At 61.1% G+C, this 57671-nt stretch carries 53 protein-coding genes (2 of these 53 only partly in view); 25 read left to right on the top strand and 28 right to left on the bottom strand.

Annotation, left to right across the window (positions count from 1 at the left end):
• The 4 genes in view from AC1VVM_RS23245 to AC1VVM_RS23230 are tightly spaced (at most 18 nt apart) and all read right to left on the bottom strand, a layout consistent with a single transcriptional unit that may run on beyond the window.
• Window positions 1-681 carry the 5' portion of an SDR family NAD(P)-dependent oxidoreductase gene (locus AC1VVM_RS23245; protein ID WP_133085023.1) on the bottom strand. It extends 132 nt beyond the left edge of the window, so the window shows 681 of its 813 coding nt (coding positions 1-681); the start codon lies at window positions 679-681; its stop codon lies beyond the left edge, outside the window.
• On the bottom strand, window positions 678-1847 hold the full coding sequence (locus tag AC1VVM_RS23240; RefSeq protein WP_395335275.1) for an NAD(P)/FAD-dependent oxidoreductase: 1170 nt from the start codon (window positions 1845-1847) through the stop codon (window positions 678-680). The genes AC1VVM_RS23245 and AC1VVM_RS23240 overlap by 4 nt, the downstream gene beginning before the upstream one ends.
• 13 nt (window positions 1848-1860) lie before the next feature.
• Complete coding sequence (locus AC1VVM_RS23235; RefSeq protein WP_395335273.1) at window positions 1861-2436, bottom strand: aromatic-ring-hydroxylating dioxygenase subunit beta; 576 nt, start codon at window positions 2434-2436, stop codon at window positions 1861-1863.
• 18 nt (window positions 2437-2454) lie between these two features.
• Entirely contained in the window at window positions 2455-3840 is a 1386-nt protein-coding gene (locus tag AC1VVM_RS23230) for an aromatic ring-hydroxylating dioxygenase subunit alpha (protein WP_133085026.1), read from the bottom strand.
• 92 nt (window positions 3841-3932) lie between these two features.
• On the opposite strand from AC1VVM_RS23230, the gene AC1VVM_RS23225 reads away from it, so the two are divergent.
• Window positions 3933-4139 (top strand): ferredoxin, encoded by a 207-nt coding sequence (locus tag AC1VVM_RS23225; RefSeq protein ID WP_133085027.1) that lies wholly within the window; start codon window positions 3933-3935, stop codon window positions 4137-4139.
• A gap of 130 nt (window positions 4140-4269) precedes the next feature.
• On the top strand, window positions 4270-5421 hold the full coding sequence (locus AC1VVM_RS23220) for an NADH:flavin oxidoreductase (RefSeq protein ID WP_395335270.1): 1152 nt from the start codon (window positions 4270-4272) through the stop codon (window positions 5419-5421).
• Window positions 5422-5424: 3 nt separating this feature from the next.
• Here the strand turns inward: AC1VVM_RS23220 and AC1VVM_RS23215 are convergent, their stop codons facing one another.
• From AC1VVM_RS23215 to AC1VVM_RS23195, 5 genes are all read right to left on the bottom strand, one after another.
• Window positions 5425-6150, bottom strand: coding sequence for an SDR family oxidoreductase (locus AC1VVM_RS23215; protein WP_133085029.1), 726 nt, complete (start codon window positions 6148-6150; stop codon window positions 5425-5427).
• Window positions 6151-6155: 5 nt separating this feature from the next.
• Entirely contained in the window at window positions 6156-7172 is a 1017-nt protein-coding gene (locus AC1VVM_RS23210) for an NADP-dependent oxidoreductase (protein WP_236549403.1), read from the bottom strand.
• Window positions 7172-7609 (bottom strand): nuclear transport factor 2 family protein, encoded by a 438-nt coding sequence (locus AC1VVM_RS23205; RefSeq protein WP_133085031.1) that lies wholly within the window; start codon window positions 7607-7609, stop codon window positions 7172-7174. Before AC1VVM_RS23205 ends, AC1VVM_RS23210 begins: the two co-directional genes overlap by 1 nt.
• A 117-nt stretch (window positions 7610-7726) precedes the next feature.
• A complete protein-coding gene (locus AC1VVM_RS23200) occupies window positions 7727-10063 on the bottom strand; it encodes a membrane-bound PQQ-dependent dehydrogenase, glucose/quinate/shikimate family (RefSeq protein ID WP_133085032.1) in 2337 nt (778 codons plus the stop codon).
• 40 nt (window positions 10064-10103) lie between these two features.
• Window positions 10104-10559, bottom strand: coding sequence for a nuclear transport factor 2 family protein (locus AC1VVM_RS23195; protein ID WP_395335265.1), 456 nt, complete (start codon window positions 10557-10559; stop codon window positions 10104-10106).
• Between the two features lie 148 nt (window positions 10560-10707).
• On the opposite strand from AC1VVM_RS23195, the gene AC1VVM_RS23190 reads away from it, so the two are divergent.
• Window positions 10708-11232: an ester cyclase gene (locus AC1VVM_RS23190; RefSeq protein ID WP_133085034.1), complete on the top strand. Its 525-nt coding sequence runs from the start codon at window positions 10708-10710 to the stop codon at window positions 11230-11232.
• 168 nt (window positions 11233-11400) lie between these two features.
• Here the strand turns inward: AC1VVM_RS23190 and AC1VVM_RS23185 are convergent, their stop codons facing one another.
• The 12 genes from AC1VVM_RS23185 to AC1VVM_RS23130 form a co-directional block, all read right to left on the bottom strand.
• On the bottom strand, window positions 11401-12321 hold the full coding sequence (locus AC1VVM_RS23185; protein ID WP_159831191.1) for an alpha/beta fold hydrolase: 921 nt from the start codon (window positions 12319-12321) through the stop codon (window positions 11401-11403).
• Between the two features lie 15 nt (window positions 12322-12336).
• The gene (locus tag AC1VVM_RS23180) at window positions 12337-13089 is read right to left on the bottom strand and encodes an SDR family NAD(P)-dependent oxidoreductase (RefSeq protein ID WP_395335261.1); all 753 of its coding nucleotides are present in this window, start codon (window positions 13087-13089) and stop codon (window positions 12337-12339) included.
• Entirely contained in the window at window positions 13086-13925 is an 840-nt protein-coding gene (locus AC1VVM_RS23175; protein WP_133085037.1) for an alpha/beta fold hydrolase, read from the bottom strand. The genes AC1VVM_RS23180 and AC1VVM_RS23175 overlap by 4 nt, the downstream gene beginning before the upstream one ends.
• 15 nt (window positions 13926-13940) lie before the next feature.
• Entirely contained in the window at window positions 13941-14495 is a 555-nt protein-coding gene (locus AC1VVM_RS23170; protein WP_395335258.1) for a VOC family protein, read from the bottom strand.
• Between the two features lie 21 nt (window positions 14496-14516).
• Window positions 14517-14906: a MaoC family dehydratase gene (locus AC1VVM_RS23165; protein ID WP_395335256.1), complete on the bottom strand. Its 390-nt coding sequence runs from the start codon at window positions 14904-14906 to the stop codon at window positions 14517-14519.
• Window positions 14903-15361 (bottom strand): hypothetical protein, encoded by a 459-nt coding sequence (locus AC1VVM_RS23160; RefSeq protein WP_395335254.1) that lies wholly within the window; start codon window positions 15359-15361, stop codon window positions 14903-14905. The genes AC1VVM_RS23165 and AC1VVM_RS23160 overlap by 4 nt, the downstream gene beginning before the upstream one ends.
• Before the next feature lie 11 nt (window positions 15362-15372).
• On the bottom strand, window positions 15373-16536 hold the full coding sequence (locus AC1VVM_RS23155) for an acyl-CoA dehydrogenase family protein (RefSeq protein WP_395335252.1): 1164 nt from the start codon (window positions 16534-16536) through the stop codon (window positions 15373-15375).
• 63 nt (window positions 16537-16599) lie between these two features.
• Window positions 16600-17154: an NADPH-dependent FMN reductase gene (locus AC1VVM_RS23150; RefSeq protein WP_133085041.1), complete on the bottom strand. Its 555-nt coding sequence runs from the start codon at window positions 17152-17154 to the stop codon at window positions 16600-16602.
• 1 nt (window position 17155) lies between these two features.
• A complete protein-coding gene (locus AC1VVM_RS23145; protein ID WP_236549401.1) occupies window positions 17156-17908 on the bottom strand; it encodes an SDR family oxidoreductase in 753 nt (250 codons plus the stop codon).
• Between the two features lie 20 nt (window positions 17909-17928).
• On the bottom strand, window positions 17929-18669 hold the full coding sequence (locus AC1VVM_RS23140) for an alpha/beta fold hydrolase (RefSeq protein ID WP_395335249.1): 741 nt from the start codon (window positions 18667-18669) through the stop codon (window positions 17929-17931).
• A 5-nt stretch (window positions 18670-18674) separates the two neighbouring features.
• Entirely contained in the window at window positions 18675-19631 is a 957-nt protein-coding gene (locus tag AC1VVM_RS23135) for a VOC family protein (RefSeq protein WP_133085044.1), read from the bottom strand.
• 52 nt (window positions 19632-19683) lie between these two features.
• Window positions 19684-20535, bottom strand: coding sequence for a fumarylacetoacetate hydrolase family protein (locus tag AC1VVM_RS23130; RefSeq protein WP_133085045.1), 852 nt, complete (start codon window positions 20533-20535; stop codon window positions 19684-19686).
• Window positions 20536-20665: 130 nt separating this feature from the next.
• Here AC1VVM_RS23130 and AC1VVM_RS23125 point away from each other — a divergent pair, with 130 nt between their 5' ends.
• Window positions 20666-21373, top strand: a complete 708-nt coding sequence (locus AC1VVM_RS23125; RefSeq protein ID WP_201282527.1) for a GntR family transcriptional regulator — start codon at window positions 20666-20668, stop codon at window positions 21371-21373.
• Window positions 21374-21381: 8 nt separating this feature from the next.
• Here the strand turns inward: AC1VVM_RS23125 and AC1VVM_RS23120 are convergent, their stop codons facing one another.
• Together AC1VVM_RS23120 and AC1VVM_RS23115 are read right to left on the bottom strand one after the other, a co-directional pair.
• Complete coding sequence (locus AC1VVM_RS23120) at window positions 21382-22164, bottom strand: SDR family NAD(P)-dependent oxidoreductase (protein ID WP_133085046.1); 783 nt, start codon at window positions 22162-22164, stop codon at window positions 21382-21384.
• A gap of 29 nt (window positions 22165-22193) precedes the next feature.
• A complete protein-coding gene (locus AC1VVM_RS23115; protein WP_236549399.1) occupies window positions 22194-23858 on the bottom strand; it encodes a class I adenylate-forming enzyme family protein in 1665 nt (554 codons plus the stop codon).
• A gap of 157 nt (window positions 23859-24015) precedes the next feature.
• Here AC1VVM_RS23115 and AC1VVM_RS23110 point away from each other — a divergent pair, with 157 nt between their 5' ends.
• The 5 genes from AC1VVM_RS23110 to AC1VVM_RS23090 are packed head-to-tail and all read left to right on the top strand — an operon-like array spanning window position 24016 to window position 30299.
• A complete protein-coding gene (locus tag AC1VVM_RS23110; protein ID WP_133085048.1) occupies window positions 24016-25218 on the top strand; it encodes an acetyl-CoA C-acetyltransferase in 1203 nt (400 codons plus the stop codon).
• A 47-nt stretch (window positions 25219-25265) separates the two neighbouring features.
• Window positions 25266-27425, top strand: a complete 2160-nt coding sequence (locus tag AC1VVM_RS23105; RefSeq protein WP_395337582.1) for a 3-hydroxyacyl-CoA dehydrogenase NAD-binding domain-containing protein — start codon at window positions 25266-25268, stop codon at window positions 27423-27425.
• The gene (locus tag AC1VVM_RS23100) at window positions 27422-28579 is read left to right on the top strand and encodes an acyl-CoA dehydrogenase family protein (protein ID WP_133085049.1); all 1158 of its coding nucleotides are present in this window, start codon (window positions 27422-27424) and stop codon (window positions 28577-28579) included. Before AC1VVM_RS23105 ends, AC1VVM_RS23100 begins: the two co-directional genes overlap by 4 nt.
• A 17-nt stretch (window positions 28580-28596) precedes the next feature.
• Window positions 28597-29475, top strand: coding sequence for a MaoC family dehydratase (locus tag AC1VVM_RS23095; RefSeq protein ID WP_133085050.1), 879 nt, complete (start codon window positions 28597-28599; stop codon window positions 29473-29475).
• Window positions 29472-30299: an SDR family NAD(P)-dependent oxidoreductase gene (locus tag AC1VVM_RS23090; RefSeq protein WP_395335242.1), complete on the top strand. Its 828-nt coding sequence runs from the start codon at window positions 29472-29474 to the stop codon at window positions 30297-30299. The genes AC1VVM_RS23095 and AC1VVM_RS23090 overlap by 4 nt, the downstream gene beginning before the upstream one ends.
• A gap of 131 nt (window positions 30300-30430) precedes the next feature.
• Here AC1VVM_RS23090 and AC1VVM_RS23085 read toward each other — a convergent pair whose 3' ends face one another.
• The gene (locus AC1VVM_RS23085) at window positions 30431-31207 is read right to left on the bottom strand and encodes an SDR family oxidoreductase (RefSeq protein ID WP_133085052.1); all 777 of its coding nucleotides are present in this window, start codon (window positions 31205-31207) and stop codon (window positions 30431-30433) included.
• The gene (locus AC1VVM_RS23080) at window positions 31204-32205 is read right to left on the bottom strand and encodes a quinone oxidoreductase family protein (protein WP_133085053.1); all 1002 of its coding nucleotides are present in this window, start codon (window positions 32203-32205) and stop codon (window positions 31204-31206) included. The genes AC1VVM_RS23085 and AC1VVM_RS23080 overlap by 4 nt, the downstream gene beginning before the upstream one ends.
• A 228-nt stretch (window positions 32206-32433) precedes the next feature.
• Between AC1VVM_RS23080 and AC1VVM_RS23075 the strand changes: the two genes are divergently transcribed.
• The 13 genes from AC1VVM_RS23075 to AC1VVM_RS23015 all read left to right on the top strand — a co-directional run bounded on the left by AC1VVM_RS23075 (window position 32434) and on the right by AC1VVM_RS23015 (window position 50588).
• Window positions 32434-35115, top strand: a complete 2682-nt coding sequence (locus tag AC1VVM_RS23075) for a winged helix-turn-helix domain-containing protein (RefSeq protein WP_395335238.1) — start codon at window positions 32434-32436, stop codon at window positions 35113-35115.
• 82 nt (window positions 35116-35197) lie between these two features.
• Window positions 35198-36127, top strand: coding sequence for a 3,5-dioxohexanoate:acetyl-CoA acetone transferase (kce, locus tag AC1VVM_RS23070; protein ID WP_395335235.1), 930 nt, complete (start codon window positions 35198-35200; stop codon window positions 36125-36127).
• Entirely contained in the window at window positions 36127-37233 is a 1107-nt protein-coding gene (locus AC1VVM_RS23065; protein WP_133085056.1) for a CaiB/BaiF CoA transferase family protein, read from the top strand. Before kce ends, AC1VVM_RS23065 begins: the two co-directional genes overlap by 1 nt.
• A 201-nt stretch (window positions 37234-37434) precedes the next feature.
• The gene (locus tag AC1VVM_RS23060) at window positions 37435-39816 is read left to right on the top strand and encodes a TonB-dependent receptor (protein WP_395335232.1); all 2382 of its coding nucleotides are present in this window, start codon (window positions 37435-37437) and stop codon (window positions 39814-39816) included.
• Between the two features lie 54 nt (window positions 39817-39870).
• On the top strand, window positions 39871-42210 hold the full coding sequence (gene cofH / locus AC1VVM_RS23055) for a 5-amino-6-(D-ribitylamino)uracil--L-tyrosine 4-hydroxyphenyl transferase CofH (RefSeq protein WP_395335229.1): 2340 nt from the start codon (window positions 39871-39873) through the stop codon (window positions 42208-42210).
• Window positions 42207-43037, top strand: a complete 831-nt coding sequence (locus AC1VVM_RS23050) for an SDR family NAD(P)-dependent oxidoreductase (protein ID WP_133085059.1) — start codon at window positions 42207-42209, stop codon at window positions 43035-43037. Before cofH ends, AC1VVM_RS23050 begins: the two co-directional genes overlap by 4 nt.
• Complete coding sequence (gene npdG / locus AC1VVM_RS23045; protein WP_133085060.1) at window positions 43034-43693, top strand: NADPH-dependent F420 reductase; 660 nt, start codon at window positions 43034-43036, stop codon at window positions 43691-43693. Before AC1VVM_RS23050 ends, npdG begins: the two co-directional genes overlap by 4 nt.
• A 9-nt stretch (window positions 43694-43702) precedes the next feature.
• Complete coding sequence (gene cofE, locus AC1VVM_RS23040) at window positions 43703-44440, top strand: coenzyme F420-0:L-glutamate ligase (protein WP_482956647.1); 738 nt, start codon at window positions 43703-43705, stop codon at window positions 44438-44440.
• Between the two features lie 56 nt (window positions 44441-44496).
• Window positions 44497-45072, top strand: coding sequence for a 2-phospho-L-lactate guanylyltransferase (gene cofC, locus AC1VVM_RS23035; RefSeq protein ID WP_482956646.1), 576 nt, complete (start codon window positions 44497-44499; stop codon window positions 45070-45072).
• 88 nt (window positions 45073-45160) lie between these two features.
• On the top strand, window positions 45161-46081 hold the full coding sequence (locus AC1VVM_RS23030; RefSeq protein ID WP_482956645.1) for a TIGR03619 family F420-dependent LLM class oxidoreductase: 921 nt from the start codon (window positions 45161-45163) through the stop codon (window positions 46079-46081).
• A 67-nt stretch (window positions 46082-46148) separates the two neighbouring features.
• Complete coding sequence (locus AC1VVM_RS23025; RefSeq protein WP_482956644.1) at window positions 46149-47807, top strand: FAD-dependent oxidoreductase; 1659 nt, start codon at window positions 46149-46151, stop codon at window positions 47805-47807.
• Between the two features lie 811 nt (window positions 47808-48618).
• Window positions 48619-49773, top strand: a complete 1155-nt coding sequence (locus tag AC1VVM_RS23020; protein ID WP_482956643.1) for an oxidoreductase family protein — start codon at window positions 48619-48621, stop codon at window positions 49771-49773.
• Between the two features lie 2 nt (window positions 49774-49775).
• Window positions 49776-50588: an SDR family NAD(P)-dependent oxidoreductase gene (locus AC1VVM_RS23015; RefSeq protein WP_236549397.1), complete on the top strand. Its 813-nt coding sequence runs from the start codon at window positions 49776-49778 to the stop codon at window positions 50586-50588.
• Between the two features lie 86 nt (window positions 50589-50674).
• On the opposite strand, the gene AC1VVM_RS23010 is transcribed toward AC1VVM_RS23015, so the two are convergent.
• Entirely contained in the window at window positions 50675-52921 is a 2247-nt protein-coding gene (locus AC1VVM_RS23010; RefSeq protein ID WP_482956642.1) for a TonB-dependent receptor, read from the bottom strand.
• A gap of 576 nt (window positions 52922-53497) precedes the next feature.
• On the opposite strand from AC1VVM_RS23010, the gene AC1VVM_RS23005 reads away from it, so the two are divergent.
• Genes AC1VVM_RS23005 through AC1VVM_RS22995 form a run of 3 tightly spaced genes read left to right on the top strand, consistent with a single transcriptional unit; the run spans window position 53498 to window position 55844 of the window.
• Window positions 53498-54739 carry an acyl-CoA dehydrogenase family protein gene (locus tag AC1VVM_RS23005; RefSeq protein WP_482956641.1) on the top strand — a complete coding sequence of 414 codons (1242 nt, stop codon included), beginning with the start codon at window positions 53498-53500 and terminating at the stop codon, window positions 54737-54739.
• A gap of 25 nt (window positions 54740-54764) precedes the next feature.
• Window positions 54765-55130, top strand: a complete 366-nt coding sequence (locus AC1VVM_RS23000; protein ID WP_482906103.1) for a hypothetical protein — start codon at window positions 54765-54767, stop codon at window positions 55128-55130.
• Between the two features lie 6 nt (window positions 55131-55136).
• A complete protein-coding gene (locus AC1VVM_RS22995) occupies window positions 55137-55844 on the top strand; it encodes a TetR/AcrR family transcriptional regulator (protein ID WP_482956640.1) in 708 nt (235 codons plus the stop codon).
• Between the two features lie 353 nt (window positions 55845-56197).
• On the opposite strand, the gene AC1VVM_RS22990 is transcribed toward AC1VVM_RS22995, so the two are convergent.
• Window positions 56198-57277, bottom strand: a complete 1080-nt coding sequence (locus tag AC1VVM_RS22990; protein WP_482956639.1) for an LLM class flavin-dependent oxidoreductase — start codon at window positions 57275-57277, stop codon at window positions 56198-56200.
• Between the two features lie 60 nt (window positions 57278-57337).
• Window positions 57338-57671: the 3' end of an aromatic ring-hydroxylating oxygenase subunit alpha gene (locus AC1VVM_RS22985; RefSeq protein ID WP_482956638.1), read on the bottom strand. 740 nt of this gene lie beyond the right edge of the window; the window shows 334 of its 1074 coding nt (coding positions 741-1074); its start codon lies off the right edge, out of view; its stop codon occupies window positions 57338-57340.

The raw sequence follows: 57671 nt of genomic DNA, 5'->3' as shown, positions 1-57671 counted from the left end.
CGGTCCGATGTCCTTCTCGGGATCGCCCGCGCGCTTGAGCGGATTACTTGCTGTTGCCATTTCAAGGAAGCCGGGCACGTCCTCTGCCAGCTGCGCGAACACCTGGCCCATCCCTGTCGGTGCGATCGCATTGGTCCTGATGTTGAACCGGCCCCATTCAACCGCAGCGGTGCGGGTCAGGCCCAGGATCGCCCCCTTGTTCATGTTGTAGTCGGCATGAAGCCATGCACCCGTCTGGGCGTCGATCGAGTAGAAATTGACGATCGAGCCGCCGCCGCGTGCCTTCATGTGCGGGAAGGCGGCACGCATGGCCCACCAGGTTCCCCAGGTACCGATCTCGAGAGTGCGCTGGAGCATCTCATCGGTCTTCTGTTCCAGCAACACGTTGGCAGACAGCTGCGAGGCATTGTTGATCAGGATGTCGAGGCCTCCGAACTCGGAGACGACCCGCTCGATCATGCCTTCGACGTCGTCCTTGATTCCCATGTCCGCCGAAAGGCCCATGGCGCGGGTTCCGAACTCCTGGCTTATCTCGGCCGCAACCGCTTCCGCCGCCGCGCCGTCGCGCCCGGTAATGAGGATATCGGCGCCCTCACGCGCCAGACAGCGGCTGATGCCGTAGCCCAGCCCTTTTGCCCCGCCCGTGACGATCGCGATCTTGCCCTGAACCAACCCAGTCAAGCAGCTTCTCCTGCAAATTGTTCGCCCAGCGCCCGGTCCATTTCCATGCGTTCCTGGCAATAGTCCTGCGTAAAAACGTAGCCCCGCACGTTCTTGTCGTTGTCGCGGAACAGGTACTTGAGCCCCCGCTCGTCGTTGGCCGCTTCCTCCCACCGCCCGGCAACGCCGATCGGAGCCGGAAGCAGCACCACCGGGTAGGCTGTGGTCTTGACCTGCACCGAGAGCGGCGGAAAGTGGATATTGGTAGGTGTTCCGAGCGCACTGGGAGCGATGGCGCGCGCTGCCGACATGATCGGTGTTACATAGGCTGCGAGGCCTTGCGGATATTCCGCGCAGTCGCCGATAGCGTAGATGTCGGGATCGGAGGTCCGCCCGGTCTGGTCGACAGTAATGCCCCGGCCGGTCTCCAGCCCCGCCTCACATGCCAGCGCGACATGAGGGCGAAGACCCACCGCTGAAAGCACCGCAACGGCTTCAATGACCATGCCGCTGTCGAGCTGCGCGCGAACCCCGCTTGGAGACTTGTGGATGGCCGTGATCTTGCTGCCTAGGTGCCATTCGACGCCCTTGGTAGCCAGCGCATCACGGATTCGATCACCGACCCCGCTGGGTACCAGCTGAGCCAAAGGATGGAGCAGCATGTCCACGACTACCGGAAAATAGCCTGCGGCAGAAAGATCGTTCGCAAACTCAGTTCCGACAAGTCCGCCGCCCATGACCAGCACTCGCCCGCCAGCGGGCAGCCGCTCGCGAAACTCGCGGTAATTGTCGAGATTGTTGACCGCAAGAGCCCGGTGGGCCGCGTCGCCATCGATCGGCGGCCGCACAGGATCTGCTCCAAGCGCGAGGATCAGTTTGTCGTAGAAGATCGGCCCGCCAGTTGTCAGTACAGCCTTGTCCTGCCGATCTATGGCCTCGACGAGGCGTCCTGCGCGCAGATCAATTCGGAGCTGAGCCGCCATTTTCTCACCCGGCGTGGTAATCAGGGCGTCGGGCATTTTGCCCTTGGCCAGTGCGGTGGACAGCGCCGGTTTGGAATAGAAGTGGCCATCGTCCTGCGTCACCAGGGTCAACCGGGCGTGCGGCGCGAGCTTGCGTAGCTCCCGCAGGACGCCGTAGCCGGCGAGGCCGCTCCCGATGACGACGATGTGCGGGGATGACGTCACCGTGCCCGTCCGATCAGAGGAAGATCGCAAGATTGGACATTCCCAGCGTGGATTGGTCGACAATGATCTCCCTTACGGACAGCTTGTAGTTGCCATCCACAAGACGCCAGACGTCCCGGCGCTCGGCGGTAAGCGTCTCGTTCTCCGGATTGTCGAAGCGGCTGCGCTCGACGAAGAGGTAGCTGACCACTTCATATTCGCCGGTCTTATCGCTCTCGGCGATCCGCACATTAGTGACGAACCGCCGCGTGCGCGAGGGCGGGTCTTCTGCCCAGGCGCTCTTCGAGAGACGACCAGTGCGCATGAGGATCGACCCGTAATTCTCGTCGAAATGCTTCATCGTCCGTACGACGTCACGGTCCTTGTTGGGGCCATTTCGCGTGAGACGCAGCGGTGCCGTATAGATCAAATCCTCCGCAAGGAAGGCGACCCAGTCGTCGAAGCGCCGCTCGTCGAGCGCAGCCGCTTCGTCATAGAGCGTTTCCAGAATGCGGTTGTAGACCTCCGAACCGAGCGGTACCCGCTTGGTGGAAACAAGACCGCGCATCACTCCAGTCTTGTCGATTGCGGCCGTGGCGTAGTTCACCATGTCGTGATCCTCCCAGTCTCAGGCTTCGGCCATCAGATTGTAGTAAGCCATCCACCAGGCCCACTGCGTGTCGTCCTTGGTGAAGCCGGGATAGAGATCGCCGCCTCCCACCCAGCCTTCCGGCCGCTCGTGGCCGTGAAGCGCCTGGTACTTGAGCGTGATGGTCTTGCTCATGTGGCCGCGTGCATTGCGCATGATCTGCGGCCAGGTATCGGCGTCGTCCTGCTCGATCGTTCCGGAGGTGCCGGTCGACCAGATGGCGTTCTGCAACATATCGCGCTTTACGTCCTCAGGTGCGTCCTTCTCCGCGAAAATGAAGTTCACGAATTCGACCCTGTCCGGCCCCTTGGGAACATAGGTGTGCAGCGACAGCGCGCCTGACGCGCCGCCATCGGTGCGAGGCGCAAAGATGAATGCGATCAGCACGTTGGGGAACATGCCGCCGACTTGCGGGGGGATCGTCGCTAACTGGTTGACCTGATCTTCCGTCAGATTCTTGAAGAGCTGAGGGATCAGGTCCTTGGTGATGCCGGGCGGCGAAAGTAGATGAAGGCGCTCTTCGGTCGACTTCCCTTCAAAACTGACATCCGCAAACATCTTGAAGGTTTGGGCCGCTTCCAGACAGCGCAGGGTATGGCCTTGCGGAACCGAGATATCGACACCGTACATGCCGGGCGCCGTATCGTAGATCGATTCGGCAGTACCGCCCATGATCCCGCCTTCCATAAGCGAGCGGTGCAGCGTCAGAGTATGGAAGCCGTCGGATCCCGACTGTTCGCCAGGGATCTTCCAATTGCAGGGCAGCACGAAGCGCTGCGGCGGGCCGAGCATTTCAAGGCCGTTATCGGTACGGCAGAACAGCTGATCGAGATAGAACTTCGCGTCGCCGAGGTAATCGTCGAACGAAAGATCCTCGTTCCACGTTGCGAAGATGAGGCCGCCGTACAGATGGACGCGGGCCTTCTTGAGCCCGAGTTCTTCCTTCTGGCGCTTGTTGCCGTGCATCTGTTCCTTTTCGATCGGGGCGCCGATAAAGCTGCCATCGGGTCGGAAGGCCCAGCCATGGTAGATGCAGCGGTGGGCATGGGCATTGCCCGCCTCGGCAGTGCAGACCTTCATTCCGCGATGCGGACACACGTTGAGCATGACGTGAATTTCGCCGCTACGGTCGCGCGAGACGATGACATTGTCCTCGGCCATATCGCGCATGACGTAGTCGCCGGCCTTGGGAATCTCGGACTCATGGCCCAGCAGGAGCCAGGTTCGCGCGAAGATGCGCTCCATCTCCAGCTCGTACAATTCCTTGTCGTTCATCACACGCAGCGACACTTCGTTCATCTCGCGGTCGATGAGATTGTCGAGCGTCGTCCCGTCGCTGAGTGTCAACCCAGGGTGGTGCAGCATCTTCCTCTCCTTGGAAAATCCGTGTTTGATCGCGTTATACATATTGAACGAAATCTGTTCAAGCTGTAATAATCCGAAAAAAGGAGAGGACTATGAGTCAGAAGCTGAAAGTCGTGATCGATAAGGCCGCATGCTGCGGATACGGCGTCTGCGCCGAGATCTGCCCCGCGGTGTACAAACTCGACGCCAACGGCATCGTATACGTGGACGACGAAATCGTGCCGGACGGCCTGGAAGAGCTGGCACGCGAAGGCGCCGAAGCATGTCCGCAGGCCGCGCTCGCAGTGGTCGACGCCTGATAAGGGCTCGGTCGGTGGTACAAGAATCCTGATTCGCCCTCTGGGCGAACCTGTCGCCGGGAAGGTCTCAGGACGGAGCGGCTAGAGGCAGCAGTGTCAGAAATCAGGCAGGACGGGAAACCACGGCACTATGGCAAGCGGCACCGAAATTCTTTTCAGGCCATGTGAAGTCGGGCCGCTAGCGCTGCCCAACCGCTTCGTAATGGCGCCGATGACGCGAAATTTCTCGCCTGACGGGATTCCGTCAGCGGGTGTGGCGGACTACTACCGCCGCCGTGCCGAAGCGGAAGTAGGTCTGATCGTCACGGAAGGCATCGGGGTGGATCATCCTGCTGCCGTCGGCAGGGAGACAATGGGGGGCGGAGCCTCGCCGATCATGCATGGCGAGGCCGCGCTTGCGCGGTGGCGCGCGGTCGTGGACGGGGTCCATGAGGCCGGGGGAAAGATCATTCCCCAGCTATGGCACCAAGGCGTCATCCGAGTCCCGGGAACCGGCTATCATCCCGACGCGCCGTCTGCGCGCCCCTCAGGCATCTGGGGCCCACTCGACAAGGCGATGGTGCCCCCGGAATATCTCGAACAGGTTCGCGAGCCTACCGCGCCGCTGACAGAGAACGAAATCGCCGACATCATCGCCGGGTTCGCACGAAGCGCGGCAAATGCGAGAGCCGCAGGCTTCGATGGCATCGCCCTCCACGGTGCACATGGCTACCTGATCGACAGCTTTCTCTGGGGAGAGACAAACCTGCGAACGGACCGGTGGGGAGGCGCACTCCCAGACCGCGCCAGGCTTGCGGCAGAGTTGGTCCGGGCAGTGAGGGCCGCGACGGCGCCCGATTTTCCGATCATGTTCCGGTACTCGCAGTGGAAATTGCAGGATTACGATGCGCGAAATGCGCAAACCCCGGATGAGCTCGAATCCTTGCTGACACCGATTGTCGAGGCGGGCGTGGACCTATTTGACGTCAGCACCCGGGTGTTCTCGGCGCCCGCATTCGACGGCTCCGATCTCAGCTTGGCGGGATGGGTAAAACGGCTTACGGGCCGGCCAACGATAGCGGTGGGCGGCGTCGGCCTCTCGCGCGATTTGCAATCGTCGTTCGCCCAGCCGACCGTGATGACCAACAATCTTTCGCTTGTGGCGGAGCGCTTGGCGAAGGGTGAGTTTGATCTGGTGGGGGTGGGAAGGGCGCTACTGATGGACCCGCAGTGGGTTTGCAAGATGCGGAAGGGAGAGAGCGTCAATCCCTTCCGGCTGGAAGCTTACGGGTCGCTGGATTAACGCTTAATGCGTGTCACAGGCGGCAAACACTTGAATCCGGGCGAGGTTGGTGCGCTCGGGCTGAGCCGCCATGTACCGCACGGCATCCGCAACATCCTCAGGTTGCATCGGCGGTATGAAACTGTCCCAGGCCGGCTGTCCGCGTGACTTCATGTCCTCGAATATTTCCGTGCTGGTCGTGCCCGGCGAAACGATACCGACTTTCACTCCAGTGCCGGCCAATTCGACCCGCAAACAATCGGTGAACCCCTCCAGTGCTCGCTTCAGGCCGCCGTAGACACCGACACCAGGTGCAACGATGTTGGCGCCGATGCTCGAAATATTGATGATCTGGCCTCTGGCTGCCGATTTCATTGTCCGTGCAAACAGAGTACTGGTGCGAACGACCGCTTCGTAATTGAGCGCCATCATCGGTCGCAACTGGTCGAGATCGAAATCGTCGATCGGTGCCGCATGAAGAATGCCCGCATTATTGACCAGAATGTCGGCTCGCCCGAACTTAGCCAGAACGAAGTCGTGCAAAGCCCGAGCGGCGTCGGGATCCGCCATGTCGGCTGAATGGACACAGGCATGCTCGCCAAGTTCGCCCGCCAGTGAGGCAAGGCGTTCGGCGCGGCGGGCGACCAGCACTGTCCTCGCGCCCGCCTCGGCGAGCGCTCGCGCAGTGGCCGCGCCTATCCCCGACGATGCCCCGGTTATAATGGCGACCTTACCTTCAAGGGCGTTCATTACCGTCACTCGTGCGCTCCTGTCTCTTTCAGCCGGATCAACCGCTTGCCGTGGTTTTCCCCACGGTAAAGGCCCGCAAGGGCATCCGGACAGCTCTCAATCCCGTCGAGTATTTCCTCGCGCCACGTCAGGCGGCCCTGCTCGGTCCACTCGCGCAGCTGCGCAACTGCGGCGGCGTAACGGGCCATGTGATCGAAGACGACGAAGCCTTCCATTCGTGCCCGCTTGACCAGAAGGTGGCGTTCCACGCGCGGACCATCGGGCCAGGGAGCCCAGCGGTCCTGCGACGCTGTTCCGCAGACGATGACACGGCCGCCGAGCGCGAGGTGGGGCATTACCGCGTCGCTGATCGGGCCGGCGACGTTGTCGAAATAGACGTGGATCCCCTGGGGCGCGACGCGGCTCAAAGTGGCGGCCACGTCCTGGCCGCGGTAGTCGATCGCAGCCTCGAATCCAAACTCCTCGACACAGCGCCGCACTTTGTCTGCTCCCCCGGCAATACCCACCGTGCGGCATCCAAGGATATTGGCAATCTGGCCCGCGGCGGACCCAACCGCGCCTGCGGCCGTGGATACCAGCACGGTTTCACCGGCGCGCGGCTGCCCGACAAGCGTGAGGGCCAGATAGGCCGTGACGCCGTTTATTCCCAAAATGCCAAGCGATGCGCGAAGTTCTTTTTCGCTGGTCTTCTGAAGGATTTGATCGGCCGCTACGCAAGCGAAATCCTGCCACCCGAACCATCCTGCGACGTATTCGCCAACTTGGAAATGTTCGTGGTTCGATTCGATGATACGGCCTGAGGCGAGGCTGCGCATGACCGAGCCCAGGGCCACCTGGTCTCCGTAGTTACCGACGTCGGCGATCCAGCCGCGCATGGCGGGCTCGACCGAGAGATAGTGATTTTGTACAAGTATCTGGCCCGGACCGGGACGGTCCACCGGAGCGCTGCGGATTTCGAAATGCTCGGCCTGGGCAATGCCTGCCGGACGAGAGCGCAACCTGACCTGCCGGTTCGTCGCCATCAAAAACCCGCTCTGACCATCGTGAATTTCCGGCGGGATATCCGCCAGCCTTCTGCCGTGCGGATCAGGCAGTCGTCATAGAATCCGGCCGCTCTGGTCGCGCTGCCTCCCGGTGCCGGGTCGGTCAGCACAGCGTCCACATAACTGCGGGCCAGAATCTCGCTATTGCGGCTCTCGACCACGATATTGGTTATGCGGTGAAGCGTCGCGCCTAGATTGCGATGCGCGGATTCCATGTACTCGGTGATCTCGCGCGGTCCGCGCCATTGACCGAAGCTGCCGTAATCCACTTCGCAGTCATTCGCGAAGCAGGAGCGAAACAAGGGCCAGTCCCGGGTATCGATGCCGGTCGCGTAGCGCAGCAGCAGATTGCGGATTGCGCGCTCGTCATCGGCCGCGACAGGCGATGTTCTCGTCAGGCTGCCTGATGTCGGCATGCTCCATCCTCCCGTTTTTGTTACTTGCGACGATAGTGCGTAATCGGGGCGACTTGCCCGTCCAAGGATAGGAGCTTGCGGGGACACGCCCCTATTTTTTACGATTTATCTGGCCCATCATTTCGTCGGCAGAGCATAGGCGATCAATTCGTCACTCGTTCCAGACAGCATGGCTGCATGGCCGCCGGCCGCGATGACGACAAATTGGCGTCCGCTGGGCCGGGACCAATACGTGGTCGGCGATGCATTGCCGCCGGCTGGCAACCGTGCTTTCCACAACACCTGCCCACTTTCCGTCGCAAGGGCGCGAAATACGTGCTCCTGAGTCGCGCCGATGAAGGTGAGGCCGCTCGAAGTCGTTAGAGACCCGCCAATGTTCGGCACCCCCATAGGTATCGGTACGAGCGAAGGCAGAGCCAGCGGCCCGCTGTCGCGCGATGAGCCCAAGGTACGGGACCATACCAGCTTGCCGGTTCTGAGATCGACGGCGTTGATGCTGCCATAGGGCGGCTGCTGACACGGGATCGCGAGCGGCGAAAGAAAGGGTGCGATTTGCGCGGCGTAAGGCACGCCCTGTTGAGCCGCTGGACCTCCCACATTGCTCATGTGCGCTGCATTCATCGGCTTGATGCCGCGCCGGTCCGCCTCCGCTCGGGAAATGAGGCGGTTGTAGTTGGCGACCTGGTTGTTGTTGACGATCATGAGGCCGCGTCTCACATCGACGGAGACACCGCCCCAGTCGATCCCCCCAAGGTAGCCAGGCCACGTAATCGTGAAGCGGTCTGTCGAGAGGGGTGTCATTTCGCCTTCGAAACGGGCTTGCCGAAAGCGGATGCGGCACAATGCCTGATCGATCGGCGTGAGCCCCCACATGCTCTTTTCCGTGGGAGCCGGGCCGCCGAAACTTGGCATCGCGGCGGAAAAGGGCTGGGTGGGAGATAGTCGCTCACCGGCGACCGCTCCGCGGGGAACAGCGCGTTCCATTACAGGCAGTAGGGGTTTACCCGTCATGCGGTCCAGGACGAAGATCTGCCCACGTTTTGTGGGTTGTACAAGTCCATGGATGCCGCCGGGCAGGTCGAAGAGAGTAGGCTGCGCCGCAACATCGTAATCCCAAAGATCGTGATGTGTCGTCTGGAACGACCAGCGGACTGCTCCTGTCTGGGCGTCAAGTGCGACAACAGCGCTGGAGTAGCGATCGTCCAGCGCCGTGCGGTGGCCGCCGAAGTAGTCAGGCGTTGCGTTTCCGGTTGGCACATAGACGAGCCCCAGAGCTTCATCGGAACTCATCGGAGCCCAGCTATTCGGCGTGCCTCTTGTGAATGTCGCGCCTGGTTCCGGTGAACCGTGATCGTCCGGGCGGCCAATATCGAATGCCCACGAAAACTCGCCCGAAACAGCATCGAACGCGCGGATGACGCCCGAAGGCTCCTGCGTTCGCTGACCGTCGATGATCCAGCCGCCGACGACCAGCCGTCCGCGAACCAGCGCCGGGGGCGAAGTGACGAAGTAATAGCCCTTTTCGACGGACCCAAGGCCCTTGGTGAGATCCACCTGGCCGTTCTGTCCGAAGGCGCCGCAGGACTGTCCCGTGGCAGCATCGAGCGCCAAAAGCCGAGCATCCAGCGTAGCGGTATAGATACGTTCTGAGCAGGTGCCCGTCGCGCCGGGCACGCGGTAATATGTCACGCCGCGGCATACAAGGCCGTAAACGCCTTCGAGGTTTGTCCTTGGCGAGTGGCGCCAGAGCTGGCGGCCGGTTTCAGGGTCGAGTGCGATTACATCATTGTTGCCCGCGCAAATGAACAAGCGATCACCGATCTTGAGGGGATTGGTTTGAAAGGCCGTGCCCTGCTTGCCGCTTGTCAGTTTGCCCGTATGGTAACTCCAGACGGGTTTCAGATTGCCGACGTTTGCTGGTGTGATCTGACCAAGCGGTGAATAGCGCGAGCCTCCGCGGTCGTTGCCGTAGGCAATCCAGTCACCTTCTTCCGAAGCTGCTGGTGCCGGTCCCCAAGCTGTGCTTGTGGCAGCAGGTGTGCGGTCAGCCCAGAACGCCGCCCCGATCCCGGCTATCCCGATTACCGCGAGGCCAGGCCAAAGTAGGCGGCCGCCGGGCAGGGCTGCCTGCTGGCCCACATGCCGGCGGTACCAACCTGTCAGCATGTAGAGACCCATGACAGTCGGCATTGCGATCCGCGGCGCCAGTGCCCAGCCATCGAGGCCGCACTCCCACAGCGCCCAGCATAAGTTCACACAGAGAAATACCCAATAGAGCAGCGCAGACTTTGCTTCCCTCCGCCATCCCAGAACTGCGCAGACAAGCATGACAAGGCCGCTCAGCACATACCAGGGCGATCCACCCAGCAAGGCGAGCTGGGCGCCAAGGACTGTCAGGGTACCGCCTGTTGCGCCCAGCAGCACCAGGAAAGCATGATTGAATAGGCGTCGCATGTCACCGCCTTGGGTCTCAGGATGGAAAGTGAGCGCGAACTCAGGACGGCAGTTGTTCAGCCAGCCAGTCCGGGACATTGATCCGGTAGCATTTCTGTTCGTAAAGGCGGCTGATCTTCCAGCCCTGCTCGGTCCGGATAAAATCGTGAATATACCAGAGGCCAAATACGAGCGTGTCGCTCGATTGCCCCTGCGAGACGGTCATCGGATTGTAGCATACCGTCTTGGTCCGGGCGGTATCGCCATCGATAGCGTATTTTGTGGTCGACACTGCGTGCTGGTAGGCGAGAATGGGAGATAGCCCCTCCACGAGGAATTGCTTGATCTCGGTCAGTCCGCCGCGCACGCCCACCATTTCTGAATAGTCTATCAGCGCGTCTTGCGTGAAGAACTCGTCAAGCGCGTCCCAATCGCGATTGTCCACGGCATAACAATATCCCACGATCAGGTCCTGCAGTTCAAACCTGTCGGACATTTCCTGCATGCTCAGGGTCATGGCCTCTCCTCCGTTCGATATGGTGCGATCGCACGGGCGTTCGTCCTGGCCGCCTTTCGTTGGGTAGGTGGCAGCAGGTGCGGGGATCGGGATGACGGGCTACGGCCTGCGCGATGGGCGGGCCAGATATCAAGCAAGGAGAATACTGATGGGCCTGGCCCCGTTCACTGAAGCCGATTTCGTCCTGTCCAAGGAGAAGCGGGCCGAAATCACAGCCGGACTGACTGAGCGGCAGGCTTTCATGGTCACGCAATGGATGGACCTGCACGAAGTCATCAATCGGGGCGATTGGGACGGCATGGATGCCTTCTTCAACACCGACACCATGACGTATGACAATCCGAACCGGCCGGATCTTGGCACCTACCATATCTGGAAGACCTCGCCGCAGGGCCTCTACAAGACGTTCCCGCCCAGCACTTACCGGACTTTGAAGGCATGGGGTCGCGGCGACGATGAGGTCTGCGTGCTCTGCCATCACTACGGCAAGCACACTGGCGGTCCCTACATGGGTGTTCAGCCGACAGGAAACGAACTCAACGTCCTGTGGTTCTCCTGGCTGCGTTTCCGCGGCGACAAGATCGACCACATCTATTCGATCTCCGACGTGCTCTCGATGCTGAAGGACCTCGAAGTGATCGATGTGCCTCAGCCAGTCGACCCCTACAAGTGATCGAGCACGCCCCGGCCGCCTGCGTTGTCGGGCGGTCGGGGTGTGAAAAGGCCCAATCTTAGAGCGGGACTTGCGGCATAGCTCGCCAAGGGTTTGACGTGGGGCTCTCGGGTGCCTCGGGGTATCGGCGTCCTTAACGCTGAGAGTTTCCCAGTAGCGGCTGGCGTCTCATTCGCCCGTCTTGGCCATCTCATCGATCCAGCCGTTGAGTTTCGCCCAGCTGTCGCTGCGCGTCGAGGCGAAGTTATGGCAATGCGCAGAACCAGCGAGCGGCATCAGGCTGATACGGCGCGACTTGCCGTAGAACGACGGCTCAAGAAGCGGATCCGGACTGACGTCAATGTCCCCGAAATGCAGATAGACGGGAACATCGATCGCGGCTGCCTCATCCGCCACGCCGCCGGGCACTATCGCCAGGCGGCCGTAGCTGTTGGGCGTGACCGAGGCGCGGGAATCGTCGGCGGCAATGACGGCTTCAGGCACGTCAGGGGCGTGGAAACTCGCGCGCATCGAACCCCGATCCGCTTGACTGTAACCACTGCCTTCGACCCGCTTTTCGAGATCTGCACGCACTTCGTCCGGCAGATCGAGGCTGATATTGGTGAACCCAAGGATCGCAACCTGATCGAAGCTGCGAAACGAGGCCTGCTGAATGATCGTGAGCATTCCGCCCATGGAGTGACCGATGCCGCTGATCCGTTTGCGCTTCGCTGCAAGTTCGGCGCCGAAATCTCCAGCGTCGATCCGGCACAGGATGTTTGCAAGCGCCTGATGGTGCGCCTGCGCGCCGAGCAGGGGATTTAGCAGTCCTTCATCGAGTGGCTTGGAACTATCCCCCATTCCCAGTGCGTCGAGGGTGAGGACGGCCTTTCCCTGGGAGAGGAAGTAATCGATGAAGCTGTAGCCGGGGTGACCGTCAATCCATGCATCCCAGTACCAGCGACTGTACGATGCGCCATGTAGGCAGACGAGCAGGTCGAGAGCATCTGAAGGCACGGTTTCGGGCAGGGCCAGCGTAGCGGCAACCGTGAGTGGCTGCGCGAATTCGATCGCGGGTGCAACGGGTATCGACAGCGTTAATTTGGACACGGTTGCTATCCTGTTTCAGAGGCTGAAGCCACCGTCGACGATGAGGGTCTGACCCGTCACGTAACCTGCACGCGCTGACGCAAGGAAGGCCACGGCGTTGGCGATATCGCCTGCGCTGCCAAAGCTCTGGAGCGCGATCCGCTTGCGCTGGGATTCCCAGATGTCCGGTGTGTAGAGAGTTGAAAGAAATTCGGCGCCAAGCCCTGCGTCGATGATGCCTGGTGCGACCATGTTCGCCCTGATGCCGTATCGCCCTTCTTCTTTCGCAACAGCCCGGCAAAGAGCCTCGATACCGGCTTTGGGAACCGATGAAAGCGCATCGCCAGGGGGGAAGCAGTAATTGGCAACCGATACGACCGCGACGAAATTGCCGAAGCCCTGCGTCCGGAAGTGCGGCAGGGCATGGGCAACCACGCGGGTGAAACCCATCAGTTCGATCTCGATGACTTCGCGCCATTGCTGTTCGACGATCTGACTGACGAATGGCTGCGGAATTTCGACGCCGCTGGCGTAAACGACGGTCCCGATTGCTCCGAACCGCTCCACGGTGCTGCGCATGGCCTCCTGGATCGAAGCATTGTCAGAAAGGTCGCAGCGGACCGCGAGGGTGCCGCCGTTTCCGCCCATTGTTTTGGCGACTGCGAGGGCTCGCTCCTGGCTGGAACGATATCCAATGGCGACTCCGTTCCAGTCAGAGGCAAGCTGCCTGCATATCTCGCTTCCGAGGCCGCCGGTTCCGCCAATGACTATTGCGGCTCCCCGGTTCATAAAGGCAGATGCTCGGCCAGATGGCGCAGCAGTCGAACTGCGAAGGCATCGTTCTGGTCGCCGGTGAACATGTGACCGACACCCTCGGCGATTTCGACCTCCAATTGCGGTGTGAGGCTTTTGAAATGGCGAACGCTCTCGTCCGAGACAAGTTCGCTGAGCTGCGCCTTCACCAGCACGACGGGTGATTTCACCCTGCCGGCCGCTGCGAACAGGGATGCGCGTTCGGAAGGCGGATGCAGGAATTCGGGTGCGGTTGTGCGCGGATCCCAATGCCAGAACAGCCGGCCGTCTTGCTTCCGCATCGACTTGGCCAGCCCGGATACATTGGCAACGCGCGGTTGGCCCAAATGGCGATGCAGAGCATCGGCTGCGTCATCCAGCGTCGCAAAGCCGGCGTCGCTGCTGCGAAAGAAATCGCGAATGCCATCCACGCCGTCATCGACGATCAGCGGCGCCACGTCCGCCAGCATGATGAGCCTGACGAGATCGGGATGACGCGAACCGCCGACCAGTGCCGATTGGCCGCCTCGCGATGCGCCGACCAGCGCAACGGGCCTGGAGAGACGGGTGACGATGGCTTCCACATCGCGCCCGTAGGCTTCCAGCTCATAGTCGCCATCGGCCGCCCAGCCGCTCTCGCCATGCCCGCGCAAATCGAACGTAAGTGCATAGTAGCCGGCCTCCGCTGTCCGCCGTGCCGAACGCGTCCATGAGCGCCGGCTTTGGCCGCCGCCATGGAAGAAGCACACTGCAGGAGCAACAGGGTCGCCGAAGGCATCGGCTACCATGTCGAGATGGTCACCGGGCCACGTAGTTTGGGAAGCGGTGATCATGCGCAAGTCTGCCGATCACGCTGCCGCGACCGGGGGTACCAGTTCTGCAAAGGAAGGATGTTCGCCTGGCCCGCGGTACGCGAACTTGCCCGGCGCATGGTGCCACTTGCCGTCGTTCCTGCTCTCGTAGGGCGAGGCGACCTCGATAAGGCAGCCATGGGTGCTTTTCGGGCCCACCCAGCTCCATTTCTGCCAGGTCATGTCCGGGTCGTTGTAGGTCTTGCCGCCGCCAAGCACCTGAATGCCTTCTGCGGCCAACTTCTCCATCGCGTCCGGTACGTCGTCCGTAGCAAAGCAGAAGTGATGCACGTGCTCGCCGACCTTTTCGAGGCGGTCGCCCATTGGCGTTCCCGGAGAGGGCTGGATGAACTGGATTTCCGTTCCGCCATTGTTGACGAAAGTGGCCCACCGCATGCCTGCATCCGCACCGCTCGAGAATTCGTCGTACTTGACGATACGCTCTTCCAGCGATGCAGGGTCGAGAACGCGCAGGATCTTGGTCCAGTTCTCGATGGCGGTGTCGAGGTCGCGTACGACCATGCAAACGTGGGCAAAAGGTCCGCTAGGCATAATCTCTCTCCTGGAGAATCTTCAGATTTCTATTGTTGCTGTGCCGGAATTGACGGTACCGCGCCCGTCCACGTCGAGCTTGAATTCGCAAGTGACCGTGCTTCCATCGATCGCCGTGACCTTGCCGGTGACGACAGCGCGATCCTCGCCATAGACATTGTCCAGAAAGCGCGAATCCATCTTCGAAATCCGGCCTTTGGGGAAGGCACGCATGAGCATGTTCATCATGTAGGCCACGTTGATTGGCCCCTGGTTGATGACGCGGTTGCCCAGGCCCTTCGCCTTCACGACTTCGACGTCGAGATGGATCGGATTGGGATCCGCGAGAAAGACCGCCCACTGCTTCATTGCATCGGAGCTGACGCGTTCGATGGTGAAGGAAGGCAGTTCGTCTCCAACGTCGTATGTCATGCCGCAAACTCCTTGCGGGGCAGTACCCACACGTTGTCGGTTTCAAGCACTTTGGTGCCGTCCAGCAGGTGCAAACGGAGCCGGTAGGTCAGTACGTCCATGACGCCGAGCTTGCGGCTGCGCTTGCGGACGAGATCGAGGATTTCGCCGGTGACCCTGTAGCTTTCGCCCACCTTCAGAGGGGCGTCGAACGTTACGCCGCTCGAGCCCATCATCGGACCGTCCTCGACGTCGAATTCGCAGGCCTCGCATACGCCGGCCACCGTCTTGCCCATCGCGACCTGGGTCGCGATGTAGTAGTAGATCGGATGCGCAGTGCCGTCAGGCGCCGGCTCGATGCCGGTCGAACGGCACAGCGCAGCGTTTTCCTCGGCACTGATCGTGAAGATCGCGCTGCCGTCAAGAGAGGTGCCGGCAGCGTCTGGGGCAGGGGGCAGATCGTCGAGATCGCTCATGACCATTTCCTTCAGAAAGAGCGGGGCAGCCCGAGGCTTTCGGCAATCGTGTTGCGAACCATCTCGTTGCTGATTGGCGTCATTCTCAGGATCCGATGATCCCGCCAGTAGCGTTGCATGTCCGTCTCTGCGGAATAGCCCATGCCGCCCAGGATCTGGATGCCTAGATCGGCCGCTTTTACTGCATTTTCAGTGGCGACCATCTTGAGCATGTTCGCCTCGACACCGCAGGGCATGCCGTTGGCTTGCATCCATGCGACGTTGTTGAGCAGCAATTCGGTCGTTTTTTGCCAGGTGGCGATATCCGCGACGTAGTGTTGAAGGATCTGAAAGCGGCCGATGATGCCCCCGAACGCCTTGCGCTGCTTCATGTAGTCAAGCGCGTCTTCAAGTACGCCGTCTATCGCACCGAGGCACTGCGCGCCGACCATGATACGCTCGTTGTTGAGCGTCGGCAGCATTGCGTACCACGCCTGCCCCGGTTCCCCGAGCACGTCCTCATCCGGGACGAAGACATCGTCGTAATGGACTTCGCACGAACCCATCGCCCGCATGCCAAGCTTGGGCAGTAGCGAGCAGGTAATGCCGGGAGATTTGGCATCGACGAAGAACATCGTGAGGCCGTGATGCTTCTTTTCGACATTGCGATCCGTCCGCGCGAGGACAAGAAGCCGGTCAGCCGCCTTGGCGGCCGTCGTCCACATCTTGGCCCCCTTCAGCTTCCAGCCACCCTCGACCTTGTCCGCGTAAGTCTTCATCGCGCCCAGGACATCGGTTCCGCCATCGGGTTCGGTCATCGACAGCGAGACGCGAAGCTTGCCCTGGGCCATCGGCCTCAGCCAGCGGTTCTTCTGCTCTTCGGTTCCCACCGCACCGATCGTCTTGGCGCCTCCGAACGAGGTAAGGCCCCACACCCAGAGCAGCCCCCCTGCCGTGCGGGCAAACTCGCGGGCGAAGATCATCTGCATCATGACGTCGCCGCCCAGCCCGTCATATTCTTCCGGGATGCCGATGCCGAAAAAGCCTTGCTCTGCCAGCTTGTCCCAAAGCGCGTAAGGGTAGTTTTCCTCGTCGGCTTCGAGCGTGCGCATCCAGTCCTTCGGGGCTTCTGCGTCGACCCAGCGGCGCACCACGTCACGGAAGGCCTGCTGCTCGTCGGTGAGCGAAAAATCCATTGTACTTCCTGTTCTCTTGCGCCCCCAATTGGCACCCATCCGGTGCGCTCAGAACCTATCGTCCTATAGGGTCGGCCCTGCGTGGAAGCGAAACATCTGGTCTACCATCATGGTAAGCTGGCTGGTGACGGGCGCCTGTTCGATGGGATCGCCCTCGGTTCCGACCGTGTTGATCGCAACCCCGAGAGGTGTGGGCCAACCGCGCAGGGCATGGGTTATGCTGCGAAGCTGCTGGAGCGTTCCAACCGCAGCCTGCCAGCCAGCAGCCGTGGCGATTGCGCCGACCGGCAGGCCGTCGAAGTAGCAGCGACTGTCCCGGTTCGTATCCTCGACATAATCGAGCGCGTTCTTGACGAAGCCCGATATCGCACCGTGATAGCCCGGCGAACCGATGATGATGCCATCGGCGGTCCGAAGCAGTTCAATATAACGCCGTGCTGCGTCGGAGCGCTCCTGATTTTCCGGTGCATACGGGGGGAAATTGATGTCTTCGCCCGAAAGGATGGTAGTGCGTGCGCCGCGCTCCTGCGCGATTGCTAGCGCTTTACGCAGGGCGCGTTCGGTCGATGACATGGCGCGCATGGTGCCGCCGATGGCGATGAAATGGGGCTGAGTCATATCAGATCGACAATCCACCTTCGACCGGAATGACCGATCCTGTCACGTAGGCTCCGGCGCGAGAGGCCAGATAGATGGCAGCGCCCGCCAGGTCTTCCGCAGTACCGGTGCGCCCGCGCGGCACCATGCCTTCGACCATTTTTCTCATCTCGTCGGACGTGATGACGGTCATCTCCGTCTCGAAGAAGCCGGGCGCGATGACATTGGCCGTGATGTTATCGCGGCCCAGTCGTTTGGCGAGACCCTTCGCCAGCCAGTGGATCGCACCTTTGGATGCCTGGTAGGCGTAGTTCTCCTTGGGACCGACCTTGAGAGCGCCTACCGAGCCGATGTTGATGAGGGATGCCGGCCGTTCCTTTGTCCCGCCGGCGCGCAGTAGAGGGAGAAATTTCTGAAGCAGGAAGAACGGTGCCTTCAGGTTGAGATCCATGACCTGGTCCCAGTCCTGCTCGCTGTAATCGTCGATAGGCGCCTCGGCCATCGCACCGGCATTGTTGACCAGGATATGAAGCGCATTCTCGGCTTCACTCACGCGGGCGACGAGAGCGTCCACTCCCTCCAGGGATGAGACATCAGCGGTTAGCCCGATGCATTGACCCCCGGTCGAGGTGCTGATTTCCCGGGCGGCATCGAGCACTTTGGCCTCGGTCCGCGCGCAGATATAGACCTTGGCGCCGGCGGCCGCGAAGCCGGTCGCTATATGGCGCCCAATGCCGCCGGAGCCGCCCGTCACGACGGCGATGCGGTCCTTCACCGAGAACAGTTCTGCGGGGTTCATGCGTCTACCTTCAATCCGGCGATTTTAAGGATCAGGCCGGTGGTGCCTTCGGGATCGCCCACCAGCAGAGCATGGTCGCCGGGATGTTCGTGAATGTTCCAGCCGAGCGCGCGCGCGCGCTCGTGCATCGCCGTCATTACGGTCACGGCGGCGGCGATATAGTCCACCGGTCTTGCGATGGTTTCGCTGCCCTTGGCGATGGCGCCCGCTGTCGCCTTCATTGGCTGGTCAGAAAGGTTGTCGAGCAGCCACTTTTCCCGTGCGGGATCCATGAGGTGCGGATGCTCCTTGGCAGCCGCACGCTGCATCTCGTCGACGCCCGAACCGATCGGTCCCTCGCCGGCTTCAAGCAATGCATCGAGCTGTGCGACTTGTTCCTCGGGTACATAACCCATCAGCGAGGCGATGCGCTCGCCCGAATGGGCGATAATGGCGTCGAGGTAGATGATGCTGGCGATGCGGTCGCCCACCTCTGCTATGATACCCGGCGCCACGGTGCCTGCATAGCTGTGCGCTACCAGCACGACGTCATGCAGATCTTCGAATTTGAAGACGTTGACGATGTCGCGCACGTGGGTCTCGTTGCCCACATCGCGGCCGATGAGATGGCTGCGCTCGCCAAAGCCGGTAAAGGTCGGTGTGTAGACCTTGTGCCCTTGCGCTTCGAGAATCTCCCGGACGTATTTCCAGGTCCAGCCGCCCATGCCGCCGCCGTGAAGAAGAACGAATGTGGTCATGGCAATCAGGCCTCCGCTGGTTCGGTGTTCTGGATAAATTCGGGGAATGGGTCCGGCCCCCAAAGGAACATGCTGTCGTCAGGGGCGTGGTTGGCCGAGGGCCAGTCCACATCCGCAGGAATGAAATCGATGTCGGCGGAATACTCGCTGAAGCTGCCCCAAGGATCGCGTACGTAGTAGAAGTAGTTCGCACCCAGCACGTGCTGGCCGAGGCCCCAGTTGGGTCCGTAGCCGGCGCGCGCCATGCTTGCGCCGCCGAGACCCACTTCCATGACGGAACCCACGTCCCAGCTGTTGTGATGCATACCGCGGCGGTCGGAGAGCACGAGTGCGAGCAAGTGGTGATCGCTCCCATGGACACCATGGAGAAAGGCAACAGCGGGCTCGCTCTTGTCGGAGAGCCGCAGGCCAAGCGTCCGCTCATAAAAGTCGATCGCGGCGTTCACGTCGGTGGTGAAAATCGCAAAGTGCGAAAGACGCCGGGGGTGGACCTTGGGTGCCTTGCTGTTGGGAATCGCGCCGGACTTGCCGGGTTCTGAACTCGTGAAGCTGAAGCGGCTCTTTTCGGCGGGCGTCGCCTTTTCCGCAACGCGGACGTTGATGGGAAGGCCGTCGAACCCTCTGAACCAGATACCCTTGGCTTCTGCGTTGTCAGGTGCCGGGATGAATTCCACACCGGCGCGCTTGAGGTGGCCGCGAAACGTCTCCTCCTCATCCGCGAATATCCCGAAGCTGAGATAACGCAGCCGCTTGGCATCGCCTGCCTGGCTGAGGACTGCCCACCTGTGCGGATGACCCTGCGCATAGAGTTCGAGCCGGCCATCCGCCTCGCGCACGTCCAGACCGAAGAGCGTGTAGAAGCGTCGTGCCTCGTCGAGGTCGGGCACTTCCACCGCAAAGTGATCGATGGAATGGACACCAAGTACATTGGCGCGGCGACTGGCGATGCTTTTCTCGTTCATCCTGTCCTCCATGGCGGCCGAGCGATGTTCTGGCGCATCGCTCGGCCCGAAATCACGCTGCCTTGATGGGATTGACCAGCAAGCCGATTTTTTCGATCTCCACTTCGCACACATCCCCGTCCTTCATGAAGAGCGGAGGATTGCGGGCAAGTCCGATGCCCGACGGCGTGCCCATGACCAGCACGTCGCCTGCTTCCAGCGTGAAGCATGTGGAAAGCAAGGACACCGTATCGACAACATCGAAGACCATGTCAGAGGTATTGGCGCTCTGAACCACCTGCCCGTTCAGCCTGGTCTCGATCTTGAGCCCAGCGCCGCCCGCGGGCAGTTCATCGGCCGTGACCAGCCATGGACCGAAGGCACCGGTATCGTCGAAATTCTTGCCCACGGTCCATTGCGGCGTCTTGAGCTGATAGTCGCGCACGGAGCCGTCATTGAACACCGAGTAAGCGACGATGTGGGACAGCGCGTCTTCCTTTCCGATGTTCTTTCCGCCCTTGCCGACGATTGCGACCATTTCAGCCTCGTAATCGAGCTGGTCCGATGTGGCCGGCTTGATGATCGGTGCGCCGTGGCCGATCAGGCTCGAATTGAACCGTCCGAAAACTGTCGGGAATTCGGGAACCTGAAAGCCGCCTTCGGCAGCGTGATCCTTGTAGTTGAGACCAAGGCACAGGATTTTCGGCGCCTTGATGAGCGGAGGCAGAAATTCAAGGTCGTCTTGCGCGACGCTCTCTCCCTGGGCCAGGACTTTGCCGCCCGCCTTTGCGAGCGCTTCGCCGCCCTGAGCGACAAGGTCGTCCAGATCGTAGAGTGCCGCGTCGCCGAAAATCGCCTTGATGCCGGAGCCAGTGTCCACCGCAACGCCGATGCGACCGTCCTTCGAAACTTTTGCCAAGCGCATGATTCGATCCTTTTCCAAACTCGGGCACCGTGGGGTGGCTCGGTCGGCTCGTCAATCTGAAATATATTCTAAGTACTCAAATATACCTCTAGCGTTTACCTTGCATTTCGTTGCTGCTATGGAGACTGGGATGACAAAAAAGCTCAGCCTCACCGAGCAGGCCTATCGCCGGCTGCGGGACAATCTCCTGACCTGCCGCCTTGTGCCGGGGGAGCGGATCAACATCAAAGACGTGTCGGACAACCTGGGGTTCAGTCTCGGTGCAGTCCGAGAGGCCTTGTCGCGCCTGACGTCTGAAGGGTTCGTCGTCCTTGACGATGCGCGAGGCTTTCGGGCAGCGCCGATTTCCATCGCCGATCTGACTGACCTCGTCATGGTGAGGAGTGACATCGAGGGACAGTGTCTTCGCCGCGCCATCGAACGCGGCGGCCTCGATTGGGAATCGACGATCGTGAGTGCTGCCCACCGTCTCAGCAAGACGCCGACACGCGATCCCGACATGCCGGAGCGGCTCAATGAGGACTACGCCGAGGCCCATGGTGACTTCCATCATGCCCTCGTCGATGCTTGCGACAGCCCATGGTTGCTGCGCATGCGCGAATGGCTCTACGCTCAATCCGAACGATATCGCTACCTCACGGTTCCGCTCGCAACCGGCGAGCGGGATCTGGTGCATGAGCATGCCGAAATCGTCGAAGCCACGCTTGCCAGGGATGCGGATCGGGCCGTCGCTCTCCTCAGAAGCCATCTCGAGGCAACAGCCAGGCTTCTGATCGATGGACAGACCGACCCGGCGGGTGAGGCGAACCTGCGTTTCCTGGATGACAAGGCCGCCTGACACCATTTTCAGCGTTGCCTTTGCTGGCCCGTGCCGCCCCCGCTGGCCGGCATCAGCATGTTGCTCATGCCGCCGTCGACAAGCACATCGATACCGCTGATGTGGCTGGCCTGCGAACTGGCGAGGAACAGGATGGCGTTGGCGACATCCTCGGCCAGGCCGAGTTTACGCAAAGGTATACTGGCTTCCCGCTCTTCCCGGCGCGTCTTGTCACCGTAGCCGGCGGCCGTCATCGGCGTGTAGGTAGGACCGGGAGAGACGGTATTGCAGCGGATGCCATCGGGACCCCACTCAATGCAGAGTTGCCGGATCAGCATCAGAAGCGCCGCCTTGCTGCACGAATAAAATCCGAGCCCCGGCGTGGGCTGGGTGCCCGACATCGAACCTGTAGCAATGAAGGCACCCTTGCTGGCTCGCAGGTGCGGATGCGCGGCCTTTGCTAGCAGCCAGGTGGAGCGAGTGTTTACCGCGAAGATCCGGTCGAAGTCGGCAAGTGGCTGGTCGACAAGAGCGCCACCCATGATGATGCCCGCATTGCTGATGACTGCATCGATACCGCCCATGTGGGCGAGTGCAGCCTCGACGATGCGATCGCCGCAGTCGGGCTCGGCAAGATCGACGACGCAGCCCCCTGCCGCCGGCCCAATTTTGCCCGTCACTGCTCCAAGATTGGCCTCGTCCCTGTCGGCGAGGAGCATTGAGTGCAGGCCGGGCAACACTTGTCCCGCCGCCAGCAGTTCAGCGCAGGCGCGGCCGATGCCGCTGGCTGCACCAGTAATGACCACACGCATTCCATTCTCCCTTTGCGCGCAGCGCCTGATCAGTCCTTGAGACCAAGCTCGTCCATCAACGCGCTGCGCAGCTTGAACTTCTGTATCTTCGATGCCGACATCGGCCATTCGTCGATGAACCGGATGTGCCGGGGCACCTTGAACGAGGCAAGGCGCGCCTTGGTAAAGGCGATCAATTCCTCCGGCTCGACAATCACGTCGCCGTCTCGCTCGATGTAGGCTGCAGGGATTTCGGCCAGCCGCTCGTCCGGCAGGCCAACGACCTGGGCAAGACGAACAGCCGGATGCGCGGCCAGGACCGCTTCGACTTCTGCCGCCGCGACGTTCTCGCCGCCCACCTTGAGCATGTCCTTGAACCTGCCGTGAAACATCACATGCCCGTGCGCATCGATCGAGCCGATGTCGGCGCTGTGATACCAGCCCTCGCTGTCGAGCGCCTGGGCCGTCTTCTCAGGATCTTTGTAGTATCCGTCGAACAGATTGTAACCGCGGATCAATATCTCGCCCCGTTCGTCGACGGCTTTCTCCAAGCCTGTTTCAGGGTCGATGATTTTCATTTCGATGCCGGCAAGAGGATAACCGAGCTTTCTGAAGCCCATTTCCGGCTCCATCCCGTAGCCGCCGGTGGTCACGATTCCTGTAGCCTCCGTCATGCCCATGGTCCCCACCTGCAACATACCGGGAGCCTTCTCCCGGTATGCCTGACCGACCCGGTCGGGCATGAAGGCAAAGCAGCTGTTCTGGAGCCTGACCGAGGAAAGATCTGACGTTTCCCAATCGGGATGCGCGATCATTGCCTGATGAAATGTGACGAAGGGGAGGAACATCATCGTCACGCGCTCCTGCTCGATCTGGCGCAGGCTTTCTCCGGCGTCGAAATGCGGCTGTCCGATGAAGGTACCACCTACCTCCATCGCGCCGAGCATGCAGAGCATTGCGGCGATATGGAAAAGCGGCAGCGGCGACCATGCTCGCTCGCCGGGCTGGAAGGCCCAGCGATAGTGCGCCAGGTTGTTCGCCTCGCGCGTCACGGCTTCATGGCTTAGTAGACAGCCCTTGGGATTGGCCGAAGTGCCGGAGGTGTACAGAATCATCGCGGTATCACGTACGCGAACAGTGAGGCGCGCCGCATGGATTTCGTCTTCGCTGACCTGTTCGGCGGCTTCATCGAACATCGCCTGGTCGATGAAGCCGGGAACCGAACGACCGCCAAGCATGATGATGCGGGAAAGCTTCGGTGCCGCGGCAAGTGACAGGCGAGCAGGATTGTCGGCACTCGCCAGGTCTGCAAACGCCTCGTAAAGCCGGGCACCGAAGTCGACGTGTTCAGAGACAAGATCGTTTGTGACGATGGCTGCAAGGTCGGCGTTCTCCGACACGTACGCCATCTCTGGTGCCTTGTAGCGGGCATTCATGAGAACCGAGACGGCACCGCACATCGCATTTGCGAAAAGCGTTTCGACGAATTCGATGCTGGACGGCAGCAAGATGCCGACATGGTCGCCCCGCCGAATCCCGAGCGCCCTTAGCCCCCTCGCGCGGCGCAGAACACTGGCCACGACTTCGTCATAAGTCTTGCGTTCGCCCGGAAAAACCAGGGCCTCCCTGTCCTTGCCCTTGTCCCACCCCGCCAAGAGGTGATCACCCAACGTCGTCGCGGTGATGCGAATTGCGGCGTCGTCTTCACCCGTCATGCTCACAAAAGCTCGTCCTCAAAGTTCGTCCCTGCGCGATGAGTGCGAGATTGCAGCGAACCCGCGATCCTGCGCCTTTCGTTGGATAGGTGCGGACAGGCTGGCCAGACCCAAGAGCAGGATCACGAAAACACCGATCACTGGCCGGGAAATGACGATGGAAGCCTATATCTACGATCATGTTCGCACGCCGCGCGGCAAGGGCCGGCCCGATGGCGCGCTGCATGAGATCACTTCGGTCGAAATGGCGACACAGCTGCTCAAGGCCTTGCAGGAGCGCAACGCACTCGACACCGCCTTGCTCGATGACGTTATCATTGGCATGGCGCAGCCGGTCGGCGAACAGGGCGGTGTCCTGGCGCGCGCGGCAGTTCTTCAAGCCGGCTATGCGCAATCGGTGGCTGGCCAGCAGATTCACCGATTTTGCGCGACTGGCCTCGATGCTGTCAGTCTCATCGCGGCCCAGGTCCATTCCGGCATGATCCAGGCCGGCATCGGGGGCGGCGTTGAATCCATGAGCCGGACGGTCATGGGCTATGATTCCGGTGCCTGGACGTCGGACCCGGCTGTTGCATTCGGCAACTATTATGCGCCGCAGGGCATCGGCGCGGACATCATCGCGACGCTCGACGGCTACACCCGCGAGGATGTCGACCGTTTCGCGGTCGAGAGCCAGCGCAAGGCGGCCCGTGCCTGGGAAAACGGCTATTTTCGAAATTCCATCGTGCCAGTGAAGGACGTGCTGGGCGAGGTCGTGCTCGATCATGATGAGCACATGCGTCCGGGCACCACGCTGGAGAGCCTGGCAAAGCTCAAGCCCGCATTCGAAGGCTTCGGGAAAGCCGGTTTCGAAGCTGTCGCAAAAGCGCGGTACCCCGAGATCGAGGACCTCGACTACGTCCATCACGGCGGCAACAGCTCCGGTATTGTCGACGGTTCCGGGCTCGTCCTGGTCGGCTCACGGGCGTTCGGCGAGAAAGCGGGGCTCAAGCCCCGCGGGCGCGTCCGTTCCTATGCCAATATCGGTTCTGAACCGACGATCATGCTGACGGCCCCTGCGGAGGTCTCGCGCAAGGCTTTGCGGGCCGGAGGAATGATGCCCAAGGACATCGACCTCTGGGAGCTCAACGAGGCCTTCGCCAGCGTAGTTATGCGCTTCCAGCGCGACATGGACATTCCCGACGACCGGATCAACGTGAACGGCGGCGCGATCGCCATGGGACATCCGCTCGGCGCCACCGGCGCGATGATCCTCGGCACCGTGCTCGACGAATTGGAACGCCGCGACGCCGAAACCGGCCTCATCACGCTGTGCGCGGCCAATGGTCTTGGGACCGCCGCTATCATCGAGCGCGTCTGAACGCTGCTCCATTCCTAGAAAAAGATCGGGACACACCCATGAAGACAATGCGACTGGAGAAGGCCGAAGACGGCTTCGCGATCCTGACTCTCGATGCCGAAGGTTCGATGAACGTCGTCAACGACGGCTTCATTGCGGGCATGACGCAGGCCACCAGGCAGATCGCACAGGACGACGCCATCAAGGGCGTTATCCTGACCTCGGGCAAGAAGTCGTTCATGGCCGGCGCGGATCTCAAGCAGCTGGTCAATGGCTTCGATACGCTCACACCGCTCGAGGCCTATGCGTTCTCGAAGCGGGCGACCGACATGCACCGCGCGATCGAGCAGTCGGGTAAGCCGTGGGTTGCAGCGATCAATGGTTTGGCGCTGGGCGGAGGTTTCGAACTCGCGCTGGCCTGCCATCATCGCATCCTCGTCGATGATGCAAAGGCCACTGTCGGCCTGCCCGAAGTTACTGTCGGTCTCCTTCCCGGATCTGGAGGCACGGTTCGGCTCGGTATCATCGCCGGCATGAAAACGGCGCTCGACCTGCTTCTGACCGGCCGCGCCGTCGCGCCTGCCGAAGCGCTCAAACTGGGCATCGTGGATCAGGTGGTTCCCGAAGCGGAACTTCTCGATACCGCCCGGACGTGGCTGGCGAGCGGGCCCGACCCTGTCAAGCCGTGGGACGTCAAGGGCTGGGTTCCGCCTCAGAAGAAAGGGCTCACGGTACCGGAAGATTCCGCCGCGTACATGATGGCGACGGGAGGCCTTGCGAAGAGCGGCTATAATCAGCCGGCTCCGCTCGCAATTCTCAATTCGCTGTTTCAGGCATTGCAGTTGCCGTTCGACAAGGCGCTCGCAGTAGAGGGCAAATACTTTGCTAAGCTGCTAACCGATCCGGTCGCCCGCAACATCATTCGCACGACCTTCATCTCGAAGCTGGCAGCAGAAAAGGGCGCTCGCCGCCCCGCAGGCTATCCCAGGTTCGAAGCGCGAAAGGTCGGCGTGCTGGGCGCGGGGATGATGGGTGCGGGAATTGCCTACGTTGCGGCCAATGCCGGCATCGACGTCGTCTTGATCGACCGCGATGTGCCGACGGCGCAAAGGGGCAAGGACTATTCAGCCAAGGTACTCGACAAGCTGGTCGAAAAAGGCAAGGTGACGCGGGACAAGGCCGATGCGGTTCTTGCCCGCATTGTCCCGACCGACGATTTCGGCATGCTCCAGGGCTGCGATCTGGTCGTCGAAGCCGTGTTCGAGGATACCGCGATCAAGGCGGAGACCACGAAGAAGGCAGAGGCAGTGCTGCCGCCCGAAGCCATTTTTGCTTCTAACACCTCGACTCTTCCGATTTCGCAGTTGGCGCTGGCTTCGAGAAGCCCGGATCAGTTCATCGGTCTGCATTTCTTCTCGCCGGTCGATCGCATGGGTCTGGTCGAGGTCATCATGGGCAAGCAGACCAGCAAGGAAACGCTGGCCAAGGGTCTCGATTTCATCGCGCAGCTCCGCAAGACGCCGATTGTCGTCAATGACAGCCGCGGCTTTTATACCAGCCGCGTGTTCCAGATGCTGATCCACGAAGGAGCGGCCATGCTGGCGGAAGGCGTGCCACCGGCAGTGATCGAGAATGCCGCCAAGGCAGTTGGCATGCCGGTCGGTCCGCTCGCGCTGCTGGACGAACTCACGCTGGATCTGCCGCTCAAGATCGTCGACCAGGCGATCGCGGAAGAGGGCGAGGCCTATACTCCGCCGGCCGGCGTTGCCGTCATGCGCAAGATGAAGGACGAGATCGGACGCTCCAGCCGCAAGACCGGAGGAGCCTTCTACGACTACCCTGAAGGCGGCAAGAAGCACTTGTGGAAGGGGCTCGTCGAGCACTTCCCTGTCAATGGCAGTTGGGACATCGAGGAACTCAAGAAGCGCTTTCTATTTGCCCAGGCGATGGAGACGGCGCGCTGCCTGGAAGAGGGCGTGTTGGAAACACCGCAGGACGCCGATCTCGGCGCGATCTATGGGTGGGGTTTCCCGACGTGGACCGGCGGAACGATCAGCTACATCGATACGATCGGCATCGGCTCGTTCGTCGGGGAAGCGGATATCCTTGCCCAGCGATATGGGCCCCGTTTCCTGCCTTCCGCGTGGCTGCGTGAGAAGGCATCGCGCGGCGAGACCTTCTACACTGCCGAAAGCGCCGACGAGGCCAAGGAGCCCATGCCAGCATGAAGCGCCTGATCTTCGAGCCGGAGCACGAGCAGTTTCGCGACAGCGTCGTCAAGTTCATGAGCGCCAATGTCGGCGCCCATGCCGAACGCTTTCGCGAACAGGGCATGGTCGATCGCGATCTTTACCTCAAGGCAGGCGAGCAGGGATTGCTCTGCACCTGGGCCGAGGAACGGTACGGGGGTGCGGGAATCGACGATTTTCGTTTCGAGCAGATTATCATCGAGGAGAATATGCGCCACGGCGACATAGGCTTCTACATCAATCTCCATAACGATTTGGTCGCGCCCTACATCGCCAAGCTCGGCACACAGGAGCAAAAGGAGCGCTGGATGCCCGGCATCGTCAGCGGCGAGACTATTCTTGCCGTGGCGATGACCGAGCCATCTACGGGCAGCGACCTTGCAGGAATGCGCACGAGCGCGGTCGAGCATGACGATCACTGGGTGCTCAACGGCGCCAAGACATACATTTCCAACGGCATTTTGGGCGATCTGGTTGTTGTCGCGGCACGGACCGATCCGGCCAGCCGCCATGGGCTTGGCCTGTTTGTGGTGGAGCGCGGCTTCGAAGGCTTCGAGCGCGGGCGCAAGCTCGCCAAGATGGGTATGAAGGCGCAGGATACCGCCGAGCTGTTCTTCAGCGATGTCAAAGTGCCCAAGCAAAACGTGCTGGGCGATCCGACGCAGGGCTTCAAGTATCTTGCGCGCTTCCTGGCACAGGAGCGCCTTGTGGCAGCGATCGGTTTCATGGCCACTGCCCAGACTGCCTTCGACCTTACGCTGGACTACGTGAAAGAGCGCAAGGCCTTCGGAAAGCCGATCGGCGCGTTTCAGAATACGCGCTTCAAGATGGCTTCCATGCGCGCGGAGCTCGATGCGATCCAGACGTACGTGGATCAATGCGTGATCCTGCTCAACGCAGGCGAACTCACTGCCGAAGATGCCTCCGCTGCCAAGTTGCTCACGAGCGAACTGGAGGGCCGGGTGATGGACGAATGCGTCCAGCTCCACGGCGGGGCCGGGTACATGGACGAGTACCGGATCAGCCGGATGTACACCGATGCCCGCGTCAGCCGCATATTCGCCGGCACGAGCGAGATCATGCGCGAGATAATCGGGCGCGGGCTCGGGCTCGACGAGCGCAAGCTGACCTGACCGAAGGGAAACTCGCTATGCTGAACCTTGAGCGCATGCGCGGTTACCGGGTCCCGATCGCGCAGGACGTTTGCGATCCGCGTTCCGCCATCCTCTACGCCCTGGGCGTGGGAGCGGGGCTCGCCGCCATCGATGAGAGCCGCTTCCTCTTTGAGCGTGACCTCACCGTTTTGCCAACCATGGCGCTTGTGCTTGGCACGCCGGGGTTCTGGCCGATGGCTGCGGAACTCGGGTGGGACTGGCCGCGAATTCTGCATGGCGAGCAGAGCTTGCGTCTTCATCGACCGCTGCAACTGGGCCAGGTCATTCATGGCCGGATCGAGATCGGAGAGGTCGCCGACAAGGGACCGGGCAAGCCCGCTCTCGTTCGGGCGAAGCGGATACTGACGACGCCGACAGACCAGCTGATTGCGGAGGCAGAGGAAATCTGGGTCCTACGGGGCGAAGGTGGTTTCGGGGGAGACCGATCTCTCGTTCCGCTTGCGGATGGACAATGTCCCGATTTTCCGCCGGATGCAGTGCTTGACCTGCCTACGGCGGCTAACCAGGCGATGCTATACCGGCTGACCGGCGACCGCAATCCGTTGCACATCGATGCCGGAACGGCGGCGGCGGCGGGGTTCGAGCGCCCGATCCTCCACGGACTGGCGACGATGGGCCTCGTTAGCCGCGCATTGATCCATTTGTGCTGCGGCGGAGACGCGTCGTTGCTGACGCGCATGCATGTCCGTTTCACCGCGCCTGTGTTCCCAGGCGAAACCATTCGGACCGAGATCTGGCGCGATGGAGATGACATTCGCTTTCGCGCGTCTGCGAGAGAACGCGGCGTGGTGGTGATCGACGGGGGCAGTGCCTGCGTTCAAGGATTTGTGAAAGAACAGGAAGAGGTCACGTGAAAATACTGGATGGAAAGGTCGCGCTCGTTTCGGGATCGGGGCGGGGCATCGGCAAGGCGATCGCGCTCAAATTGGCTGGCGCGGGCGCAAATGTCGTGGTCAATGACCTTGACGAAGACGTGGCCCGCGCCACCGCGGCCGAGATCGAAGGACTTGGCGTTCGCGCCGTCGTTTGCGTCGGCGACGTTACTGATCCGACTTTTGGCGATACCTTCGTGTCCGCAGCAGTCGCGGCTTTCGGCACGATCGATATCATCATCAATAATGCCGGCTATGCCTGGGATTCGGTGCTTCAAAAGACCAGCGACGAACAGTGGATCGCGATGCTCGATGTACACCTGAGCGCGCCTTTCCGGATTCTTCGCGCCGCGCAGCCGATCATTTCGTCCGCAGCCAAGGCCGAGATCGAACAGTACGGGCGTGCCAAGCGACGGACAGTCGTAAACATTTCGTCAGTTTCGGGTCTTGGCGGAAACCCGGGGCAGGCCGGTTATGCTGCCGGCAAGGCAGGGATTGTCGGCCTCACCAAGACTGTGATGAAAGAGTGGGGGAGATACAACACCACGGTCAATGCCGTCGCCTTCGGCGCGATCATGACGCGTATGACGGCTGGCGAGGCTGGCAGTTCAACCATCGATATCAAGGGCAAGAAGATCAAGGCCGGGGTCAGCGACGAGATCCTTGAGGCCATGGAGAAAGGAATTCCCCTCGGGCGCGCAGGCACTCCGGAAGAAGCAGCAGGAGCCGTCTATCTCCTTTGCATGCCGGAGGCCGATTACATCACAGGTCAGGTCATAGTCGCGGGGGGCGGCTGGCAGCTCTGACCTGTGGAGCGAGGGAGGAACTATGTCCTCCCTCGCTCAAGTCTTTTCGCTGCCGGAGGAATGCGGTCCTCGGAGGATACGGCATCAGGGATGAGCCTGGCTGGACGCTCGTCCCTCTGCCGGCATCAAGATCACCCGCAGCCGACTACGCCGCCATCGACCGGAATTTGCGCGCCGGTGACATAGGCTCCTGCTCGCGAGCAAAGGAAGACGACAATTCCGGCGATGTCGTCGGCGCGGCCCAGCCTGCGCAGCGGAATATGGCTGAGCAATTTCGGGTCGACTGCATCCTCGTCACGCATGTGAGCGGTCATTTTGGTAGGGAAGAAGCCCGGTATCACGGCATTGACCGTGATGTTCCGGTCGGCAAGGTCGCCGGCGAGATCCCGCGTCATCATGTGGACCGCCGCCTTGCTGGCAGCGTAACTGTAGGCATTGAGCCGTTCGGCCTTCATGCCCGCCACCGAACCGATGTTGATGACCCGCGATGGATCATCGGCCGTGCCCGCCGCGACCAGTTCGGGAAGGAGTTCGCGCACAAGAGTGAAAGGCGTCTGGACATTGACTGCCATCACGCTTGGCCAGGCCTTGTCGGGAAAGGTATCGATAGGGCCGCCCCAGGTCTTGCCGGCGTTGTTGATCAGGATGTCGCATTGGCCCAGCGCGCTGCGATACAGTGCGGCAAGCTCCACCGCGGCTTCCGGAGTAGACAGGTCTGCGGCAAGCGGCAGGCATGGCCCGAGACCCGACATTTCCGCCGCGGCGGTCTCACACACATCGGCCTTGCGCGATGTGATTGCCACGCTAGCGCCTGCGCGCAGAAGACCTTCAGCGATCATCCGCCCCAACCCCTGTGCGCCGCCGGTGACGAGGGCTTTCTTGCCGTGCAGGCTGAACAGATCGCTCACATCGTCACCACGACTTTGCCGAACTTGTGCTGGTCGCGAAGGTGAAGAAGAGCTTCCTTTGCCTTCGCCAGAGGGTAAGTAGCCTCGATGACCGGCTTGATCCGATGCTCGCCGGCGAACGCTAGCATTTCCCGGAAGTCCTGCGGATCGCCGACCTGACTGCCGACGATGCTGGCGCTCTTGAGGAAAATATCCGTCGCATTGAACTTGACCTCGTTCCCGGCGGTCGACCCGTAGATGACTATGCGCGCACCCGGGTTGATGGCGCGGACATAGTTGGCAAAGCTGGGTGACGGTGCACCATCCAGGACCACGTCAATCCCGCCGGTCAGCTTGCCAACCTGCTTTCGCCAATCCGGGTCGGTATAGAGCAGGCCGCCCTTGGCACCCATCTCGATCGCCCGGTCGAGGACTTCCTGGCTCTCACCGGTCACATAGACGTTCGCGCCCTTGGCGACGGCGAATGCGAGGCCGAACGTGGCGACTCCGCCGCCGACCCCGCTGATCAGCACAGTTTCTCCGGCCTGAAGCCGGCCCTTGAACATCAGAGCCCGCCACGATGTCAGCGCTGTGAGCGGCATTGCGCCGGCTTCCTCAAAGCTCATGAAGGAAGGTTTGGGAGCCAGGTTCTCGGCAGGGATACAGATGTATTCGGCGATCGTCCCGGCAAATGGCATGCCCAGCAAACCGAAGTCTGCAGCGGGCGCATGGCGATTGGGGCCCCAATTGCGGGCCGGATAGAGAACGACTTCTGAGCCCACGTCCACGCCGCTAACGTCGGCGCCGACCTTGTCGACAATGCCTGCGCCGTCGCAACCCAGCGTTACCGGCACCACCATGCCGGGATATTGTCCATGAGAAATGAACAGTTCTCGGTGGTTGATCGAGGCGGCTTTGAGTGCGACTCGCACTTCCCCGGGACCGGGTTCCGGCGTTTCGACGTCGGCAACGCGGGTGGATTCAGGTCCCTCGGCGTTTTCGAGATACAGGGCCTTCATGGTCAACCTTTCCTAGCTTTTGGCCCCGGCAGCTTCGGGCGGCCTGCTTGTTTCGGGCGTAAAGACGGCAATTTACGAAAATTCCCGGCCATCCGGAGCAGGACAATATCTCCGGCTCGCGAGGACCTATCTGCGGATAGGAAAAAGGATTGCGTTTAGGATTTCACACGTCAGAATATATTTCGGATCAAAAAACAAATTGCCACAAGGCATGTCCAGGAGAGAGCCATGAAAGTCATTCCGACGAGCGCTTTGCCGCATCGGATAACGCCGACATTGATTGAGCGCGCTGCCATGAGAGACCTGACGGCCAAGGTCCGCGATTCCCGATTGACGATGGTGTCAGCGCCCGCTGGAAGCGGAAAGACCACCTCGATGCTCTACTGGGCGGACCTGCTACGCGCGCAAGGCCACCCGCTCCTCTGGGTGGCGACACGTGCGGGGATCTTCAACAAGGCATCTTTCCTCTCTGCCCTCAAGGCAGCAGGCGTTGCGGCCGGCCTTCCTTGGGAGCAACTTTCCCTGGATGGCGACGATGCGCCCTGGCTCGAAGCGTTGTCGATAACGATCGACCCGCGGCCCGTCCTTGTCATCGACGATGCCCATCTGCTCGATCAAGCCGCTCTCGATTTTATCGCACAGCTATCGGCGACAGCTCGGGATGCCCTGTGCATGATCGTTTCTGCCCGCGGCGCGATTGGGCTTCCGCTGGCGCGTATGCGCGCATTGGGTTTCCTCAATGAAGTGGGAAATGCCGATCTCTCACTCACGATCGCGGAAGCGGCTCAGCTGGTAACCCAGAGCATCGGAACGCCGATCGACTCCAAGGATCTTCAGGATATCGTGCGGGACACGCAAGGTTGGGTATCCGGCGTTGTGATCGCCTGCGACTTGTACCGCCGCGGCAAACAGGGGGCCGGCAGTCCCAGGTTGACGGGCTTGCGTCCGGAATTTGCAGAGTACTTCCATGAAGAGGTGCTCAGCCGTCAGCCAGAGGACGTTCGCCGCTTCCTTGTCGATACGTCGATCCTGGATGAACTGACCCCTTCTGCCTGCGCGGCGGTCACCGGCGACGAAGATTCTCGCGCGATGCTTGACCATGTGTTCCGCCAGGGGCTCTTCCTGAACGCGATCGATCAGGAACACAGTCGATACGCGTATCACCGCCTGTTTCGTGAGATGGTCCTTGGACGCCTGATGGACAGGGCGCCCGCACGGGCGGGCCTGATGCATTGCCGTGCCAGCGACTACTTCGCCGCCAACGATCAGGCAGTCCTGGCCATCGAGCATGCCCGACTGAGCGGCGATCAAGCATTTCTGGCCCGCCAGCTCGACCAATTGGCGGAACAGCTGACCTATACCGGCTATCTCTATCGCATCGACGAGTTGGGCTCCGCCTTGCCATGGGCGGAACTGGCCCAGCACCCTTATCTGTTGTTGGCTCTGGCATGGCGGCGCATTCGCCAATTGTCTTTCACCGCCGCCCAGCGCTTTATCGACGCAGCGCGCGCTATCCTCGAGACCAAGGTCTCCGAAGGAAGGGTCGATGCGCACGATGCGGATCAGATCGATCTGATGATCCGTCATCGCCTGGTCATGCTGGCCGCCGCGCGCGACGACATGGTCAAGGTTGAAGCGGACGCGGAGCCGCTTTTGGTCGAGATGGCCGAAAGCCATGCCTATCTCAGCTGTACGTTGCTTGCCCAGCTCATGTCGGCACGGCGCGAACTCTACCACTTTCAGGACATGCTCAAGCTGGAAGCGGAAACTCGGCGGGCGCTGTCCAGGCCGGGTTCGGATTTTGCCTCGATTGCGCTCAAGGCCTCCGTTGCCCCGACATTGATGGCACAAGGCAAAACGCCCCTTGCCGAGCGCTTCCTCGAAGAAGCCTTTACGCTTGCGAAAGGGTTACATGGCGAGGGCTCGGGACTGGCTGCCTTGCCAGCGCTCCCGCTTGCGGAGCTGCTTTACGACGCCGGCGATCTAGATCGCGCGGCTGACCTGGTCGAACGGCACTTGCCCGTCGTGCGACAGTGGGGATTCGCCGACCAGATGGCATCCGGTTATCTCGTCGATGCTCGCCTTCGCGCGGCGCGCGGCGACCTTCCCGGCGCGCTTGTCACTCTCAATGACGCGCATCTCGTTGCGATAGAATGCGGTCTTGATCGCATGCGCGCCTTCATTGTTGCCGAAGAGGTCCGTCTGCTCGTCAAGGCGGGCCAAATCGAGGAGGCTGAGCGGCACTTCCTGGCCGGCGATCCGCAGATCGACGGCGAGCCCATACCGACGCTGCGGCCGACGCGTCGTAACGAGTGCAATGCGATCGCCTGGTTGCGCATCGAAATGCAGCATCACCGATTGACCCGGGCGCGCAAGGTGGCCCATCGCTGGCTGGAGTTCGTAAAGCGCGCCGGGGCCATTCGCTCGGCCGTAACCTTCGAATTGCTCCTTGCCGAAATCGCGGTGCTCCAGGGCAATCGCTCCGAGGCTCGCCGCGCTGTGCGTGCGGCGGTGGAAATGGCGGAACCTGCCGGCTGGATGCGCACGTTTATCGACGAGGGCGAAGTCATTTCCGCTCTTCTTACCGAGGCCTATTCCCACGGTCCTGAACTCGAAACACCTGCCGACCGGTTCGCGGTTCACTTGGTCTCCCTGATGCGAAATGGCCCGCAGATCGAGACAGACGAGGACGAGGACGACGATTTCGGGCTGACCGGTCGCCTTGCCAACCGGGAGGTGGACATTCTTACCATGGTGAGCGGCGGTCTGCGCAACCGGGAAATCGGCGATCGGCTGGGACTGACCGAGGGAACGGTCAAGTGGTACATGCAGCAGATCTACGACAAGCTCGGTGTTCGCCGTCGCCCTCAGGCGGTTCTGCGCGCCCGCCAACTCGGAATCCTTCCCTGACGAGCCACCTCACTGCCTATCGAAGGATAGATTGCGGGCGGCGAGCCGGCTGCCATCGAGCGGCTGCGGGAAAGGAAACATCATGGCCAAACGAAAAGTCATCATCAGTTGCGCAATCACCGGAGCGATCCACACACCCTCGATGTCACCCCATCTTCCGGTGACGGCTGACGAGATCGCGGAATCTGCGATTGGCGCGGCCGAAGCGGGCGCAGCGATCATCCACCTTCACGCCCGCAACCCCACTGACGGCCGGCCCGACCAGGATCCCAAGCTTTTCGAACCGTTCCTCAAGGTCATCCGCCAGCGCAGCGATGCTGTGCTGAACCTGACGACCGGGGGACATCCCTCGATGACCGTCCAGGAACGCATCCGTCCCGCCCAGACTTTCGCGCCGGAAGTCGCCAGTCTCAACATGGGCACGATGGGTTTTGGATTGTTCCCGATGCTGGACCGCTTCAAGGAATTCAAACACGCCTGGGAGCCAGCGGCGCTGGAAGCATCGCGGGACTTGGTATTCAAGAATACCTACGCGGATATCGAGCATCTGCTCGGCACGCTTTCGCCTCTCGGCACGCGTTTCGAGTTCGAGTGCTACGACACCAGTCACCTCTATAACCTGAAGTACTTCCTGGACCGGGGCTTGGTAAAGGCACCGCTCTTCATACAGACATGCTTTGGCATTCTGGGCGGGATCGGCAGCCATCCCGATGATATCATGCACATGAAACGCACAGCAGATCGGCTGTTCGGCGATCAGTATCAGTGGTCGGTGCTCGGCGCGGGTGCCCGCCAGATGAGTGTCGTCGCGATGGCTGCGTCCATGGGAGGAAACGTGCGCGTCGGATTGGAAGATTCTTTGTGGGGCGGCCCCGGGCGTCTGGCCGAGACCAATGCTGAGCAGGTGCGCAACGCGCGCCAGATCATCGAGGGCATGGGGCTGGAAGTGGCAAGTCCGGACGAAGCTCGTGCCATTCTCGACCTGAAGGGCGCGGACCGGACAAATATCTGATGCCGGAACGGTCAGGGCCGCTGGTCGGCGTGCGTATCATCGAGATCGATGCGATCGGCCCGGTGCCGCTGGCAGCGATGCTGCTGGCCGACATGGGGGCGGACATCGTTCGGGTCGCGCGGCCTCCCTCCGCTGGACCCGGTGACTGGGAGGACGTGGGCGGTGATATCCTTCATCGCAGCCGAATGGTCACTTATCTCGATCTCAAAAACGAGAGGGACCGCAGCAGTCTGCTCGACCTGATCGAGCATGCAGACGGTCTGATCGAAGGCTATCGGCCAGGAGTGATGGAGCGGCTGGGTGTCGGTCCGGATGTCTGTCTTGCCCGTAATCCCAGCCTTGTGTTCGGGAGGATGACCGGCTGGGGACAGAGCGGGCCGATGGCCATGCGCGCGGGACATGACATCAACTATCTCGCAATCACAGGGGCGCTGCATGCCATGGGCAAGACCGGGGAGCCGCCGCCAGTCCCTCTCAATCTCGTCGGTGATTACGGCGGCGGCGCGATGTTCCTCATATTCGGAATGTTGAGCGCCTTGCTTTCGGCACGGCGGACGGGGGCGGGCCAAGTGGTTGATGCCTGCATCACGGACGGCGTCGCGTCGCTCATGAGCCTGTTCTACGCTTGGCAGCCGAAGGGCCTTTGGAATGATGCACCCGCATCCAATCTTCTTGACGGCGGTGCGCCGTTCTATCGATGCTACGCCTGTGCCGACGGCAAATTCGTGGCCGTGGGCTGTCTGGAACCCAAGTTCTTTGCGCAGATGCTCGAGGGTCTGGGCCTTGCAGGTCGCGGTTACGATCAACATGAGCGGGCGGGGTGGCCTGGGATGGAAGCCGATTTCGAAGCGGTCTTCCGGACGCGTACGCGCGACGAATGGGGCGAGACCTTTGCGTCGACCGATGCCTGCGTGACGCCGGTCCTAAGCATGGCCGAGGCTCCGGCGAGCCCTCACAACAACGCCCGAGATACTTTCGTCACCCTGGGCGGCGTAACGCAGCCGGCGCCATCGCCCCGTCTCACGGGGACTGTCCCGGCAATCACCGCCGGGACTGAGGCCACCATCGCGGACCTCATTCGGGCTTGGGCGCAGCCGCGTTATTGAAACTCGCAGTGACCATACGCCTCGCAGGTGGCGGTGGTAAGTATCGGCGGAGCCCCGGCTGCCCAGTCCATAAAACTGAACAGTTTTGCCCTCTTTTGTATCATTTCCTCTCCGAAGATAGGTGGTGAAAGACCGTGAATAGCGGCCATTCAGAGTGCTTTGAAAAGCCTGCGAAGAGACAGGCGGCGGGAGAGAGAGTTGATGAAATCGCGTTTGCTGAGACTTGCGCTGTTGTCGGCAGGAACGACCTTGGCCGTCCCGGCGTGGGCGCAGGATGAGAACGCTTCTGCCCCTCAGATGGAAAGCGCGGCGACGGGTGACATTATTGTCACCGCTCGCCGGCGCGAGGAGCGACTGCAGGATGTTTCCGTCTCCATTTCAGCGTTTTCCGCTGAAGCGCTCGAGCGCAGCACGGTCCAGACAGTGAGTGATTTGAGGACAATTACGCCAGGGTTCACGTTCTCGGCTGAAGGCGGTAAGGACAACGTGGCGCTGACGCTTCGCGGCATTGGCCAGCTCCCACTGGGTGAAGTAACCCCGGGCGTCGTGATCTACGTGAACGATACGCCGCTCCCGGCTGTGGGATCGAACGTGCCGACTTACGATATAAGCAGCATTCAGGTTCTGAAAGGCCCCCAAGGCACGCTGTTCGGGCGCAATACGCTCGGCGGTGCGGTGGTGATCGGCACGCAAAAGCCGACATACCGTTTCGAGGGCTTTGGCGAAGGCACATACGGCCGCTTCGACTATCGGGAGCTGCAAGGCGCGATCAACATCCCCATCGTCGAGGACAAGGTCGCGTTTCGCGCCGCGGGTCAGATTCGCCGTCAGGACCCGCGAACGATCGCCTTTGACGAGGGCCCCGGGTTCGACAATATCCATCAGGACGCCTTCCGGCTTTCGCTGCTGATTGAACCCTTCGATGGGTTCACCAGCACCACCGTATATGAGTATTTCAAGGGCGACGAGCTGGCTGGCGGGCTCTATCTTTTGCGTCAGAATTTTCCTTTCGCGGCGCTGGGCCTCGCGGCCGTCGATCCTCAAGTCGATGCCGCGTTGGCAACCCAGGCTTCCAATCGGCGCGGATCGTTCGACGGGGGAATCGACGGAGGTGCCTCGTATCGCAAGGCAACTGCGATCACCAACGACACGTCTTACAGTTTCGGCGACATGACGGTTCGGAACATCTTTGGTTATCGGAAGAACTACAGTTACCAGCTGATCAATACGGGCGGCCTGCCGATACTCCAGATTCCCACCGGCCTCTCCGCCCCGCTGCCGGCATCGGTGCCATTCACGCTGTTTACGGCGTCGTCGGTAATTGACCGCCAATATCTCACCAACGAGACACAGCTGCTCGGCAACTTCGGCGCGTTCAATTTTATAGCGGGCGTCTTCTACAACAACGACAAGCCCCACGGGCCCACCGGATCGCAGTTCACCGCGTTCTCGGTGGGCGGGGTTCCCGCTCCTGCGGTCACGTCCCATGTCCGTAACCGAAACTGGGCTATTTATGGGCAGATCGGGTACGACATAACCGACAAGCTGAAATTGAACCTGGGGGGACGCTACAGCTGGGACAAGGTTTCAGCGTGCGGCGGCACTATCGGGACCAGCTATGTGGACGAAGCGACTTGCCTGGCAACCGCGAACACCGGGGCAATTGATGGCGTGGGCACAGTATCGAACAAGGGGCAGGAGCCCAGTTGGACGGTCGGCCTCGACTACAAGGCGACGCCCGATTGGCTGCTCTATATCGTATCGCGTCGCGGCTATCGTGGTGCCAACGTCAACACGCCGAAATTCGAAACCGTCTATACGACTGGTGGAACCGATCCTGCTTGTGTCGCAACCGGAGGTGTTTGCCCCGATCTCCGGCCATTCCAGAAGACCAACGAAGAGACGATTACCGATCTCGAAGTCGGTTCCAAGTATGACTATCGCGTGGGAACCGCGCGGGGCCACCTCAATATTGCAGCTTACTATAGCAAATACAAGAATGCCCTCCAGTTCCTGAATACGCAGACGACCGTTCCCAACGGAACGCCGGATTCTCCTTCGAATGGTTCGCTCGCGGTCAATGCGGCGAACTTGCGGATCTGGGGCGTCGAACTCGAGGCCTCGATAAGCCCGGCACGCAGTGTAACCGTCGGCTTTAACGCGGCCTATACGAACGTGACGGTCGAAAGCCTTACCCTTCCCGCTGATTTGCCGCCGACGATCGTGCTCGGAAAGGATCAGATCAACAAGTATTCACCGAGCTTTTCCGGTACGGCCAGCTTCAACTGGATCCTCCCGGTGCGGCCCGCGAATGGCGAAGTCAGCTTCAATGCCGACGTATTCATGACCGCCGATTACGGTGGCCAGAACGGCGAGAAGCTGCCCGGCTACGAATTGGCGAATGCGCGCCTGGACTGGCGGGGAATTGCGGATACCGGGATCGATCTCGGAATCTTTGTGAAGAACGTTTTCAACGAAAAGTATTTCTCGGCCGCGAGCGTGCTTCTCCCGTCCTTCCCGACGAGTTCCGTTTATGCCGGCGACCCCAGGATTTGGGGCGTGTCGGCAAAGTACACGTTCTAGAGCGGCCGGAGCGACCGGTATGAAAATCGGCCTCGAACTATCACGGAGAATGTTGTGATGCTCGACCAACTGCACCTGAGCCACGATGATGCAAATCGCATTTACAGCGCTCTCACTTCGATTTCCCTCAACGAAATGATGGCCACGGCGGAGGCGATGACGCTCGCCGCCCATGGTCCGCGCATGACATATTCGCGCAAGGTCTTCATCCCGCTGACCAAACTGTGCCGCGACGTCTGCCACTATTGCACTTTCGCCACCACGCCCGGTCGGATCGACAAAGCCTACCTGGCCGCGGAGGATGTACTGGCGATAGCGCGCGCCGGTGTGGCGGCAGGATGCCGCGAGGCGCTTTTCACACTCGGGGATCGACCTGAACTTCGCTACGGAGCCGCACGCGACGCCTTGGCCAGATTGGGGCACGAAACGACCCTTTCCTATCTCGGCGAAATGGCAGCGCTCGTCTTGAACGAAACCGGGCTGCTTCCGCACCTCAATCCGGGGCTGATGGGTGCTGCCGACTATGCCTCACTGCGTCCGCATGCGGCCTCGATGGGCCTGATGCTTGAAAGTAGCTCGCAGCGCCTGTGCGAGAGAGGAGGGCCGCACTTTGGATCGCCCGACAAGGAGCCGGCGCGGCGGCTTGAGTCGATTGCTCAGGCAGGGCTTGCCAAGGTTCCTTTCACTACCGGCCTGCTGATCGGCATCGGCGAAACGTGCCGCGAGCAGGTTGATGCACTTGTCGCCATCCGCGACCTGCATCGCCAATACGGGCACATACAGGAAGTCATAATCCAGAACTTCCGCGCCAAGCCCGGCACGCAGATGGTAGATTTCCCAGAGCCGGCATTGGATGACCATCTCTGGGCCATCGCGGCTGCTCGTATCATCCTCGGCCCCGAGATGACGATTCAGGCTCCGCCAAATCTTCAGGAAAGCCATAATTTCGCTCCGCTGCTTCGCGCTGGCGTCAATGACTGGGGAGGAGTCTCTCCGGTAACGCCTGACCATGTCAATCCGGAAGCGCCTTGGCCGCACCTCGACATGCTCGAACGCGCCACCAATGCCGCCGGGCGCACATTGCACCAGCGCCTTGCGATCGGCCCCCGCTATGCAACGGCCGCAAGGCAATGGGCCGCGCCGCCTGTCGCGGCAACCGTTCTTCGGGCAATCGATGCTCGCGGACTGCCAAAAATCGACGATTGGGCCGCGGGCAGAGGCGATGCTGCGCCGCAGCAGATCTCGGCGGGTGGATTTGCGGTATCCCCGCGCATATCGTCGATACTTGACAGCGTGAAAGCCGGCCACGTGCTGGGCGAAGCGGATATCGTGTCGATGTTCGATGCCGAAGGAGCCGACTTCACAGCGATCGTGAACTTCGCCGATCGCCTTCGCAGGGACGTAGTGGGCGAAACGCTGACTTTTGCGGTCAACCGAAACATCAATTACACCAATATCTGCCTCTACAAATGCGGCTTCTGCGCGTTTTCCAAGGGTAGTACCAAGGCCATGCGCGGGCCGGCATATCGGCTCGATTTCGCCGAGATTGGCCGCCGGTCCGCCGAAGCCTGGGATCGCGGGGCCACCGAAGTCTGCCTGCAAGGCGGTATCCACCCCGATTACGACGGTAACACCTATCTGGATGTACTTCGCGCAGTGCGTCAGGCGGCGCCGGATATCCATATCCATGCCTTCTCCCCGCTTGAGGTGACGCACGGCGCGAGAACATTGGGGCTACCGCTCGAAGACTTTCTGGCCCGTCTGAAAGCAGCCGGGTTGTCGACGCTGCCCGGCACGGCCGCCGAAATCCTCGATCCCGAAATCCGCGACATCATCTGCCCGGACAAGGTTACAGCGGACGAGTGGATCGAGGTCATGCGTGTCGCCCACGGCGTTGGACTGCGCAGCACCGCCACGATCATGTTCGGCCACGTCGAGGGATATCGTCACTGGGCACGTCATCTCCTGTCGATCCGATTGCTTCAGGACGAGACGGGTGGGTTTACCGAATTCGTCCCGCTGCCTTTCGTCCATATGGAAGCGCCGATCTGGCAAAAAGGCCTGGCACGGTCGGGTCCGAGCTACCGCGAGGCGGTGCTGATGCATGCCGTCGCCCGTATCGTGCTGCATCCCGTGATCGCCAATATCCAGGTCTCGTGGGTCAAGATGGGGCCTGAGGGCGCAGCGGCGATCCTGCAGGCAGGTGCAAACGACATGGGCGGCACCCTGATGGACGAGTCGATCACCCGTGCCGCCGGCGGCGTCAACGGGCAGGAATTTGGGCCGACGCAAATGCGGGCGCTCGCCGCTTCCGTCAACCGGCCCGTGCGCCAGCGCACCACCTTGTATGAAGATCCGCCGGTTCGTCACGGCCATTGCATGGAGACGTTATGATCGATCTTTCCTTTCCGTTGCGCGACAAGGTGGCTCTCGTCACCGGAGGCGGCAGCGGCATCGGGCGCGCTACCGCCCGCATGTTCGCCCAGCGCGGCGCCATGGTCGCCGTCGCCGGCCTCGACGAGGCGCCGCTGCTTCTGGTTGCCGAGGAAATTGTCGCCGCTGGCGGGCAGGCATTGCCGATTGTCATGGACGTGACGAGCGAAGACGCGATCGCAGGGGGCGTTGCGCGCCTCGCGGATCGCTTCGGCAGGCTGGATATTCTTCACAGTAATGCGGCGCAGACCGGCGAACTGCAGGAGGATGGCCTCATCGATGCAATGGACGCGGACTTTTGGGACCGCACGTTCTCGATCAACCTGCGCGGATCCATGCTTTGCGCCAAGCACGCCATTCCGCTCTTGCTGACGAGCGGGGGGGGCTCGATCATTTTCACCGGCTCCGGCAAGGGTCTCGCCGGCGATCTTGATTACCCGGCTTACGGCACGTCAAAGGCGGCCTTGCTGGGACTTTCGCGCTACATCGCGACCCAGTACGGGAAGCAGGGCATTCGCTCCAATGTCGTTGTCGTGGGCCTAGCCATGACCGAGGCGCTTGACAGGAACATGCCCGAGGCGGCGCAGAAGCTGATGACCGAGCACAATCTGGTCGACCACCTCGGCAGGCCCGAGGACATTGCCGAAGTGGTCGCATTTCTAGCTTCCGAGCAATCCCGCTACATCACGGGAGCAGCGATCGTCGCTGACGGCGGCTTCACTTCGCACTCGGCCGTCTATGCGGACATGCTGCGCTTTGCAGCGATGGATACCGGAGCCAAGGCATGACGCAACCTTCTATTGCCGTCGTTGGCGGCACGGGAAACCTTGGTGCGGCTATTGCCTGGCGGCTTGCCCGAGCAGGTTATGAGGTCGTAATCGGATCGCGAAATGCCCAAAGTGCGCAGGACGCGGCATCGGGGTTGGGGCACGGACTTCGCGGCGCGAGTAACGTCGACGCGGTGGCAGGAGCCGATATCGTGATCGTCACGGTTCCCTTCGCCGCGCAGCAATCGACGCTTGCTGACATTGCGCCGCATGTCGCAGGAAAGCTGGTGGTGGATACTACCGTTCCCCTAGTTCCTCCCAAGGTCATGCGCGTGCAACTGCCCGATGAGGGATCGGCAGCCATGAGAGCGCAAGCGGCTCTTGGCCCCAGTGCCGTGGTCGTGTCGGCGTTCCATAACGTCGCTGCCCACAAGCTCGCCCAGGACGTCGATGTCGGCTGCGACGTCCTCGTCTTCGGAGACGACAAGGAAGCGCGGGGACGGATTGTGGACCTTGCCGATGCCATGGGGCTTCGCGGCCTTCACGGCGGTGCGCTTGTCAATTCCGCCGCAGCCGAGGCGCTGACCTCCATCCTCATTTTCATGAACAAGACGTACCGTGTCGACGGCGCCGGCATTCGGATCACGGGCGAGCTTATCCCGCCGGATCAGCAATAGGCAGCGGCAATGATCGAAATAGTCGAATTGAGCGGCATCGGCGAAATCGCGCCCGGCGACGACCTCGCTGGGATACTTGGAGATGCCCTCCAACGGTGTGGATCGCCGCTGCGCGATGGGGATGTACTCGTGGTAACCCAGAAGATTGTCTCGAAGGCCGCGGGACGGCAGGTCGATCTTGAGCAAGTCGAACCGGGTGAGCCGGCCCGCGAACTGTCCCAATTGACGCGCAAGGATCCGCGCATGGTTCAACTGGTGCTCGACGAATCGAGTGAGATTGTGCGAGCGGTTCCCGAAGTGCTGATCACCCGGCACAAATTGGGTCACGTCATGGCCAACGCGGGGATCGATCGTTCCAACATCGGTCCATCACTGGGCGCTCGTGCACTGCTGCTCCCCTTGGATCCTGACGCAACAGCGGCGAATTTGCATAGCGCGCTTGGAGTGCCGGTAGTGATCTCGGACAGCTTTGGAAGGCCCTGGCGCCTTGGCGTGGTCTGTGTTGCCATCGGCGCAGCGGGCCTGCCGGCTCTCCACGATCGCCGCGGCGAACTCGATCGCGACGATCGCCCTCTGGAAGTCACTCAGGTGGCGCTGGCCGACATGATAGCAAGCGCGGCAGGGTTGGTGACGGGTGAAGGCGCAGAAGGCATACCGGCCGTTCTCGTCCGCGGATGCCGCCTTGAGGGGATGCCGCGCAAAGCCGCCGAACTGGTACGCCCGAGGCGCGAAGACCTGTTTGCATGAACGGGGCGCCTGCGCGCCTTCGTATTTGCAATTAGCTCCGCCGCAGGACTTGCACGATGAGAAACTGGATCGCTGTGGTTCCCTGGAAACAGGGGAGGGAAACGAAGTCGCGACTGGCACCGAGCCTGAGTGCGAGAAAGCGGCAGGCGTTGGCCTGCACAATGGCGGCGCACGTTGTGGGCTGCCTTTCCGGGATAGAGGCAATCGAATCGACTTTCGTCCTGGCGCCTGCCAGCGTGGAAGGTTGGCCGGTGCAATGGCTGCGCGACAGCGGCTTTGGTCTTAACGGCGAACTGAACAGGATCCGTGAACATTTCGGCAGCCGACCGCTCCTTGTTATCCATGCCGACCTGCCTGCGTTGGTCGGTGAAGACGTGGAGGGGCTGCTTGCCGCGGCGCAGGCGACGGGACGCGCATTCGCCCCCGACCGGCATGGCAAAGGCACCAATGCAATCGCTCTTGCGGACTCGGGCTCGTTCACCTTCGCATTCGGTCCTGGCAGTCTAGCACATCACCGGGCGCAGTCGCCCGGTGCCGCCATAGTCGAAAGGGCGGGCCTGGGTTTCGATCTCGATACTCCGGCCGATCTCGAACACGCAGTTTCCCGACGCCTGATCAGGCAAGCCGCATGAGCATTCGCCGCTCGTCCCCCTTCCTAAGGAAAGGTGCGAGCACGCCGCCGCGCTTCACTATCCGCCCGACATCGTGAGAGGACAGCAGATGAAACTGAACGTCAGTGTGCCCAACAGCATGCACGTGGCTGCGATGACCCAGCCCTGGGAGCATGCCCTGACGGGCGACGATATTGGGCATGCGCTGAAAATTGCGGACGATCTCGGCTTCAACAAGTGCATGCTGGGCGAGCATTTCATAATTCCCCGTGAGCACATCGAACTGTCAGGCGACCATTACGTTCATGGAACAGTGGCTCTCGCATTCCTTGCCGGCCGAACCTCCAGGATGAAAGTCAGCTCTTCGGTCACGATCCTGCCCCTCCAAAACCCGATCGTCCAGGCCAAGGCATGGTCTACGCTCGACTGGTTGAGCGGTGGGCGGGCGACCGCGCTGTTCGGCGTGGGATGGCTCAAGGAAGAGTTCGACATGCTGGGAGTGGATTTCCATAACCGGGGACGAATGGCCGACGAGTACGTGGCTGCGATCATCGAGCTTTGGACCGCTGACAATCCGGAATTCGACGGCGAGTTCGTGAAATTCAGCAATGTCGGGTTCGCACCGAAGCCGGTCCAAGAGCCCGGCCTGCCGATCTGGTTCGGCGGCGACGCGGAAGCTGTTCTCAAGCGCGTGGCAAAGTTTGGCGACGGTTGGTCTCCGTTCAGGACACCGCCCGAAAAATTCCCGGAGTGCCTGGATTTCATCCGGTCCCAGCCCGAATATGACGGGCGCCCCATCGACTTGTTCTTCGCGCTCGAAATGCTCAATGTCGGTGCGCATCACGAAATCATGGACGACCCGCGCGCGCCAGGAACTCGCGATGCGCAGAAGATCATTGACCAGATCGGATGGCTTCGCGACCTGGGTGTCAACGAGACGATCGTCCCTCTGCCGCCAGGGATTGGTGGAATGGATGAATACGTCGAGCGGCTGCAGTGGGTCGCGCAAGAGATCATGCCGAAAATCTGAACTGGGCCGTCGGAACGACGGGTTTGGTGAGCGCCGTTCCATCCAAATCGAAAAACGGGAGGTAGCAATGACCCAGTATGATGTGGTCGTGGTGGGTTCGGGCGCGGCAGGCATGACTGCCGCGCTGCGCGCGGCGGCGGCGGGGAAGTCGGTGATCGTTCTCGAGAAGGCATCGCATTTTGGCGGAACGACCTCGATCTCGGGCGGCGGTATCTGGGTTCCGGTAAGCCCGCAGGCGCGGGCCGCCGGGGTCGACGACAGCAAGGACAGGGCGCGGCAATACGTCCTGGATGTCATAGGTCCCTCGGCCGAGCCGGCGCTCATTGATGCCTACCTCGATGCAGGGCCCCGGATGGTGGAGTGGCTGGAAAAAAACAGCCGGGTCGAATTCCTGCTCTCGCCGCCGAGCAGCGATTGGTATCCCGAAGTTGACGGCGCAGCCGATCACGGTCGTTTGCTCGCCCCCAAGGAGTACGATGGCAAGAAGCTGGGCGAACACTTCGCGCAGCTGAGGCCCGCGCGGGAAGAGTTCAACGCGCCGGGAGGCTTCATGATCGACCTGTTCGATCTGCCATATCTTGCGCAAATGCCCTCGGCGAAATCGCTCGTGCACTTCGGCAAGCTGGCTGCCAAATTCGGGTTCGACAAGCTTCGCCGCTATCCTCGCGGCACGCGTCTCACGATGGGAAATGCACTGGCGGCTCGTCTCCTTCGCTCCGCGCTCGACGCGGGGATTACGCTGCGCACCGATGCGCCGGTCGATCATTTGCTGGTGCAGTCCGGCCGGGTGACCGGCGTTCGGGTAGGTGACGAAGAGATCGGTGCAAGGCTGGGCGTCCTGCTGGCATCGGGTGGATTTTCCGCCAGCGAGCAGCTTCGCAAGGCTTATATCCCTTTTGCCGAAAACCATGTCTCGATCCTCCCCTACGAAAACACGGGCGACGGCATGAACATGGGATTGGAGGCAGGCGGCGCGCTTGCCGAGGAAAATCTGGTCAACGCGGTATGGGCGGTGGTCTCCAAGCTCACACGGCCCGACGGATACGTGGCACGCTATGCCCATCTCATCGATATGTCGAAGCCCGGATGCATAGCGGTCAACGCCAAGGGCGAGCGCTTCGGTAATGAAGCATCTGTGCATTTCGTTGAAGCGATGCACCGTGACGGAGCGGTTCCGGCCCACATCATCTGCGATGCCGATTTCATCAAGAAGTACGGTATGGGCATGGTCTATCCCGGTGGCGGCGGTCTCAAGAAGCTTATCGCGGCGGGCTATGTCACCGAGGGGCGCAGTCTCCGCGAACTCGCGGAGAAAATCGGCGTAGACCCTGATGGCCTTGTCGCCAGCGTGGCCAAGATCAACCGCTATGCGGAGATCGGGCATGACGCCGACTTCGGAAAGGGAGAGACACAGATCGACATCGAGATCGGCGACCCCCGGAACAAGCCCAATCCTTGCCTGGGGCGCGTCGAGCGGGCTCCATTCTATGCGATCAAGATCTACCCGGGCGATGGCTCGACGACCGTGGGCCTCAAGGTCGACGCGCAGTTTCGCGTGGTAGGGGGAGACGGCACACCTGTTCCCGGTCTTTATGCTGCCGGGTTGGATGCCAATTCGATCTGGCGAGGCAAATCGCCTGCGCATGGGTGCAACGTAGGTCCTGCCATGGTCACCGGCTTTATTGCGGGCAATTCGATGGCGCAGGCCCTGACACTCGCAAACTAGCTCTCAAGTCACATACACGGCGCTTCTCGTCCCGGCGGGAAGCGCCTTGTGCTGTGCATTGCCGGAGGACAGCGGCAATACGGCTGCCGAGGCGGCCCCCGCGACGCATCGGTTGATTGACCATAATCGCCGCCATCCGCGGCGGAGCGCGCAGCAAGGAACGTGACGAAGGTCGACGGCTAGCGCGCTACGCGGCAACGCCGGTTCATTCGGCACAGAATTTGGGCCGCATCGCCGCACCGTGAACGCTCCCCAGCCTCGTGCCGTCGGACGCGTCCCAATACCCACGCCAGAACCAGACCCGCCCATCGAAGTCGAGATCGAACACCGCCGCGACGAGCGTTGTTACGAGCCGTCAATCCCAAAGCCGGCGCGCTGTGCCTAACCATTCCGTAGAGACGGGGCCGGCGTCGCGATTTCCCGGAGCACCGCAGTAACACTCATCGTACAGATCACTTCGTCGCGCCAGCTCTCGGCAGATCGGATCGGCACCCTGGCGCAGCTGGGCGACTGGAAGGGCCGATTGATAGTTGGCCCTCGGTGGCAAGCGCCACGCGCAAGTGGGTTAGGTCGAGATGGGGACCATGGAGGAGCACCAAAACCTGCAAAAAGCCGTTTCCCAGGTCTCCGTCGAAGGTCGGGGTGGTCCCTCTCTTCGGGCAGGTTGCGCTTCGGTTGCGCCTGCGATGCTCGGTATCCCGGATGCAGCGTAAAATCGGTCCGCAAAGCCGGCAAGCTCCCTCGGCCCAGGTTCGAGGGTCTTCGCCGGGACGGACGACGCTGTAACACAAGAACACATCAGGAGAGTTCGATGGACCCACAAGCCCAACCGCAATACCGCAATGCGACGGTCGATCCTGATTGTGTGCCTCGTCCTTATCCCACCCGAACTGGTCATCTGCCGACCTCGATGGAGGGGATCGATGCCGCGTGGTTGGGATCGATTATGGCCCACAAGTATCCCGGCGTCGCGGCACGCAGCATGGAAACGGTCCAGCTGCTGAACAGCCACACGACCAAGTGGCGCGTCAAAGTGGATTGGAACGAAGCGGGGCTTGCCGCCGGGCTCCCCGCGAACCTGTGCCTGAAGGCCAACTGGTCGGGCAGCTTCGACAATGTCGATATCCATGCCGTCGAGGCCCGGTTCTATCATTTCCTCGCCAAGGAAATGAAGGTTCCCACCGCGCAATGCTATTACGCCGACTGGGACGACGATGGCAGCGCTCACGGCCTGCTCGTGCTGGAAGACCTCAATGATCGCGGTGGACACTTTGGTCACAGTACGCAGCACTCCGGCATCGACATGATCGCCTCCAACCTCGAGGGACTGGCTGGTCTTCACGCCGGTCTCTGGGGAAGCGAAAAAATCTCCAAGGCCAATGCCCCGTGGCTGCAGACGCAGATGGATACTCCGGTCGACAGCGACCAGGTCCGCATCATGTGGCAGTGGATCGACGACAATCTGAAGGATCCGAATTTCCGCGCGATCGCGCCAAAGCACTATCTTGACGATCCGCGCCGCGTCGAGCGCGCATTCGACCGGCTGGGCGAACTTGAGCGTGCCTATGACGCGCCCTATTGCATCGCACTGGGGGATTGCCACCAGGGGAACACCTATATCCTGCCTGGCGGGGAAAGGCTTTGGTTGGATTGGCAACTGGTGCGACGTGGACGTCCGTGGCGTGATCTTACTTATTTCCTAGTCGGATCGCTGACCATCGAAGAGCGGCGCGCCCATCACAAGGATCTGCTCAAGCAGTATCTGTCTTACCTGACCGCGACGGGCGTTCCCGGAATTCCCAGTTTCGAGGAGGTCTGGGAGCAGACACGCTTGTGGGTGATGTACGGAATTCAGGCGTGGGTCGCCAACCACGACTCCTGGGGGCAGAACGGGTTGCCTATGAACGAGCGGTTCTTCGTCGCGGGCGAGGAACTGGGGACCTGGAAGATCCTGCTGGGAGAGTGAGGGTGGGACTGGTTCAGGGAAAAATCGCCGTCGTCACGGGATCGGGATCCAACATCGGGGAAGCATGCGCTCGCAAGCTCGCCTGCGAGGGCGCCAAAGTGGTTCTGGCAGACATTAATCTGGCGGGAGCAGAGCGCGTGGCGAAGAGCATCCGCGCCGCCGGTGGGGAGGCGATGGCATGTCCGCTCGATCTTGCAGAAGAGGCGAGTATCGCTGCATTGGTCTACGCAGTGATCACCGCTCATGGCCGGATTGATGTCCTGCACAACAATGCCGCCAACACCGCCGTCAACCAAATGGCCGCTGACGGTGCTCTGGTCGATATGGACGCAGCGGTTTGGGATGCAGCGTTTCGTATCAACACGCGCGGCACGATGCTGATGATCAAACACGTCGCTCCCCACATGATCGCCGCGGGCGGTGGGTCGATCATCAATACAAGCACGGGCGTTTCGATCCTCGGGGATGTCTTCAACCCGGCCTATTCTTCCTCGAAAGGAGCGGTGAACAGTCTTACGCGCAACACTGCCGCCCAGTTGGGCCGCCAGAACATCCGCTGCAACGCCGTGATGCCCGGTTTGGTTCTTACACCGCAGGCGCGCGAAATGATGCCTGCAGAACAACTGCGCATGATCCAGCGGCATGTCCTGTTGCCACGAGAAAGCGTGCCTGACGATATCGCCGGGGCCGTGCTGTTCCTTGCCTCGGATCTTTCGGCATTCGTCACGGGCCAAGTCTTCTCGGTCGATGGCGGTATCTGCCACCACACTCCATATTTCGGCGATGTCATGGATATGCAAGCGGCCGCACACTAATGAAAACGGAGCGGTTAGTCGCAGACTGACCGCTCCCCACAAGATTACCTGATCGGCTCCGCGGATAACGCGGAGCCGAATTGATTTCAGAACTGGACCTTGGCAACGACCCCGTAAGTGCGCGGATCGCCTACAGCTACCGAATTGACCGGGAAGCTCTTGAGCAAGACATCCGCAGCCGCGAAATATCGCTCCTTGGTCAGATTGCGGACGAAGAAGCTGAGATCGACGCCAGTATGAGCGATGTTCTCCCAGTCCAGGCGCATGTTGACGAGATTGTATCCTGGCAGCTTTTCTCCATATTGACCACCGAAGTCCGCAGTCATGAACAGGTCACCGCTCAGCACCAGATCACCGTCCGCCGGACGGACAGGTAAAGTCCAGTTCGCGCTGAAGGTGCCGGAAAAGGTCGGTGCGTATTTGTTTACGTCGGAAGCGGTGAAGGAAATTCCTTCCACGTCGGGCAGCGTGAGCTTGTCTACCCTCATGTGCGTATAAGCGCCGTTGAAGGAGACCGTCAGGTTTCTGCTGGGGCTGACGGCGGCATCCAGTTCCACACCATAGATCGACAGGTCTGCGGCGTTCACGCCGAATGAACCGTTGGTGGGACTGTCCGGGGCGGAAGCGGGAATCAATGTTTGCGCGTTCAGAAATTGCAACGCGTTTTTATACTTGCTGTAATAGGCTGCTGTGTTGATGTGGCCGTGGGCACCGGCGATGTTGAACGTCCATTTCTCACCGATCTCGATATCGGTAAGCGTCTCTTTCCCGGTTTTCTGAAATGGCCGCAAATCAACGCATTGACCCGAGCCAGATCCGCAGGCGGGGTCGGTTCCGCCGGTCGTAAAGCGCGTTTCGAACAGCGGCGTGTTGACATTGACACCGCGGTAGCCACGACGGCTTACCACATACAGCAGAAGGTCAGGCGCGGCCTTCCAATCCGCACCAATCGTCCAACTGGGCGCGGAGCCGCGATTGGATACCACGCCGATGCCGTCGGGAAGATTGAGCTCTGCAAGCGACCGGCAGGTCGAATCCTCGGCATAGGAAGTTCCGATGGCGCCGCCGCAAGCCGACACACGGTCCCAGCTGTAGCGCAGGCCGGCGTTGAGCGTGACGGCGTCCGTCACCTTGTAGGAGATCTGTCCGAACGCAGCGTAGTTGGTGTTCCTGACATTGGCGGTGACGACTGCGGCAGGTGTTCCGGGCGTGGTGAATGCGGAGAATGTCGAACCGGAGGGACCATCGGGTGTGTCATGGCTATAGAAGCCGCCGAGAATGAAATTGAATCGGTCGAAGCTGCCAAGGAACTGCACTTCGTCGGTCAGATACTGGCGCTGAATCAGCGCAGCCGCATGGAATACCGTGAAGGGAACATCCACCGGACTGCCCAGTGCGGCGCCCGGCAGGTACATCGGGCCGAGAGCAGAAGTGTTGATCAATTGGTCGCTGCGATTCTTGCGATAACCGAAAATGTTTCGCAGCGTGAATTGGCCGAAACTTGCGGATGTGTCGTTCGAAATGCCCCAGTTGCGACGATTGGCACGGCCGGATCCCGAATCGTCCGTGAAAGCACCGTAGAAATTCTGCTTCTGCAACGCGAGATACTGCGCCGTCTGAGCATCAAGGGAACCGCCGATCAGTGCACCTGCAGCCGCGCCGACGGATGGGGCGAACAGGTCCGTAAAGCTGAAGTTCTGGCGAAGCAGATAATACCCTGAGGCAGATTCCCTGGCTTTGAAGTAGTCGAAAATGGTCGTGCTCTTCAGCCAGTCGGCGGGCGTGAAGAGTACCGAGGCTCGTGCGCTGTCCTGATGGACGTCATTGAACCCATCGCCGCCGTTGATCGAATATGTCATCGGATCGCGCCGTCTGATCTGTCCTGCAACGCGGATGGCCAGAACGTCCGCGATGACCGGGACATTGAGGGCGCCCTGAACTTCGCGATAGTCGTAATTGCCGTAAGTCCCCTGCAGATAACCGCCAAAGTCCTGGCCAGGTGATTGCGGGGATATCAGAACTGCACCGCCAAGGGTGTTGCGGCCGAACAAAGTGCCCTGCGGGCCCTTGAGGACCTGGATGTTGCCGATATCGAACGTCGGCACGTTCGAGCCGAGAGAGGCAAGGGGCACGTTCGCGAAATAGGTAACTACACCGGGCGTGACTTCGCCAGTCGGTATCTGCCCGATCCCGCGAAGTGAAACCGAGGTGTTGTCCTTGCCGCCTTCCGAACTGAATGTAAGACCGGGCGAGATAGTCCGAATATCGGCAATCGTCTGGACGCTGCTACGCTCAAGGGCGGTATCGGAGAATGCTACGACCGATACAGGCACGTCCTGAAGCCGCTCCTCACGCCGCCGCGCCGTGACGACGATCTCGCCGGTCAGGGACGGGGCGGCGGAGGACTGCGCTTCAGCGGTCTGGTCGGGCGTGGGCGGGCCATCGGCGGCCCAGGCCTGAACAGGAAGCACGCTCATTGCACAGAGCCCGGTCCCCGCTACGATGCGGACGAATTTAGTTTTCATGTATCGCCTCCCACTTGCGTCCGGCTTCTTGCGCCGCGCGTAGATATTCCCCGCTGCTAATGAACGGGCAGACGGCGGGAGCTATAGAGATCTATCTCGTTTCGATTCCTATCTTCGGAGGGGGCGAGGCCCAAATTGGTTTCGGTTTTTCTCGCGCAAGGATCTGCCTTCGAAACAAGCAGATTCTGGTCGGCGACGAACATTGAGCAGAACCTCGCTTTGCCTGCTTTCGCTCGGTCTCGGCACTTCGCGCTTCACGGAATATCGGCATTCTTCCACGTCGAGGTTATGCGCTGCGAGAATTCTTAGCCCGTTCTTTGACAACGCTGTTTGCAAATCGCCCGAAATTGAATAATGACGAATTTGTCATTATAGGAGGCGGGGATGCAAATCGGCACGTTTCACACTGGTAAATTGACTGTCGCCTGCGTCGAGAATCCTGTGAACGCGGCTCGCGCATTACGCCCATTGCTCGCGGCAAATGCCGACAGATGCGAAAAGGAACGCTGCATCGTCGCGCCGGTGATGGAGGCTTTGCGCAACTCCGGCTTGTTTCACATTACTGCACCCCGGCGCGCTGGAGGGCCGGGGCATAAACTGATCACCCATATTGAAACGGTGGCGGAACTCGCTCGTGCCTGCCCGGGCACCGGCTGGGCCTACGGTTTGCTGAGCGGAATAACCGGTACTGCTCTTGGATTAGGGCCGTCGATGACAGAGCTGCTTTTTCGTCATGGGGGTGAACTGTTCTGCAGCGCATCGGCGCCCAGCGGCAACGCGACGGGAGTACCCGGCGGTTACCTCGTCTCGGGACGGTGGGGATACGGTTCCGGATGCCTTCATGCCGATTGGGCGCTGAACGGCATCATGCTTGATACAGCGGTTGGCGCGCAGCCAGCCATGGCATTCTTGGACCTTCATGATCCGGCATGTTCCATCGAGGACAACTGGCATGTTGCAGGTATGGCCGGCTCGGGGAGCAACATGATCGTTGCCGAAAACGTGTTCGTGCCGGAAGAGTTGATCCTGAAACCCAGTGATACACCTCCACCAGAAGTGCTCCTCGAGATGGAAGGTCTCGAGGCGCGGGACCGCTGGCCGATGGAGCCGTTGTTCCCGCTGGGCGTGTTGGCGCCGATGCTCGGCGCAGCAATGGCGATGCTGGAGCACGTAGTAGAAGTGATGGACCGGCGGCCGGTCGTAGGCTGGACTTTTACCACTCAGACTGCCTCCGAAGCCCTGATCGGAATGACAGGACGCGCGGCAATGGAAATCGACTCGGCCTGGCTGCACGTCCGTCAAGCTGCCGCGATGCTGGACGAGGCGGCACAGCAACGGGTCTTGACTGGATACGACAAGGCGCGGATCCAGGCGGACTGTGGTTATGCCATGGAACTACTGCGTGGGGCAGGCGAGCGGCTGATGGACGTGGCCGGACCTGGTGCCTTCGCGTTGTCCAATCCCTTGCAGCGCTTCTGGCGTGACCTCAGCGTGGGCACGCGCCACAACGCGCTCAATAGCCATTTGTCCCTGGAGCTTTACGGGCGGGCAATCACAGGCCGTGCATCGAACATCCGCCTCATTCCCGACATCGGGCCGGTGCCTGTCCTTTCAAACGACCGATAACCCTTTCACCACAGGAGAGAAAACGATGCCCATTCCAACACCTCAGGCAATCGCGACCTTCCTCAAAGAGCAAGCCGAGATGTTCACCGCCGGGCGGCTCGACGATTTTTTGGCGGCGTTCAGGGCTATCGCGCCTGGAGGGTTTAGGGTGCAGGATCCAGCAACAGGTCCGATCCAGGAAGGGTGGGACAAGCTGGAGGCGCTATGCCGTGAATATGCGGGCTGGAAGCTTTTCGTGGAAGATGTGAAAGTCAGCGGCAACGAAGCCGTAATCTACGTCCGCAACGAAGGGGAATATCAGGGGCAAGCCATCACTGCATATAGCATCGAACAGTATGTGTTCAGCGATGATGGCAGCTTGCTTGCGCGCTATTTCCATCCCATGCAATAGGACAGCATGTCCTCGGTTGCCTCCCACCTTCAAGAGCCGGATCCGCGCAGCAAGGCAGCAGCGCTGCGGCGCGAGCGGATGCGGCAGAGGCTGATTGAGGCGGTACTTGAACTCTACCAGCCAGGCCAGCCCGCGCAGCATGTCCTCATCGACGACGTGATTAAGCTGGCGGACGTCTCGCGTGGGAGTTTCTACAAGTATTTCGATTCCATCGATGCGGTAGTCGAGGAGTTGGCGGAGGCGATGACGGTGGGCATGATCGCCGATTATCGCCGCTTGTTCGAGGATATTTCTGATCCACTGGTGCGGGCCGTGGGCGGTGCGATGATGGTGATGCTGCGCGCGCTACACGATCCGCGGTGGGGAGGCTTTACCTGCCGCATCGACTTTGTGGATTATTTTGCGCGCGAGCGAGCGTTTGACCTCATGGTTCGCGATGCGGTGGAGGGTGCCAGGGATGGTGGCCAGATAATGTTCACATCGGCGGACGCCGCCGTAGACCTCATCGTGGGAATGACTGTCGAAGCTCGGCGGCGCCTCGTTCGCGGAATAAGCGATCCGCATGACTATATGGACGAGATGATCCGATGCACATTCTGCGGGCTGGCGGCAGCCCGCGACGTAGTGGCTCTCGCATGCGAGCAAGTACGGTTTCGCATCTCCCAGGAGGCAACCGAGTTGGACTGGTGGTCAAGTTCGATCGCACATGGGTGATCTGCCTTATTCGATCGCCGTCGGCCGTTCTTGAACGAGGCGTTGCCGAGCCGCACATCCATTCAGTATTTTCGCGTTGAGAGTACGCTTTGCGTCGCCAAAATCCGGTCGCTCCGTCGCCGCCAGCAAACCGCAATCGGGGCTTCATCGCAGCAAAGCCGGCCAATCTGATGGTCCGGATTCCGCAGCAGGCAGCGATGACAAGGTGGGCAGCGCACACATCCGCTGCGTACCATGGCCCGGTGGCACCAATTTCGCGTTTCGCCTGCACGGGCATGCGCGGGGGCAATCTTAATCCCCGACGCCGGCCCGTGGCATTCTTTCTCGGCAAATGGTGCAATAGGCTACGCTGATCAGGCCGGCGCCGGAATTGCCGTGCCTGCTCGTGTCTTAGCGGCAGCGACCAATTGGAAGAGGCCTGAATTGTACTGGGTCAACTGTTCCAGCGTTAGATCGCGGTAAGGCGTCATCGGGCAAAGCGAATCGACCACCTCCCAGAAGGGTTCGATCTTCTCAAGCACCTCATCGACGGGTCCGCAGGTGACGAAGGCCTCCACCATCTCGTCGGAGACATTGCCGATCACTTTTGCAATGTCTCCATGTTCGCCGAGGCTCAGTTGGCAGGCCCGTGCCTGATCTCCAAAGCCGATCGCCTCGAAGAATGGCTCATATTCCTTGTAGCCGGAATAGGCGGCAACCGTAGCACGGCTGTCGTTGATCGCCTGCTGTTTGTCGTCGTTGACCGCGATCCAGGGCCACGCATTAATCTCGATATCCTGACGGCTGCGGCCGTGCTTTGCCAGTGTCTCATTCATGAAGGGCAATTTGCTCCTGGTGTAGGCCGCAGACCAAAGGGCGTGCACCATGAGCCCGTCGCCGATTTCGAGCGCCAGCGCGGTCATCTTGTCCTGGAGCGCCGCGATCCAGATCGGAATGCGCTCGCGAACCGGCGGCGGGGTCAGCATCATTTCCTCGAAATCGGCGGTGAAGTATTCGCCCTTGATCGGATCGAGGCCCTTATGCGCATTGGCGATCACGTAACGGATGACGCCGACGCTCTCCCGCAGGTGCGTCAACAGCTTGCGTTCCGGCTCTCCGTACATGCCGGTCACGCAGCTCTTGATGCTGGAGCCAAGGCCCAGCACGAAGCGCCCTTCGGAGATTCGGTCAACTTCTATCGCCGCATAGGCCGTTTCGAGAGGACTGCGCGTGCCGACGATAGCCACGCCAGTGCCGACCTTGAGGCTACGGGTCAGTGCGGCAGTCGCCGTCATCGGAATGAACGGAGGGCCGTAAATCTGCAGAGAGAAGCAGCCTTCGAATCCGACCTGCTCCATTTGCTGGCCAATGCCGGCCATGATCGGGGCGGAAAGAGTGGGCATGACGCCCCACCAGCGGCGCTCCGCGCCGACGGCATTGACAAGCTCGGGCATGAGTACTCCGAAGATAAAAAAAGGGCGGACATTAATGTCCGCCCAAGGGGAGAGGTCAGGTCAGAACCGGAAGAGTTCCTTGCGAAGTCCGATGATCTCGCTGCAATCTGCGCTGACGTTGTCGCGATAGGCGAAATCGCCGTTGGCTTGCCGATCGGCCAACTCCATCATCGCCATGCGGTAACGCTGACCGGCCTGGTCGAACTTGCTGTGGAGGTCCTTGCGGTCAGTATGACGCATGTAGCGCGGGCTCTGCGGGGAGGTCATGTAGCTGTCCTGGCGCGAAACCTTGTAGCCAGCTTTCGGCATGACATGACGGAACATGAGCCCGGCATTGGTCGTGTTCATCACCATTTCCATGCGCGTGCGATCCCGCGTTTCGGGTGTACACGGA

Source organism: Novosphingobium sp. BL-S-33 (assembly GCF_056857025.1).
This window is presented reverse-complemented; position numbering and strand designations above follow the sequence as displayed.

Excerpts from the sequence above, each read along its gene's own strand:
- AC1VVM_RS23235 (WP_395335273.1), bottom strand. The coding sequence starts at position 2,436 with ATGGTGAACTACGCCACGGCCGCAATCGACAAGACTGGAGTGATGCGC.
- AC1VVM_RS23230 (WP_133085026.1), bottom strand. The coding sequence starts at position 3,840 with ATGCTGCACCACCCTGGGTTGACACTCAGCGACGGGACGACGCTCGAC.
- AC1VVM_RS23225 (WP_133085027.1), top strand. The coding sequence starts at position 3,933 with ATGAGTCAGAAGCTGAAAGTCGTGATCGATAAGGCCGCATGCTGCGGA.
- AC1VVM_RS23220 (WP_395335270.1), top strand. The coding sequence starts at position 4,270 with ATGGCAAGCGGCACCGAAATTCTTTTCAGGCCATGTGAAGTCGGGCCG.
- AC1VVM_RS23215 (WP_133085029.1), bottom strand. The coding sequence starts at position 6,150 with ATGAACGCCCTTGAAGGTAAGGTCGCCATTATAACCGGGGCATCGTCG.
- AC1VVM_RS23210 (WP_236549403.1), bottom strand. The coding sequence starts at position 7,172 with ATGGCGACGAACCGGCAGGTCAGGTTGCGCTCTCGTCCGGCAGGCATT.
- AC1VVM_RS23205 (WP_133085031.1), bottom strand. The coding sequence starts at position 7,609 with ATGCCGACATCAGGCAGCCTGACGAGAACATCGCCTGTCGCGGCCGAT.
- AC1VVM_RS23200 (WP_133085032.1), bottom strand. The coding sequence starts at position 10,063 with ATGCGACGCCTATTCAATCATGCTTTCCTGGTGCTGCTGGGCGCAACA.
- AC1VVM_RS23195 (WP_395335265.1), bottom strand. The coding sequence starts at position 10,559 with ATGACCCTGAGCATGCAGGAAATGTCCGACAGGTTTGAACTGCAGGAC.
- AC1VVM_RS23190 (WP_133085034.1), top strand. The coding sequence starts at position 10,708 with ATGGGCCTGGCCCCGTTCACTGAAGCCGATTTCGTCCTGTCCAAGGAG.
- AC1VVM_RS23180 (WP_395335261.1), bottom strand. The coding sequence starts at position 13,089 with ATGAACCGGGGAGCCGCAATAGTCATTGGCGGAACCGGCGGCCTCGGA.
- AC1VVM_RS23175 (WP_133085037.1), bottom strand. The coding sequence starts at position 13,925 with ATGATCACCGCTTCCCAAACTACGTGGCCCGGTGACCATCTCGACATG.
- AC1VVM_RS23170 (WP_395335258.1), bottom strand. The coding sequence starts at position 14,495 with ATGCCTAGCGGACCTTTTGCCCACGTTTGCATGGTCGTACGCGACCTC.
- AC1VVM_RS23165 (WP_395335256.1), bottom strand. The coding sequence starts at position 14,906 with ATGACATACGACGTTGGAGACGAACTGCCTTCCTTCACCATCGAACGC.
- AC1VVM_RS23160 (WP_395335254.1), bottom strand. The coding sequence starts at position 15,361 with ATGAGCGATCTCGACGATCTGCCCCCTGCCCCAGACGCTGCCGGCACC.
- AC1VVM_RS23155 (WP_395335252.1), bottom strand. The coding sequence starts at position 16,536 with ATGGATTTTTCGCTCACCGACGAGCAGCAGGCCTTCCGTGACGTGGTG.
- AC1VVM_RS23150 (WP_133085041.1), bottom strand. The coding sequence starts at position 17,154 with ATGACTCAGCCCCATTTCATCGCCATCGGCGGCACCATGCGCGCCATG.
- AC1VVM_RS23140 (WP_395335249.1), bottom strand. The coding sequence starts at position 18,669 with ATGACCACATTCGTTCTTCTTCACGGCGGCGGCATGGGCGGCTGGACC.
- AC1VVM_RS23135 (WP_133085044.1), bottom strand. The coding sequence starts at position 19,631 with ATGAACGAGAAAAGCATCGCCAGTCGCCGCGCCAATGTACTTGGTGTC.
- AC1VVM_RS23130 (WP_133085045.1), bottom strand. The coding sequence starts at position 20,535 with ATGCGCTTGGCAAAAGTTTCGAAGGACGGTCGCATCGGCGTTGCGGTG.
- AC1VVM_RS23125 (WP_201282527.1), top strand. The coding sequence starts at position 20,666 with ATGACAAAAAAGCTCAGCCTCACCGAGCAGGCCTATCGCCGGCTGCGG.
- AC1VVM_RS23120 (WP_133085046.1), bottom strand. The coding sequence starts at position 22,164 with ATGCGTGTGGTCATTACTGGTGCAGCCAGCGGCATCGGCCGCGCCTGC.
- AC1VVM_RS23115 (WP_236549399.1), bottom strand. The coding sequence starts at position 23,858 with ATGACGGGTGAAGACGACGCCGCAATTCGCATCACCGCGACGACGTTG.
- AC1VVM_RS23110 (WP_133085048.1), top strand. The coding sequence starts at position 24,016 with ATGGAAGCCTATATCTACGATCATGTTCGCACGCCGCGCGGCAAGGGC.
- AC1VVM_RS23105 (WP_395337582.1), top strand. The coding sequence starts at position 25,266 with ATGCGACTGGAGAAGGCCGAAGACGGCTTCGCGATCCTGACTCTCGAT.
- AC1VVM_RS23100 (WP_133085049.1), top strand. The coding sequence starts at position 27,422 with ATGAAGCGCCTGATCTTCGAGCCGGAGCACGAGCAGTTTCGCGACAGC.
- AC1VVM_RS23095 (WP_133085050.1), top strand. The coding sequence starts at position 28,597 with ATGCTGAACCTTGAGCGCATGCGCGGTTACCGGGTCCCGATCGCGCAG.
- AC1VVM_RS23080 (WP_133085053.1), bottom strand. The coding sequence starts at position 32,205 with ATGAAGGCCCTGTATCTCGAAAACGCCGAGGGACCTGAATCCACCCGC.
- AC1VVM_RS23075 (WP_395335238.1), top strand. The coding sequence starts at position 32,434 with ATGAAAGTCATTCCGACGAGCGCTTTGCCGCATCGGATAACGCCGACA.
- kce (WP_395335235.1), top strand. The coding sequence starts at position 35,198 with ATGGCCAAACGAAAAGTCATCATCAGTTGCGCAATCACCGGAGCGATC.
- AC1VVM_RS23065 (WP_133085056.1), top strand. The coding sequence starts at position 36,127 with ATGCCGGAACGGTCAGGGCCGCTGGTCGGCGTGCGTATCATCGAGATC.
- AC1VVM_RS23060 (WP_395335232.1), top strand. The coding sequence starts at position 37,435 with ATGAAATCGCGTTTGCTGAGACTTGCGCTGTTGTCGGCAGGAACGACC.
- AC1VVM_RS23050 (WP_133085059.1), top strand. The coding sequence starts at position 42,207 with ATGATCGATCTTTCCTTTCCGTTGCGCGACAAGGTGGCTCTCGTCACC.
- npdG (WP_133085060.1), top strand. The coding sequence starts at position 43,034 with ATGACGCAACCTTCTATTGCCGTCGTTGGCGGCACGGGAAACCTTGGT.
- cofE (WP_482956647.1), top strand. The coding sequence starts at position 43,703 with ATGATCGAAATAGTCGAATTGAGCGGCATCGGCGAAATCGCGCCCGGC.
- cofC (WP_482956646.1), top strand. The coding sequence starts at position 44,497 with ATGAGAAACTGGATCGCTGTGGTTCCCTGGAAACAGGGGAGGGAAACG.
- AC1VVM_RS23030 (WP_482956645.1), top strand. The coding sequence starts at position 45,161 with ATGAAACTGAACGTCAGTGTGCCCAACAGCATGCACGTGGCTGCGATG.
- AC1VVM_RS23025 (WP_482956644.1), top strand. The coding sequence starts at position 46,149 with ATGACCCAGTATGATGTGGTCGTGGTGGGTTCGGGCGCGGCAGGCATG.
- AC1VVM_RS23020 (WP_482956643.1), top strand. The coding sequence starts at position 48,619 with ATGGACCCACAAGCCCAACCGCAATACCGCAATGCGACGGTCGATCCT.
- AC1VVM_RS23005 (WP_482956641.1), top strand. The coding sequence starts at position 53,498 with ATGCAAATCGGCACGTTTCACACTGGTAAATTGACTGTCGCCTGCGTC.
- AC1VVM_RS23000 (WP_482906103.1), top strand. The coding sequence starts at position 54,765 with ATGCCCATTCCAACACCTCAGGCAATCGCGACCTTCCTCAAAGAGCAA.
- AC1VVM_RS22995 (WP_482956640.1), top strand. The coding sequence starts at position 55,137 with ATGTCCTCGGTTGCCTCCCACCTTCAAGAGCCGGATCCGCGCAGCAAG.
- AC1VVM_RS22990 (WP_482956639.1), bottom strand. The coding sequence starts at position 57,277 with ATGCCCGAGCTTGTCAATGCCGTCGGCGCGGAGCGCCGCTGGTGGGGC.